Genomic DNA, 56,056 nt, shown 5'->3' on the forward strand with positions numbered 1-56,056 from the left:
GGTAAAGGTGACAAAGCGTTCATCCCCGCGCAGCTGGTCAGGGGAATAGCCCCCGGGCAGCAACAAGGCATCAAATTCACCCGGTGTGACGTCATCAATGGCCCGATCGATGGCGACCTCTGCTTCTCCCTGTTTACCCTTCACCGTCTTGCCAGCCTGCTTTTCGATGGTCACGACCTGATGCCCGGCGAGCTTAAACGCCTCGGCGGGAGAGGTAAATTCAGAATCTTCAAAGTCGTCGGTAATGAGCACGGCTATCTTTTTACTCATGTTTCCTCCGCTATCTGGATGGTCAATGAGGTAATTCCATGATGATGGTGGATACTTACCTTGTAAGGTATTAAGCCTGGAACATGAGCCCGAAAGTGCAAGGCGGAGAATTCTGTAAAGGAGAATCAATGAGTCAGGTATTATTGACCGGCGCGACCGGGTTAGTTGGCGGTCACTTACTTCGGCTGCTGCAGAATGAGCCGAGCATCAGCGCCATCGCCGCCCCGACGCGTCGCCCACTGGCGCCGGCGGAAGGGGTTTTTAATCCGCACGATCCCCAGTTGACCGATGCCCTGGCGCAGGTGGTTGACCCGGTGGATATCGTTTTCTGCTGTCTGGGAACGACGCGCCGGGAGGCCGGGAGCAAAGAGGCCTTTGTCCATGCCGACTACACGCTGGTGGTTGATACCGCACTGACCGGCAAACGGCTGGGTGCGCAACATATGCTGGTGGTTAGCGCGATGGGCGCCAACGCCCACTCACCGTTTTTCTACAATCGGGTGAAGGGGGAAATGGAGGCGGCGCTGATCGAGCAGGGTTGGCCGCGGCTGACCATTGCCCGGCCGTCGATGCTCTCAGGCGAGCGGGAAAAAAAGCGGGCCAATGAGACCTTCCTCGAACCGCTGTTCCGACTCTTACCGGGGAACTGGAAATCCATTGCGGCCCGCGACGTGGCGATTGCCCTGCTGGCGGAGGCGCTGTCGCCTACTCACGAAGGGGTGCAAATTCTCTCATCGTCCGAGCTGCGGGAGCGTGCCGCGCGGCAGGCGGAATAGCGGTTTGCAAACGCAGGCTTCCGGCGTAGTATTCACGGCTTCAATTCATATCCACATTTCTTGCTGGGGAATGCTATGGCTGGTCAGTCTTCATCTCAGGCGGCGTCACCATTTCAATGGTGGAAGCCCGCGCTTTTCTTTCTCGTCGTGATTGTCGGCCTGTGGTTCGTCAAATGGCAGCCATACTACGGGAAAGCCTTCACCGCTGCGGAAACCCACAGTATCGGTAAATCCATTCTCGCCCAGGCCGACGCTAACCCGCTGAAGGCGGCGTGGGACTACGCGGTGGTTTACTTCCTTGCCGTCTGGAAAGCCGCGGTGCTCGGCGTGCTGCTCGGGTCGCTGATCCAGGTGCTGATCCCGCGCGACTGGCTGCTGCGCACCCTGGGACAATCGCGTTTTCAGGGGACGCTGCTGGGGACGATTTTCTCGCTGCCAGGTATGATGTGCACCTGCTGCGCCGCGCCGGTCGCGGCCGGGATGCGCAAACAGCAGGTGTCGATGGGCGGGGCGCTGGCGTTCTGGATGGGCAACCCGCTGCTCAACCCGGCGACGTTGGTGTTTATGGGCTTCGTGCTGGGCTGGCAGTTTGCGTTGGTTCGCCTGGTGGCGGGCCTGGCGACGGTGTTGATTGTCGCGACGCTGGTGCAGAAATGGGTAAAAGAGGCGGCGACGCAGCCTGCCGTGGTGCCTGAAGCGCAAGCGAAAGCGGCCCAGGGCGGCTTCTTTAGCCGCTGGCTGCGGGCGCTGTGGACGTTGTTCTGGAACACCATCCCGGTTTATATCCTCGCGGTACTGGTGCTGGGGGCGGCGCGCGTCTGGCTGTTCCCGCACGCCGATGGCGTGGTGGATAATACCTTGTTCTGGGTCATCGCGATGGCGATTGCCGGCTGTCTGTTTGTGATCCCTACCGCGGCGGAAATTCCGATTGTCCAGACGATGATGCTGGCGGGGATGGGCGTTGCGCCGGCGCTGGCGCTGCTGATTACGTTGCCGGCAGTGAGCGTGCCATCGTTGATTATGCTGCGCAAAGCCTTTCCGGCCAAAGCGCTGTGGCTGACTGGCGGGTTGGTGGCGCTGTGCGGGGCGATTGTCGGTGCGCTGGCGCTGGTGTAGTTTGCCGTAAACGTACGGATAGCCTGATGGGGTGTCGGGCGGCGGCTACGCCTTACCCGGCACACAACGGACAGGGGGCGGTAGCCCGGCTAAGCGTAGCGCCAGCCGGGAAATTGCAGCTTTATTTAATATAGGTAAAGGCGGTGGTCACTCGGGACACGCCGCTCACCCGGCTGGCGATATCCGCCGCCGCGCGGCCTTCACGGTCGGTCACCAGTCCCATCAGGAAGACTTCGCTGTTTTCCGTGGTCACCTTCACGTTCGAGGATTTGACCTGATCGGTGCTCAGCAGCTGCGAACGCACCTTGGTGGTAATCCAGGTATCAGAAGAGGCGGTGCCTAAACCAATCGGCTGGCCCTGGCGCACTTCGTTAAACACTTCCGTGGTTCCTTCCACGCCCATGGCGATTTGCTTGGCGCGGGCAGAGAGATCTGGCGTCGGCGACTGACCGGTCAGCAGGACTTTGCCCTGATAAGCGGTAACGTTGATGCGGGCCTGTTTCTTAATCTGTTCATCTTTCGACAAGGCGCTATTGACGCGCAGTTCCAGGGTGCTGTCATCGACCTGGGTTCCCACCGTACGCGGGTCCGTTGCGGCTTTAGTGCCGACTGCTGCCGTTCCGACTACCGCGGCGGCAACGCAGCCCTGCAGCAGTAGTGCTGAAAGCAGGATGGCGAGGGGCGAGAGAGCCTTCATGTGTTCTCCTTAATCGTCCTGGTGTGGAAAAAGAGTGTTATCTATCAAATCGCACAGACAGTTGACGGTCAGCATATGCATCTCCTGGATTCGCGCGCTGCGGTGTGAGGGGATGCGGATTTCGACATCCTGCTGACCTAACAGGCCCGCCAGCTCACCGCCGTCATAGCCGGTTAACGCGACGATGGTCATGTCGCGGGTCACGGCGGCTTCCACCGCCTTGACGATGTCCCGACTGTTACCGCGCGTGGAGATTGCCAGCAGCACATCGCCAGCGTGTCCCAGGGCGCGCACCTGCTTGGCGTAAATCTCGTCATGCAGGCGATCGTTAGCGATGGCAGTTAAGACCACATTATCGGTGTTTAGTGCAATGGCGGGTAAACCAGGGCGTTCCGTTTCAAAACGATTAATCATGCTGGCAGCAAAATGCTGTGCGTTGGCGGCGGAAGTGCCATTACCACAACAGAGGATTTTGTTGCCGTTGAGCAGGGACTGCACGAGCGTCATCGCCGCCCGGGAGATGGCGTCCGGGAGTGCTTCTGCTGCGGCAATTTGGGTTTGAATGCTTTCGGTAAAGCAGGCTTTGATTCTGTCGAGCACGGGATCCCTTACTTCTGGTATTACGCTATTCGCCAAAGGCGTTTTTTAGCCATTGGATGTCGTTTCCGGTGAAGGCTACCACATCGAAACGGCAATCCACAGTCTCAAAGCTCCCATTCTGTCGGCAGAGCCACAAACGGGCGGCTTTAAGCAGGCGTTGCTGTTTTTGCGGGGTGACGCTGGCCGCCGCGTCACCGTACAGAGCGCTGCGGCGGTAGCGTACCTCGACAAAGACGGTGACGGCGCCGTCGCGCATAATGAGGTCAATTTCGCCGCCACGCTCGCGAGCATTGGCGGCAATAAAACGCAGGCCCTGGCTTTCCAGCCAGCGGCGAGCACGGTTTTCCCATGCATCGCCGGTCTGTTTGCTTAGCTGGCCGGGACGATTTGTCCCTGCTGGTATTTGAGCCATGACAGTTTCCTGGTAATCACGCAGTCCTGAGTCGCCGTCAGATCGCCGGTATTCCCGTTCAGCTCGAAGCCCGGCGTCTGGCGCATTTGCGTGAAGTGGTTTGCCAGCGACCAGGCGTCAGCGCCCATCGCATACAGACGCGCCAGCGAGTAGTCATTGCGCACCGCAGACAGCGCCTGCTGCATCAACGCCGGGTTGCTGCCAGCCAGCATCGGGATTTCGCTATACTGCAGGCCTTCCATCTCCAGACGGAAATCCGGACCTGCGGTGCCCTGTGCGCTGCGCGAGCTGGCGTACAGGGTGACATTGCTCTGGCTGCCGTTGCGCATCGCGATCATCGGTTTGATATAGCCAATCTGTTCCGGGGTGGCGAGGATATAGGCCGCGTCGATGCTGCCGCCGCTGCTAACCGGCATTTCATCCGCCGTGCCGAGGACGCTGTTCTGCGCTGATGGCAGGGTGGAGACCGGGGTGCCGCTCAGCGCAATGCCCCCTCCGCCGTTAACGCCGGCGCGCAGCTCCGCCGTGGAGCCAAAACGCTGCTGCAGGACGCTGGCGCCGCCCAGCTTCAGCCACTCGTCGGCAAACGCGTTGACCACACGATCGCCCAGCGCGCCGCGCGGAACCAGCAACAACGGCGTCTGTTTGCCCTGTTGATGGATGTGTCGGGCGGCGTCACGCGCTTCGTCTTCCGGTGACAGCGCGAAATAGCAGATATTAGCGCGGCCTTCGACCTTCTCCGGCTGGTTGAGCGCCAGCACGTTGAGCGGCGTATTGCTCTTGAGAACATCTTCGACATTCTCTTTTAGCAGCGGCCCGACGACGAGGGTGGCACCGTCCTGCTGAGCCTGGGCAAGGAGCTGGCCGATCGGCTGGCTGGTGGTATCGTAAATTTTCAGTTCCGCAGAGGGATTGGCGGCGGTGGCGACCACTGGCTGCGGCTGTGCGGCCGGGGCGGTGACCGGCTGGGTGACCGGGGACGCGGTGGTCTGCGGCGTGGTGGTCGCTTCCGGCGCCTGAGCCGCCGGCTCCGCCGCTGGCGTTGCCTGAGTTTGCGCCGGGGCCTGCACCGGTTCGGCGCGACTTCCGGCAGCCGTCAGATCGCTAATTTCCGCCTGCGACGGGCTTACCACGTCATCGTTACCGGACGTGTTCGCCGCCTGAGCGACCTGAGCGGGAACCGCGCTGCCCGTCACCGACGGCGCGCCGTTTTTGGCGGCTTCGAAGCCCTGCTGGATGGTGCGGCCGAAGATCGAGGCCTGGCCGTTCAGCGGCAGGAAAAGCGCAATCTTGTTGATGGAGGCGGGCTTATAGTTTTGCATGTTCACCAGCGCCGTTGGCAGCATTTTGGCGCCAGGGTTTTGCGGGTAGCGCGTCTGCCAGTCTTTGACGCCGGCTTTCAGCAGCGTGGGATCGTTGCGGTTGTCAAACCACATCCGCTGCAGATCCAGCCAGCCCTGGAGGGTGTTTTCATCGGCATTGATCACCAGCGCATTGGCCTGATCCTGGGTCATCGCGGTCAGCGCTTGCCAGGTCGCGTCAATATTTTGCTGGCGCTGTTTGGCATCGCTCAGCAGCGGCTGCTGGGCGATTAAGGCGCGCAGCAGAGTCACCGAGGGTTTGCCCTGGCTGGCATCGATTTGCGCCTGCCAGTAGCGCGCCTGCTGAGGCTGCTCCAGGCTTGCCGGGTCAAGCTTAGCCAGCAGAGTACGGGCACCCTGATAGTCGTTTTGCGCCAGCTTCACTTCTATCGCCAGCAGTGACTGTTCACGGGCCTGGGTGCTGTCCAGGTTTGACGGCAGCTGGTTAAACAGGTCGATGGCCTGCTGCTGCTTTCCTTCCTGCAGCAGTGCACGAATGGCGAGTAATTGCCAGTTGGTCTTGCTATCATTCGTGCTTTGCTGCATCTGCTGCAAGTAGAAACTGGAGTTGGCCTGCGACGTACCCTGCATAAACGCCGTGCTTTGATCCTGCGTGTGGGTGCCGCAGCCAGCAAAAAGAAGAGTCGCCAGCAATACGGGCAGACAGCGCGCGGGCTTAGAACGAAGAAATGTTGACGGTACCATAAGTGTCCAGTGATATTTTTTTGGCTCAATGCTCAATATTAAATCGGCAATACGGACGAGACAATGAAACAACACGAATCAGCGGATAATTCTCAGGGGCAGCTCTATATTGTGCCCACTCCGATAGGAAATCTGTCTGATATCACGCAGCGCGCACTGGAAGTGTTGCAAGCCGTTGATTTAATTGCTGCGGAGGATACCCGCCACACCGGTTTGCTGCTGCAACATTTTGCAATTAACGCCCGTTTATTTGCGCTTCACGACCATAACGAGCAGCAAAAGGCGGAAACACTTCTCGCTAAACTGAAAGAAGGGCAAAACATCGCGCTGGTCTCCGATGCGGGCACGCCGCTGATTAACGACCCAGGCTATCATCTGGTGCGTACCTGCCGCGAAGCCAATATCCGCGTCGTGCCGCTGCCGGGTCCTTGTGCGGCTATCGCCGCCCTGAGCGCCGCTGGCCTGCCTTCCGACCGTTTCTGTTATGAAGGCTTCCTGCCGGCGAAATCGAAAGGCCGTCGCGATACCCTTAAAGCGCTGGAAGAAGAGCCGCGCACCCTTATCTTCTATGAGTCGACCCACCGGCTGGTGGAGAGTCTGGAAGATATCTGCGCGGTACTGGGAGAATCTCGCTATGTGGTGCTGGCCCGCGAGCTGACCAAAACCTGGGAATCGATCCACGGCGCGCCGATTGGCGAGCTGGTGGCGTGGGTCAAGGAAGACGAAAACCGTCGCAAAGGCGAGATGGTGCTGATCGTCGAAGGTTTTAAGGCGCAGGAAGAGGCGCTGCCGGCAGCCGCGCTGCGGACTCTGGCGCTGCTGCAGGCGGAACTGCCGCTGAAGAAAGCCGCCGCGCTGGCCGCGGAAATCCACGGCGTGAAGAAAAATGCGTTGTATAAGTATGCCCTGGAGCAGCAGGGGGAGTGATCCTGTAGACCCAATTGAAGTCTGGCAAGCAGCCCTTCAGATAGTGAAGAGCTGCTTGAGCGTCCTCCTACATGTCGGAAGAAATGTCGGAAGAAATGTCGGAAGAAAAGTGCAGCCCGCCTTCCTTGCCGCACAGCACCCCTAACCAACCAGCCCGGATAAATCCGGGCTTAAAGTGGTTAAACCCTTACGCTCTCGATCAGGTCACCGGCGCCGGGTTAAACACCGCCAGCTGGTTATGCAGACCCCATTGATCGGAGAAGGTTTTCTTGCGTCCGCTGGCGACGTCGAGAATGAATTCGAACAGCTTCAGCCCCACCTCCTCAATCGTCTCTTCGCCGGTGGCGATGGTGCCCGCGTTAATGTCCATTAAGTCATACCAGCGGTTAGCCAGCTCGGTGCGAGTCGCCATTTTTATCACCGGTACCGCCATTAGTCCGTAAGGCGTGCCGCGGCCGGTGGTGAACACCTGCACCGTGATGCCAGAGGCCACCTGCTGGGTGCCGCAGACAAAATCGCTGGCGGGGGTGGCGGCGTAAATCAGGCCACGTTTGGTCGGGCGCTGCCCGGGGGAAAGCACCTCAACGATGGCGCTTTTTCCTGATTTGGCAATCGACCCCAGCGCTTTTTCCACCACGTTGGCCAGGCCGCCTTTCTTGTTACCGGGTGAGGGGTTGGCGCTGCGGTCGGTTTTGCCCATATCGAGATAGTTATCGTACCAAGCCATCTCTTCCAGCAGGCGTTTACCCACCTCTTCGTTGATCGCCCGCGGCGTCAGCAGATGGATAGCGTCGCGGACTTCGGTCACCTCTGAGAACATCACCGTCGCGCCGCAGCGCACCAGCAGATCGGAAGCGTAACCCACCGCCGGGTTGGCGGTCACGCCGGAGAAAGCGTCGCTGCCGCCGCACTGCATACCCACCACCAGTTCAGAAGCCGGGCAGGTTTCCCGCTGACGCTGGTTGAGTTTCGCCAGATGGCGCTCGGCGACCTGCAGAATGTCATCGACCATCGATTTAAAGCCCACGTGCTTTTCATCCTGCAGGCTGACGATACTGGCGCTGTCCACCGGGATGCTTTTGACATCTTCCGTCCCCTGCAGCAGCCGCTCGGGCTGCAGCTTTTCACAGCCAAGGCCAATGACCATCACTTCGCCGCCGAAGTTCGGGTTAAGGGCGATATTGTGGATGGTGCGTATCGGCACCACCGCCGCTGGCGCATTAATCGCTACGCCGCAGCCATAGAGGTGATTCAGACCCACCACGCCGTCGACGTTGGGATATTTCGGCAGCAGGTCGCGTTCAATGAGTTTCACCACGTAATCGACCACGCCCGCAACGCAGTGCACGCTGGTGGTGATACCCAGCAGATTTTTGGTGCCCACGCTGCCGTCGGCATTGCGGTAGCCTTCGAAGGTATAGCCTTCCAGCGGCGGCAGCGGGGCCGGCACTTTGGTGGCCAGCGGCAGGGTGTTCAACGGCGGGGCGGTGGGCAACGCCACTAACGACTCGTCAATCCAGCTTCCTTTGGGGATGTCGCGCATTGCCAAGCCAATGACTTCTCCGTAACGGATAATTTCACCGTGGGCTGGGATATCCACCAGGGCGACTTTATGACCCTGTGGAATGTGCTCGATGAGCGTCAGGCCGTCCGGGAAACGCGTTCCGGCGGTTAATCCCCGATCGTTGACAATAATCGCCACATTATCTGTCGGGTCAACTTTTATATAAAACGCGGTAGGCGATTGTTGTCGAATTGAAATATCAGCCATTGTCCAGTTATCTCCAAACAGGTGCTAAAAATATCATTAAATGGTAATTCTGGCGCTGTTAAGCAGAATAATGAAATAAAGCATGTCAGGTGTGTCGGCGTGAAGATGTGATCTGAATCACTCCTTGTCGCCATGGACGCGCGCGGAGGGTGGGGAATCGTAAGAAGTGTGGATTAGCGCCCATAGCTTAAGGCGATTGCCTAACTAAGGCTTTAAAAAATGTGTTTATATTGTGTTTATGCATAGTGTCTGGCGAGTGGGAGCTGACTATACTGAGTCGTGTTTTTGTGACGTCCGATATGCGCATGGTTTGCCTTTTAATCGCGGGTTAATAATTTAGCAGTCACCTAACGAATATTAAAAGATGGTTAATTTGCGATGGGCTTACATTTTCCGGACTCAAGGGCAGGAAATAAAAAAGGACACCCATTCGCTGGTTTATTCTGCGGATAATATTTGGGGTCAGGCGATACGCTTTTCCAGCCTAATGGGGCTCTCTCGCCGGGCTGGTGATATAACGAATGAATTGCAGAAGTTAGCAACGATTAACGCAAGGTAAAAATCATGGATAACGCAATTTTCCCGAACAAATTTAAGGCCGCGCTGGCGGCTCATCAGGTGCAGATTGGCTGCTGGTGCGCGCTGGCCAATCCGATCAGCACCGAGGTGTTGGGTCTGGCGGGTTTCGACTGGCTGGTACTGGACGCGGAACACGCGCCGAACGACGTCACCACGCTTATCCCACAGCTTATGGCGCTGAAAGGCAGCTCCAGCGCTCAGGTGGTGCGCGTGCCGACCAACGAGCCCATCATCATTAAGCGCATGCTGGATATCGGCTTCTATAACTTCCTGGTGCCATTTGTCGAGACAGCGGAACAGGCGGCGCAGGCGGTGGCTTCTACTCGCTACCCGCCGGAAGGGATCCGCGGAGTCTCCGTTTCCCATCGCGGCAATATGTTCGGCACCGTGCCGGACTACTTCGCCCAGTCCAATAAAAACATTTCCATTCTGGTACAGATTGAGAGCCAGACCGGGGTGGACAACGTCGAGGCGATTGCCGCGACCGAAGGTGTCGACGGCCTGTTCGTCGGCCCGAGCGACCTGGCCGCCGCGTTAGGTCATCTGGGCAATGCCGCCCATCCTGAGGTGCAGCGCGCCATCCAGCATATCTTCGCCAGCGCGAAGAAGCACGGTAAGCCAAGCGGCATTCTGGCGCCGGTAGAGGCCGATGCGCGGCGCTACCTGGAGTGGGGCGCCACTTTTGTCGCCGTCGGCAGCGATCTGGGGGTCTTCCGTTCCGCAACCCAGAAACTTGCTGATGCCTTTAAAAAATAATCACCAGGATGAAGAGAGAGAACAATATGACAATCAAAGTGGGTTTTATCGGTCTTGGCATTATGGGCAAGCCGATGAGCAAAAATTTGCTGAAGGCGGGTTACTCGCTGGTGGTGTCTGACCGTAATCCGGAAGCGATTGCCGACGTGATTGCCGCGGGCGCAGAGACCGCGGCCACGCCGAAGGCGATTGCCGAGCAGTGCGATGTGATCATCACCATGCTGCCGAACTCGCCGCATGTCAAAGAGGTGGCGCTGGGGGAAAACGGCATTATTGAAGGCGCGAAACCGGGCACCGTGGTGATCGACATGAGCTCTATTGCGCCGCTGGCCAGCCGGGAAATTAGCGAAGCGCTGAAGGCCAAAGGTATTGATATGCTGGACGCGCCAGTAAGCGGCGGCGAACCAAAAGCGATCGACGGCACCCTGTCGGTGATGGTCGGCGGCGACAAGGCGATCTTCGACAAATATTACGATCTGATGAAAGCGATGGCCGGCTCCGTGGTGCATACCGGCGACATTGGCGCGGGCAATGTGACCAAACTGGCCAATCAGGTGATCGTCGCCCTGAACATCGCTGCCATGTCCGAAGCGCTGACCCTGGCCACCAAAGCCGGCGTCAATCCGGATCTGGTTTATCAGGCGATCCGCGGCGGTCTGGCGGGGAGTACCGTGCTGGATGCCAAAGCGCCGATGGTGATGGATCGTAACTTCAAGCCGGGCTTCCGGATCGATCTGCATATTAAAGATCTGGCCAATGCGCTGGATACCTCCCATGGCGTGGGCGCTCAACTGCCGCTGACAGCGGCGGTAATGGAGATGATGCAGGCGCTGCGTGCGGACGGTCTGGGCACCGCTGACCATAGCGCGCTGGCATGCTACTACGAAAAGCTGGCGAAAGTGGAAGTGACTCGCTAACAAGAAGAGCCCCTGCGCGGCCTGGTGGTTATGCCTGGTGCAACAGTGCCAGACTGCTACGGGGGGGCTAGCATGGACGCGGTATTGATGCCGTTTCCGCGTGTTAACCTCAGTTGTGACGCAGGAAGCGGCGTTTCGCGCGCGTTGGACAATATTTATCATGCATCGCGCAATATCGCCGCCACCCTGCTGGTCGGGATGACGACAGAGGGATGACAACGGGCGGTAAACCCACTATACTGCGCGCCGAAGCTGACCAGACAGTCGCCGCTTCGTCGTCGTCCTCCTTCGGGGGGAGACGGGCGGAGGGGAGGAAAGTCCGGGCTCCATAGGGCAAGGTGCCAGGTAACGCCTGGGGGGTGTCACAGCCCACGACCAGTGCAACAGAGAGCAAACCGCCGATGGCCCGCGCAAGCGGGATCAGGTAAGGGTGAAAGGGTGCGGTAAGAGCGCACCGCGCGGCTGGTAACAGTCCGTGGCAGGGTAAACTCCACCCGGAGCAAGGCCAAATAGGGGTTCATAAGGTACGGCCCGTACTGAACCCGGGTAGGCTGCTTGAGCCAGTGAGCGATTGCTGGCCTAGATGAATGACTGTCCACGACAGAACCCGGCTTATCGGTCAGTTTCACTCCTTAGAAAACCCCGCTTCGGCGGGGTTTTTGCTATCTGAATACCGGACGCAGGATGAATGACTGTCCACGACGCTATACCAAAAGCACGCGGCTTACCGGTCAGTTTCACCTCTTTATGTCAAAACCCCGCTTCGGCGGGGTTTTTGCTATCTGAATACCGGACGCAGGATGAATGACTGTCCACGACGCTATACCAAAAACACGCGGCTTATCGGTCAGTTTCACCTCTCTATACCAAAACCCCGCTCCGGCGGGGTTTTTGCTATCTGAATCCGTGACGTGAATGAATGACTGTCCACGACGCTATACCAAAAACCCGCGGCTTACCGGTCAGCTAGCGTTATTTAACCACCTTAGGATTCTGTAGCGTCGGTATCCTGGAATCTTGCACCTGATGAACCTGGCCGATAATCGTGGCGATGCTGCCGTTGCTTAAAGACTCGACGTCTGCGCTGTTATGCGATCCAAAATTAAAGGTCAGACGTTTATCCGTTTTATTCTGCTCATCGCGCATGGTCACGATAAAATAGTAGCTGCCGGCGATGCCGCTCATTCTGCGAATGTCGACAATCACGCCGCGCACCTTAACCCATTTACCCAGATAATCGCTGCTGGCCTTCGCCGGATTGAGAGTAAACGGCTGCAGAAACTGCGCGACGGAATACGTTTGCATCGAAGCGACGGCGTCATCTCCCGGCTGAAATAATTTATCGCCTGCGGAATAAAAGGCTTTAGAGGCCAGGCCGCAGCCGCTTAACAACAATATGAAAAATACCAACGGTAATACACGAAAGCGTAATAACATACCTATCTCCTTATTTATTTTTTTAATGATATCCCTGATTCACTGGATAACGTGATGTGCGCTGATTAAATTAAAGAAAAAGTCACCACTGTCAACTATTTGATCTGCTTCTTTAATTGAAGGTAATGAGTTAATGTTGTTGTATGGATTGTACGAATTAACATAGTGACCTCATTCATGTAATCAATGCGTTTGGTGTTTTTATTCTTATCATGGATGTAAATAATCTTTAGGTATTATTTTTTACATTTATTCACTCCCGGCTGTAAAATAATAAACCGCTATTTCTGGCAATTTCACATCAGGATAAGACAATGAAATTAATAACCCGTATTGCGTTCGCCACCCTTCTGACCAGCGGTTTCTCTCTGACGGCACAGGCCGCGGACGTGCAGGCGGCGCCAGCGCCAGCGCAGGATCCTATTGTCCAGCACTTAAAACTCACCAGCGATCAGGTGGCGAAAATTAAAAGCCTGCATCAGCAGCTGGAAAATAATATGCAGCAGATTTCACAGCAAGACATTAAAGATGGCGCGCTGATTAACGTGATTGATTCCGGTAAATGGAATGAGAAAGCGGTGAAGGATCAGCTGGCGGCTTTCAGTAAAATCGATCAACAGGTACGTTATTATCGCGTGAAGTACTATTTTGATGTGAATCAGGTACTGACACCCGAGCAGCGTACCCAGGTGAAAAAAGATCTTGCCGACGCGCTGAGTGAATAATGCCATCGGCCCCTTTCGGGGCCGATATAAGTGGGAAGTCATCAAGGATAGCCGAATAATCCATACTGCAGGTTCAGGCGAGACTTTCTTCATCCCGCAGGCGAATCTCCGCCTCGGCAACAATGGCTTCCAGTTCGCTAAGCATCTCATCATAACCAAAGCTGACGACGCCGACGGTTTCCGGCGGCGTCGGGGCTAGCGGCGTCGGAGACGCCTTTTTTCTGTTTTTCTTCTTACTCACTGACAGACTCCATCACTTCCGTTGTTACACCGGTAAATCTATCAGCAAAGCGCGCAGCGGCGTATCGGCGACGAGGGTAATGTTAGCTTCGTCACGAATAAATGCCCCATCACCACAGGTGAGAGCCTGTTTTGATTGTTCCTGCGCGACGGCATGGACCGTGCCGTGGATCGACTGCAGGTAGGCGCGTGGCCCATGCAATTGCACGTTGATCTGCTCACCTTTTTCCAGCGCGATATGATAGACCCAGGCTTGCTGGCGAAGCTGGAGGCTATTATTCCCCCCATCCGGTGAGGCCAGCAGCTGTAGCGGCGCGTTGGCGACCTCGATTTTCTGCTGCAACGGGTTTTCCCGCTGCGGGCAGGCATCAAGCCACAGCTGCATCCGCGTTAACGACTGCTCTTTGCTCAGATTATGCTCGCTATAGCTCACGCCAGGCTGGGTGGCGATCAGCAGTGCTTCACCGGCTTTGGCCTGCACGTGGTTGCCGTCGCTGTCGCGATACTCCGCTTCGCCTTCCAGAATCAGGTTCAGGATATCGACTTTTGGGTACGTTCTGGCCTGGAAGGAAGCGCCTGGCGCCAGCACTTCCTGATTGAGAACGCGTAAGGACGCGAAGCCCAGTAATTTCGGGTCGAAGTAGTGGCCAAAGGAGAAGGTGTAGCGGGCCTGCAGCCAGCCGAAGTCTGCTTGTCCGCATTGTTTGGCTGTTCGGGTAGTAATCATGTTCTTGACCTCTCTTTACACTAAATCAATGGTAAAGGTATGGACGCTGTATTGTTAGCCAGATATTCTGCCCGGTATGTTCAAATTTCCTGAATGAGAAAGCGATGGCCAAAGAGAGAGCATTAACGCTGGAAGCGTTACGCGTGATGGATGCGATCGACCGTCGCGGGAGCTTCGCTGCCGCGGCTGATGAGCTGGGACGCGTGCCTTCCGCCCTGAGCTACACCATGCAAAAACTGGAGGAGGAGCTGGACGTGGTGCTGTTTGACCGCTCAGGTCATCGCACAAAGTTCACCAATGTCGGACGGATGCTGCTGGAGCGCGGGCGCGTGCTGCTCGAGGCGGCGGACAAGCTCACCACCGACGCCGAAGCCCTGTCACGCGGTTGGGAAACTCACCTGACGATCGTCACTGAAGCGCTGGTGCCCACGCCGGATCTGTTTCCGCTGATTGAGAAACTGGCGACCAAGTCCAACACCCAGCTGTCGATTATCACTGAGGTGCTGGCCGGTGCCTGGGAGCGGCTGGAGCAGGGGCGGGCGGATATCGTTGTCGCGCCGGATATGCATTTTCGTTCCTCCTCGGAGATTAACTCGCGCAAACTCTATTCGGTGCTCAGCGTGTACGTCGCGGCGCCGGACCACCCGATCCACCAGGAGCCTGAACCGCTCTCTGAGGTAACCCGCGTGAAATACCGTGGCGTCGCGGTGGCGGATACCGCGCGCGAGCGGCCCGTTCTCACCGTTCAGCTGCTGGATAAACAGCCGCGCTTAACGGTGAGCACCATTGAAGATAAGCGCCAGGCGCTGCTGGCCGGGTTAGGCGTGGCGACCATGCCCTATCCGCTGGTGGAGAAGGATATTGCCGAAGGACGCTTGCGGGTGGTCAGTCCGGAATATACCAATGAAATTGACATTATCATGGCCTGGCGACGGGACAGCATGGGCGAAGCGAAGTCCTGGTGCCTGCGCGAGATCCCTAAGCTTTTTGCCGGCAGATAGTCGAGAACGCTCCTCCCGCTAGCGGGAGGAGCAGGAAGATTTAGTATGAAAAGGGTTTTGGATCGGGCCCGAATCGGTTGTTGCCTTCCGTTCCGCGCTGGCAGTTAAAGATCAGAATCACCAGCCAGCCGATGACCGGGATCAACAGCAGCAGCAGCCACCATGCCGAGCGGTCGGTGTCGTGCAGACGCCGAAACTGCACCGCCCACCACGGTAAAAAGACCAGTATGCCATAGATGGTCGTCAGAATGCCTTCGCCGCCCGCCCGCTGCCAGCCCAGCATTTTATCGATGATGCTCAATACGCCGGTCAGGATGAGGTTGACCAGAATAAACATCCAGTACTCTTTGCGCCGCGCACGGCCGCCAAATCCTATATAGTTTTTTAATACCTTGAGATACCAGTCCATTTCTACGCCTCAATTAACCGTCAATCACTTGTTTTTTAAGCGATCGCAATAAGAATAGACGTGAATGAATGGTGGGTAAATATCTGTTTTCTGAATTATTGGGCGCCATCACTGGCGCCCGACGGATCAACGGAAGCGCTGGTCGCGACCGTGCGGTTCGCTGAGATCCTGCTGCGGCCCAATGGAGATGATGCCGGTAGGGTTAATGGTTTTATGGCTGCGGTAATAGTGGTGACGAATATGCGGAAGACTCACCGTCTCCGCGATACCCGGCATCTGGTAGATGTCGCGCAGAAAACCGTAGAGATTGAGATAATCGCTGATGCGTCGTTTGTCGCATTTAAAATGGGTCACATACACCGGGTCGAAGCGTACCAGCGTCGTCCACAGGCGAATATCCGCTTCCGTCAGCTGATTGCCCGTCAGGTAACGATGCTGACCGAGGATCTGCTCCAGCCGCTCCAGTGAGGTAAACACCGCATCCACCGCTTCGTCGTAAGCCTGCTGACTGGTGGCAAAGCCGGCTTTATACACGCCGTTATTGACGTTGTCGTAGATCCAGCCGTTCAGCTCATCAATTTGTTCCCGCAGCGCCGGCGGGTAGTAATCCCCGGCTCTGGCGCCCAGGCCATCGAAGGCGGTATTAAACATACGGATGATTTCTGCCGACTCATTGCTGACGATGGTCTGCTGTTTTTTATCCCAGAGTACCGGGACGGTGACGCGGCCGGTGTAGTGCGGGTCGGCGTGCAGATACAGCTGATAGAGAAAATCGTGCTGATAAAGGGTGTCACCGGTGGCTTCCGGGAAGCTGTCGTCAAAGGTCCAGCCGTTTTCCAGCATCAGCGGATGGACCACGGAGACAGGAAGAAAGGGCTCCAGTCCTTTCAGCTTACGCATAATTAACGTGCGATGCGCCCACGGGCAGGCGAGAGAGACGTACAGATGATAGCGATCTTTTTCCGCCGCAAATCCCCCTTCGCCACTCGGGCCGGCCGCGCCATCGGCGGTGAGCCAGTTACGGAAGGCGGAAACGGAACGCTTAAAACGCCCACCGGTGGATTTTGTGTCATACCAGGTATCCTGCCAGACGCCGTCGACTAATTGTCCCATCTTTGTTCCTCCTTCTGACTTCAGATAGCAAAAGCGAGGAGTGGTCTCCTCGCTTTTTTCATTCAGTATAGTGCGCTTACCATTTCTTATTCAGTACACGGTCGATGCTGAATGCGCCCGGTCCGGTAATGGCCAGCAGCAGGTAACCGCCAGCGATGGTCAGGTTTTTCATGAACATCAGGGAGTTCACGCCTTCCGCAAAGTTGCTGTGGAACAGGAACGCGGTCAACAGGGTAAAACCTGCGGTGAACAGCGCGGTGGTCCGGGTCAGGAAACCGAACAGAATCGCCAGTCCGCCGCCGAATTCAAGGAGGATGGTCAGCGGCAGCAGCGCACCCGGTACGCCCATGGCTTCCATATACTGCTGGGTTCCCGCATAACCGGTGATTTTGCCCCATCCTGCAGTGATAAACAGAATCGGCATCAGAATGCGCGCTACCAGTACACCAACATCTTCTAATTTTTTCATTTCTTACTCCAGAAAACCCAAAGGGCGGCGGTTTTGTTTTTTAGCGCAATCCCGCGTAGTTACACGGTGTTGCTGTCGATGGAGAGGATAGTAGCGAGGCGGAGAGGGAATTGTTAGCAAGGAAAACTGTAGATCTAGTTCAAAGTTTCTGAGTAATCGGCAAGAGGGGGGCGAAAGATTCCTGAACGCGATAGATCACTACCGCTCCTGGTATAGGCCTGGCCAGGCGGGTAAGAGGACTGGCTGACCGCGGATGGCGGCCAGGAGGCAAGCTGTTACGAACGGCGTTGCGTATCGGGCGGGGAAGTGGCAGAGCGGGGCGCCGGGAAAAGCGCCCGCGCTCCGGGCGGCTAGCGGACTGTCGACTGGCGCAGGATCCCGCGGACCAGCCGCCAGGTACTCCATAAACCCAGTCCGCGTTTGGTCCAGCGCATTAAAAAATGCGGGTGCCGTACGGACCACACGGCCATCAGACCGCTGCCTACCATCAGCCACGAACGTAAACTGAGCAGCGTATGCCAGCCTCGGTCTAAGGGCGCAGTCGCATCCAGCCAGTGGCGGCGACAGGCGCTCAGCTCCAGCCGTTGCTGCTGGATCTGGCGCAGCAGTTGCGCCTTTTGCCGTTCACGCTCCTGTCGGCCATTCATGGTTTATCTTCCTCCAGAAGGGCACGGTCGTTCTCCAGCTCTCTTCGCGTGAGGCGCAGCAGCGTGGAGCGTCGCGCCTTACGTAAGGTAAGGATTCCGACAATCGCGGCGGCGAGTAGCAGCACGACGGTGGTGGCGATCATGACGTGCAGGCGGTACTGAGCGTCAACGGCCCAGATAACCAGCACCAGCAGACTCATGAGGCCAAACGCGGCAAACAGCAGCGTCAGTCCGGTCATGATCAGCAACTGGAAGAGGTTGGCTTTCTCCTCCTCCAGCTCCACGACGACCAGGCGCAGCCGTGTTTCCACCATTTCGACCAGCAGCGTAACGATACGCTGGCCAATGGAGAAGACGCGCTGACCCGGCCCCTGCGTGTGTTGTGTATTCGCCATAATCAGCGACGCGACAGCAGGACACCCAGCACCAGCCCGACGGCGGCGCCAATCCCGACCCCAGTCCACGGATTTTCGCGAACATAATCATCCGCTCGCGCGGCGGTCTCACGAGTTTGACGCAAAATCGCTTCGCTGGTCTCACCCAGGCGGGCGCGGCTCTCTTTCAGCGCGCTCTCCGCTTTACTGCGCAGTTTACCCATCTCTTCTTTCGACTTGTCCGCCGAGGAATTCAGTACTTCCTCCAGGGTGTCCGCCAGCGTTTTCAGTTCTGCACGAAGGTCGTCAGTCACATTCTCTTTAGCCATGTCGTTCTCCTGTAGCGTGGTCCGTATTGCGAAAGTTAATGGTGATTAGTAATCCCGAGACTCCAGCGTTTTCAACTCCTGTTGCGCTTCATTGAGTTTATGCTGGCGTTTGTTGATTTTGTCCGCATCGCCTTTCTTCCGGGCTTCCTGCAGATCGCGCTGACGTTCAGCGATCTCTTCCCGCTGTTTGGCAATTTTTTGCTGATGATCGGCTTTGAGTTTACTGTCGCTGCAGTTCTCCCGTACCTGACGTAGCGCGGTATTTAGCCCATCAATGCGACTTTGATTGTGATGCTTTTCGGCATAGCTGATCTCTCGTTGAATATCCTGCTCTTTTTCCTGGCAGGGAGAGGCGGCTATGGCGCTGGCGCTAAGTGAAGACAGGGCCAGAAGCAGAGCGATGCGGTGTTTCATGGATAGTACCTTCCATTGTCTTAGGGTATACCCGGAGGATAAACCCGTTCCCGTTGGTAAACGTGAATGCGTTGATTCACGCAGGTTTAAGCATAGTAACAAATGCGGGAAACCACCAGACTGCGTTGAAAACGCAGTCTGACGGCCGTTTACCCGAGCCGATGCGGCGCGTCGCGCAGGCGGGATAACCAGGCGGTGGGCGAGTTATCGTCCTCCAGCAAGGCGATAATATAACCATGTGGCAGAGCGCGACCGAGAACCTCTTTCGCCGCCGCGCCCTGGGCGGTGGAATCAAACTTAATCAGCAGGCCATCCTTTTGCGGCGTAATGCTCTTGAAGCGGATACCGTTAGCGTCGAGGTGATGCCAGACGGAGAAACCATCCGGCATACTGACGCCCTGGCCAACCGGACGGATCGCCAGCGTGGCCTCCTGCTGCTGCACCGCCAGCCAGAGCCAGAACAGCGCGCAGAGCAAAAGAGAGCCACCCAGCAGCCAGCTGAGCTGGCGCAGGGAAGGGCGTTTTATGACCATCATCAGCCCCGGCTTCTGTATTTTTTCTTCCACAGCACCACCAGCGAGCCGATCAGTCCGAAGACCAACAGCGCAACCGGCAGGAGCATCAGGCAGGACATCAGCTGATCTTCATACTTAAGGAATACCGGGGTTTTGCCCAGCAGATAGCCCAGCGAGGTCAGGATGAGCACCCACAGCAGGCCGCTCATCCAGTTAAAGAACTGAAAGCGGGCGTTATTGAGACCGGAAAGCCCGGCGATGGTCGGCAGCAGCGTGCGCACGAAGGCGATGAAGCGGCCGATCAGCAGCGCGGAGAGGCCATGCTTATGAAACAGGTGATGCGCGCGCTGATGATAGTGAGAGGGCAGATGCGACAGCCAGTTTTGCACGATCCGTGTGTTGCCTAGCCAGCGCCCCTGGATATAGCTCAGCCAGCAGCCGAGGCTGGCGGCGGCGGTGAGCAGCAGCAACGTTTCCGGAAAGCCCATCGCCCCTTTGGCGATCAGCACGCCCACGAGCACAAGCAGGCTGTCCCCCGGCAAAAACGCGGCAGGCAGTAACCCGTTCTCAAGGAACAAAATCATAAACAAGACAAAATACAGCATGCCAATCATGGAGGGATTCGCGAGCGTTTCGTAATCCTGAGCCCACAAGGCATTCAATAACTGGGTTAATAGTTCCATTCACGATTCCTGGTACATCGGTTAACGGCACGTCTGAGCGCGTGGCATGTAGGGCGACAAGATTTTTATGAGATTATGGTCGCTGCTTCGGCGCTCTGAACGCTTCCCTGTATAAAACTGAAGTAAGTCAATACCTACTCCCAGAACGGCAAAATGCATCTAATTGTAACAAATCGCCTGACTTTCCGTCAGAGAAATTGCAAGGTGTTGCTCGTTGATTTTGCTGATTGCGGCGATGTGAGGCGAGAGGATTTACACAGGCTGACACTATATATGTTTTGCTTACCTCAGCCTGCCTGGGGAACAGGCGCGCAGGGGCCGCGCGCCGGGGGGATAAAGGCTTATTTCGCGCCGTTGGCCGCCGTATCGAGATGAACCACCGGGTTTTCGGCAAATAAGTAGCGATCGGCATTAAATTCAAAGTCGTCGCTGGTTTCGTTAAACAGCATTTGCTTGGTATTTTCCAGATGCTGCCACATCGCCAGTTTGGCGGCGTTCGGATCTTTTCGCAGCAGAGCCTTCAGGATCTGATCGTGGTCGTCGCACCAGTTATCGACGGTGCGCAGGTCAATATGCTCATGCAGCTTTTTCCAGTACGGGTTATGCACGCGCTGGGTCCACATTTTTTCCACGATCGCCGCCAGGGCGCTATTCTGCGTGGCCAGCGCCACCTGGACGTGAAACTGCAGATCCCACTCGGAGTCGCGGAAACACTTCTCGTTGCGCGCTTTCTCCTGAATCTCCATCAGCTTCATGATGTCCTGCTTGGTCACCTGAGTGGCCGCGAATTCGGCGATATTGCTTTCAATAAGCTGCCGCGCCTGCAGCAGCTCAAAGGGGCCATAGTTGGCGAACTCAAGGCTTTCATCGGCCACTTGCTGGTATTTCGGATGGTTAGAGATGACGTGAATGCCCGACCCTTTGCGGACTTCGACATACCCTTCCACTTCCAGCATGATAATGGCTTCACGAACCACGGTGCGGCTAACGTTTTTTTCATCGGCGATAAAGCGCTCGGCGGGCAGCTTATCCCCTACAAGGTAGACACCTTGTTCGATGCGCGTCTTCAGCTCAGCGGCAAGCTGCTGATAAAGACGGCGTGGTTCAATGATTTCCATATTCGCTCCCGCAAGATGGCGACAATATTCGATTTGTTATACCACTTTTACGCGATTTCCACCACTGGCAGGGATGAAAAAGCCGCCTGAGAAGGCGGCTTGGCAGGCGATCACCTCATCATCAGCGTCTCTAACTCTGGGTGGCCGGTTTGCGGCTGCTAAGCGGCGGCGTGTCATCGTCAGCCGGTTTGTTTTTCAGCACCGTCCAGATGACCAGCGCGCCCAGCAGGTCAAAGACCGCCAGTACGGCAAACAGCGGGCTGAAGCCGATGGTGTCTGCCAGCGCGCCGACGACCAGGGCGAACATGGTGCTCGCCAGCCAGGCGGCCATCCCGGTCAGACCGTTGGCGGTAGCGACTTCGTTACGGCCAAAGACGTCGGAAGAGAGGGTAATCAACGCCCCGGACAGCGCCTGGTGAGCGAACCCGCCGATGCACAGCAGGGCAATCGCCACGTACGGGCTGGTGAACAGGCCGATCATCCCCGGGCCAATCATCAGCAGGGCGCCCATGGTGACCACCATTTTACGCGACACGATCAGATTGACGCCGAACCAGCGCTGGAACAGCGGCGGCAGGTATCCACCGACGATGCAGCCGAGGTCGGCGAACAGCATCGGCATCCAGGCGAACATGGCGATCTCTTTCAGGTTAAAGCCGTAAACCTTAAACATGAACAGCGGGATCCAGGCGTTAAAGGTACCCCAGGCCGGCTCGGCGAGAAAACGCGGCAGGGCGATACCCCAGAACTGACGGTTGCGCAGGATCTGCCACGGCGACATTTTCTTCGCGTTATTGGTCTGGTGTTGAGACTCCTGGCCGCCAATGATGTAGTCGCGTTCTTCGTCAGATAATTTCTTCTGATCGCGCGGGTGTTTGTAGAAGATCAGCCAGGCGATGGCCCAGGCGAAGCTCAGCACCCCGGAGATAATGAACGCCATCTGCCAGCTGTGCATGACAATCGCCCACACCACCAGCGGCGGCGCGATCATGGCGCCGATAGAGGAACCCACGTTGAAGTAGCCCACCGCGATAGAGCGCTCTTTCGCCGGGAACCATTCGGAGCTGGCTTTCAGCCCGGCGGGGATCATCGCTGCTTCCGCCGCGCCCACCGCGCCGCGGGCCAGCGCCAGGCCACCCCAGCTGCCGGCGAGGGCGGTCGAGCCACAGAATATCGCCCAGGCGATAGCGAAGAAGGCATAGCCGACTTTAGTCCCCAGAATATCAAGGACATAGCCTGCGACAGGCTGCATGACGGTATAGGCAGCGGAATAGGCTGCAATGATATAGGAGTACTGTTGGGTCGAAATGTGTAACTCTTCCATCAGCGTCGGCGCGGCCGCCGCCACGGTGTTACGGGTCAGGTAGCCCAGCACGGTGCCCAGCGTCACCAGTGCGATCATGTACCAACGTAACCCTTTAATTTTACGCATGTAAACCTCATCGTCTGTAATTTCTCCGCACCAGGTGCGGCCTCTCCTGACGGCGATACGCGGTCGGGAAAGCGAAACGGAGGGTTCAGGAGGGCGGTCCCCTCTGGCCCGAACCTTACCATCAGTTGTTATGTAAAAAGTCGGTATCCATTCCGTATAAGCCGATGCCATCAACACCGGTAAAGCATTCCGTCGGTTTATATGTTGCGACGGCAGAAAGATAACTTGTCATACAACTTTAAAAGTTGAGTGCTGTCACAAAAGTGGGAAAGTTAGTGTGGTCTTTATGACTGGCGAGGAAAGCCAGATACGGCGCGCCCTGGCGAGACGTTTGCCGTGGACAGGCGGTTTTTTTTATCAGCGTTTATTGATCTAACTCACGAAAAACAGTTCGGTCTGTGGAAATTGGTGTGATAACTTTGTCAGCATTGTAGTCAATCATCTGAAAGGCTCCTGTTCCGGAGCGAAGAGGACATACGAATGACACCGTTTATGACCGAAGATTTTCTACTCGATAGCGAATTTGCCCGCCGCCTGTACCACGATTACGCGAAAGATCAGCCTATTTTCGACTACCATTGCCACCTTCCGCCGCAGCAGGTTGCCGAAAATTATCGTTTCAAAAATCTGTATGACATCTGGCTGAAAGGCGATCACTACAAATGGCGCGCGATGCGCACTAACGGCGTGCCGGAGCGTCTGTGTACCGGGGATGCCTCCGATCGCGAGAAATTTGACGCCTGGGCAGCCACCGTGCCTCACACAATTGGCAACCCGTTATACCACTGGACCCATTTAGAGCTGCGTCGCCCATTTGGTATTACAGGTAAGCTGCTGTCACCTTCCACCGCCGATGAGATCTGGGAACAGTGCAATGCGTTACTGGCGCAGGACGCCTTCTCTGCCCGCGGGATCATGAAGCAAATGAACGTGAAGATGGTCGGCACCACCGACGATCCGATTGATTCCCTGGAACACCATGCGGTTGTCGCCAAAGACACTTCATTTGATATCAAGGTGTTGCCGAGCTGGCGCCCGGATAAAGCGTTCAACATCGAGCAGGCGACCTTCAATGACTATATGGCTAAGCTGGGTGAAGTGTCCGACACCGATATTCGCCGTTTTGCGGACCTGCAAAGCGCGCTGACCAAACGTCTGGACCATTTTGCCGCTCACGGTTGCAAAGTCTCCGACCACGCCCTGGACGTAGTGCTGTTTGCGGAAGCGACCGACGCCGAGCTGGACGCCATTCTGGCGCGTCGCCTGGCTGGTGAAACCCTTAGCGAACGCGAAGTGGCGCAGTTCAAAACCGCGGTGCTGGTGTTCCTCGGCGCAGAGTATGCTCGTCGCGGCTGGGTGCAGCAGTACCACATCGGCGCGCTGCGCAATAACAACCTGCGTCAGTTCAAATTGTTAGGCCCGGACGTGGGCTTCGACTCGATCAACGATCGCCCGATGGCTGAAGAGCTGTCTAAGCTGCTGAGCAAGCAGAACGAAGAGAACCTGCTGCCGAAAACCATTCTCTACTGCCTGAACCCACGCGATAACGAAGTGCTGGGCACCATGATCGGTAACTTCCAGGGCGAAGGGATGCCGGGCAAGATGCAGTTCGGCTCCGGCTGGTGGTTCAACGATCAGAAAGACGGCATGGAGCGGCAGATGACCCAGCTGGCGCAGCTCGGCCTGCTGAGCCGCTTTGTCGGGATGCTGACCGACAGCCGCAGCTTCCTCTCCTACACGCGCCACGAATACTTCCGCCGCATTCTGTGCCAGATGATCGGCCGTTGGGTGACCGCCGGCGAAGCGCCTGCGGATATCGCGCTGCTGGGCGAGATGGTGAAAAACATTTGCTTTAACAATGCGCGTGACTATTTCGCCATTGAACTGAACTAAGACCAGAGGTCGGTTGATATGCAATACATCAAAATCCATTCGCAGGATAACGTCGCGGTCGCGCTGGCGGATATGACGGCCGGTAGCGTGGTGACGATCGACAATGACCCGGTCACCCTCGGTCAGGATATCGTTCGCGGACACAAGTTTGCACTGCGCGCTATCGCGAAAGGGGAAAACGTCGTTAAGTATGGGCTGCCGATTGGCCATGCGCTGGCGGATATCGCGCCGGGCGAGCATGTCCATGCGCACAATACGCGCACCAATCTCAGCGACCTTGACGCGTATCGCTATCAACCGGAGCAGGTTGCCCAACCGCCGCAGCCAGCGGATCGCGAAGTGCAGATTTATCGTCGCGCCAATGGCGACGTCGGCGTGCGCAATGAGCTGTGGATCCTACCGACCGTCGGCTGCGTCAACGCCATGGCCCGCCAGATGCAGAACCGTTTTCTGAAAGAGGCAAACGGCGCGGAGGACATCGATGGGGTGCATCTCTTCAGCCATACCTATGGCTGCTCGCAGCTCGGGGACGATCACCTCAATACCCGCACCATGCTGCAGAATATGGTTCGCCATCCGAACGCCGGGGCGGTGCTGGTGGTGGGCCTTGGCTGTGAAAACAACCAGGTGGAGGCCTTTCGCGAAACGCTGGGCGAGTATGATCCGCAGCGCGTGCACTTTATGGTTTGTCAGCATCAGGACGATGAAGTGGAGGCGGGAGTGGCGCATCTCCACCAGCTGTATGACGTGATGCGTCAGGATAAACGTCAGCCGGGTAAGCTGAGCGAGCTGAAGTTTGGCCTCGAGTGCGGCGGGTCTGACGGCCTGTCCGGCATTACCGCCAACCCGATGCTGGGGCGCTTCTCAGACTACGTGATCGCCAACGGCGGCACCACCGTGCTGACCGAAGTGCCGGAGATGTTCGGCGCTGAACAGCTGCTGATGAGCCACTGCCGCGACGAAGCGACCTTCGACAAGCTGGTGACTATGGTCAATGACTTTAAGCAGTACTTTATCGCGCACGACCAGCCTATTTACGAAAACCCCTCGCCGGGCAACAAGGCCGGGGGGATCACCACCCTCGAGGATAAGTCGCTGGGCTGTACCCAGAAAGCGGGCTCCAGCCAGGTCGTGGATGTCCTGCGCTACGGCGAACGTCTGAAGGTTCATGGTCTGAACTTGCTGAGCGCGCCAGGCAATGATGCCGTCGCCACCAGCGCGCTGGCCGGCGCCGGCTGCCATATGGTGCTGTTCAGCACCGGCCGCGGCACGCCGTACGGCGGCTTTGTGCCGACGGTGAAGATCGCCACCAACAGCGAGCTGGCGGCAAAGAAAAAGCACTGGATCGACTTCGATGCCGGACAGCTGATCCACGGCAAAGCGATGCCACAGCTGCTGGAGGAGTTCGTGGATACCATTGTGGCTTTCGCCAACGGCAAACCGACCTGTAATGAGCAGAATGACTTCCGCGAGCTGGCCATCTTTAAAAGCGGTGTTACCCTGTAAAGGCGCATTCATATTGGCGCCCGGGCGGCGTTGATCGCGCATTGGCCTGATAGCGCAGCGTCATCGGGTAAGCAGCAGCGGCGTTTCAGCCTGTGAAGCGCCGTTTGTTTTTTCTCTCAGGGAGCTTTCATGACCGCGTATTGGCTGGCTCAGGGCGTCGGCGTTATCGCCTTTCTTATCGGCATTACCACCTTTATCAACCGCGACGAACGTCGCTTCAGGCTTCAGCTGGCGGTCTATAGCGCCGTTATCGGCGTCCATTTTTTCCTGATGGGCGCCGCGCCTGCCGGGATGAGCGCCGGGCTTAATGCGCTCCGCACGGTCATTTCCCTGCGCACCCGCAGCCTGTGGGTGATGACAGTCTTTATCCTGCTGACGTTGATCCTCGGCCTTGGCAAGCTGCAGCATGCTATGGAGCTGCTGCCGATTATTGGCACTGTCGCCAGCACCTGGGCGCTGTTTCGCTGTAAAGGGCTGACCGTCCGCTGCGTGATGTGGTGCTCCACCGCCTGCTGGGTGACGCATAACCTGTGGCTGGGTTCGATTGGCGGGACGCTGATTGAAGGCAGCTTCCTGATCGTCAACGGCCTGAATATCATTCGCTTCCGCCGGATGCAAAAGCGGGGTATCGATCCGTTCAGGGTTGAAAACGCGGTGCAGGAAGAGAGCCCCTCCGCGCGGTAGCGGAGGGGAAAGGCATTAACTGCGCAGGGCGTTTTTCGCCAGCTGGTCGTCTTCCGCCATGCAGGCGGCGGCGGTAAACAGGGCGTCGGTGGAGGAGTTCAGCGCGGTTTCGCAGGAATCCTGCAGCACGCCGATGATAAAGCCGACGGCAACCACCTGCATCGCCACATCGTTCGGAATACCAAACATATTACAGGCCAGCGGGATCAGCAGCAGCGAACCGCCCGCCACGCCGGAGGCGCCGCAGGCGCACAGCGAAGCGACCACGCTCAGCAACAGCGCCGTCGGCAGATCCACCGGAATGTTCAGCGTATGGACCGCCGCCAGCGTCAGCACGGTAATCGTGATTGCCGCGCCCGCCATATTGATGGTCGCCCCCAGCGGAATGGAGACCGAATAGGTATCGCGATCCAGGTTCAGCTTCTCGCATAGCGCCATATTCACCGGAATATTGGCGGCGGAGCTGCGGGTGAAAAACGCGTAGACGCCGCTTTCGCGCAGGCAAGTCAGCACCAGCGGATAGGGGTTACGGCGAATCTTCCAGAACACCAGCAGCGGGTTAATCACCAGCGCCACCAGCAGCATACAGCCCACCAGTACCAGCAGCAGCCGGGCGTAGCCCCACAGCGTTTCAAAACCGGTGGTCGCCAGGGTGGAAGAGACCAGGCCGAAGATCCCCAGCGGCGCAAAGCGGATCACCACTTTAACGATAAAGGTCACCGCGTGGGAGATATCGTTGATCAGGTTTTTCGTGGTGTCGTTACCATGGCGCAGGGCGAAGCCAAGCCCCACCGCCCACACCAGAATACCGATATAGTTGGCGTTCAGCAGGGCGTCGACCGGGTTGGACACCATGCTCATCAGCAGACTACGCAGCACCTCAACAATCCCCGACGGCGGCGTGATGCTGTCGGCGGCGGTGGTTAAGTGCAGAGTCGACGGAAAGAGAAAACTGAACAACACCGCAGTCAGCGCCGCGCTAAAGGTGCCCAGCAGATAGAGAAACAGAATAGGGCGAATACTGGTTTTTTGTCCGTGCTGATGGTTGGCGATCGAGGCCATGACGAGCATCAATACCAGCACCGGCGCTACCGCCTTTAACGCGCCGACGAACAGGGTCCCCAGCAGGCCGACGGCGATAGCCGCTGGCTTAGAGACCAGCGCCAGCAGCACGCCAAGCACCAGGCCGATTAAAATTTGTTTCACCAGGCTGCCTTGCGCCAGGCGGGAGAGCCACCCTGATGGGGGAGTGCGTGTTGTCATAATTCATTCCTTCCAGTGATGTAGCAAGCCATCCCAGCCACGTATTATTTGTTACGTTTATGTCAGGATGTAAATAGATGTTTGCATAGCCGAGTATACGGAAAGAAAGCCTGGCGGGAAGCGTAAAATACTGTGATTTTAATCTGGATCTTATTTTTTAACCACGCAGTAACATAATTGTGACATGAGCAGGCATTCTCGTTATGAGAAGGTCTGCTATAGCCGATTACCGCGCCGCCAGCGGGAGCCGACGGCGCGCCAGGCAGGTTATTCAGGCAGTTTGCGCTGCTTGTCGTGCTGCTTGTTGACCCAGGCGTTAATCAACAGCGTGACGGTCAGGATGCCGCCCACGACCCCCAGCGAGATGGCGACCGGAATATGGTAGAAGTCGACGATCAGCATCTTCACGCCAATAAACACCAGGATCACCGACAGGCCATATTTGAGCATCGAGAAGCGCTCAGCGACCCCCGCCAGCAGGAAGTACATGGCGCGCAGGCCGAGAATGGCAAACAGGTTCGAGGTCAGCACGATAAACGGGTCGGTGGTGACCGCGAAGATCGCCGGGATACTGTCGACGGCGAATATCACATCGCTCAGCTCGACCAGAATCAACACCAGCAGCAGCGGCGTGGCGAACAGCACCCCGTTTTTACGGGTGAAGAAGCGCTCGCTCTCGATTTTATCGGTCATTCGCAGATGGCTGCGGATCCAGCGCACCAGCGGTTTGTCGCCGATGCCGGAATCATCCTCTTTCGCCAGCGCCATCTTCACGCCGGTAAACAGCAGGAAGGCGCCGAAGACGTACAACAGCCAGTCGAACTGGGAGATAAGCCAGCTGCCGGCGAAGATCATAATGGTGCGCAGAACAATCGCCCCGAGGACGCCATACACCAGCACCCGGCGCTGCAGAGCAGGCGGCACGGCGAAGTAGCTGAACAGCATCAGCCAGACGAAGACGTTATCGACCGCCAGCGCTTTTTCAATCAGATAACCGGTGAGGAAGGCCAGGGCCTGCGGATCGGCGACGGCGCGGCCCTGGGTTTGCACCAGATACCACCAGAACGCGGCGTTGAACAACAGAGAAAGTGTGACCCAGAGGATAGACCAGCCAGCGGCCTGCTTCATGGTCATGCTATGCGAACCGCGTCGTCCCTGAAGCAGCAGGTCGATCGCCAACATGATCGCGACGACGACAGCGAATCCACCCCATAGCAACGGCGTGCCGACAGTATTCATTTGATATTCCTTACATAAAAACAAAAACGGCTGACGTCGGAAGACGGCAGCCGCTGCGCTTTTATGCATAGACCTCGCCTTCCGGCAAGGTCTCACTTACAACAACCAAAGTTCATCGCGATGGGCTTTGGTGATTGCCCGGCGACCGGATGCGGTATTACACGCATCGTAATGACGATCGGCCGGCAAGGAAGTTACTCCCCTTTGCTCGTAACAAAATATGTCACGAGGCGGTTTTCGTCAATGGCGGCCAGACGGGCCTTTACACTCTTTTACGCCAGCGGCTGCGTATCGGCCGGGAAGATCACCCCGGTCTGGCGACGAATTTCGCTCGACAGTTTCGCCGTGATACGGCTCACAGCCAGGCCCGGATGGTCGACATCCTCTGTTTCCACCAGCCGCGCGAAGGTCTCCGCCTCATACAGCATAGTATTGATATGCTGCGGCTGCGTCAGGTCCTGGGCTTTGCCGCCGCGCGGCACAAACGCCAGCTTCTGGCACTCGGAGATTTTTTCGATCACCAGTACCCCTTCTTCCCCCTGAATTTCGCTGGGGATCGCCGAGTCGCTCACCTTGGAGTGATGCAGCGTCACGTCGAAGTCGTCATAGCTCAGCACCACGGTGCCCTGGGCGTCCACGCCGCTGTCCAGCAGGCAGGCGGTGGCATGAACGGCCCGCGGTTCGCCCCACAGCGCCACAGCGGACGCCAGGCAATAGAAGCCGATATCCATAATCGAACCGTTGGAGAACGCCGGATTAAAGGTGTTGGGGTTTTCGCCGTCGAGGTAGCGCTGGTAGCGCGAAGAGTACTGGCAGTAGTTAATGAAGGCTTTACGCAGTTTACCCACTTTGCCGAGGGTTTCCTTCAGCAGCAGAAAGTTGGGCAGGCTGGCGGTTTTGAAGGCTTCAAACAGCACCACGTGGTTGGCTTTCGCCACCGCGATGGCCGCCTCGACCTCCTGTAGATTCGACGCCAGCGGTTTTTCGCAAATGACGTGCTTCTTGTGGCTCAGGAACAGCCGCGTCTGCGGGAAGTGCAGGGAGTTCGGGCTGGCGATATACACCGCATCAATGGCGTCGCTTTGCGCCAGCGCCTCCAGCGAGGTAAACAGATGCTCGACCGGATAGTCATTGGCGAAGGCTTGCGCCTGTTCGAGGCTGCGGGAGTAGATGGCGGTAAGTTTATATTTGCCGGTTTCATGGGCGGCATCGACAAACTGCTTAGTGATCCAGTTTGTGCCAACAACTGCGAAACGTATCATAAACGGTGACGAACTCCATTAAAGGGAACCTGTCGCCACTCTATCATGCCCCCATGACAAAACCAGTGCGTGACTACGCAGAACGCTTCAACGAAAGGTGCGTCAGCCACAGGCGGGTGTCGAACTCCAGCTGGTGGTATTGCGGCTCCATATGGCAGCACAGCTGATAGAAAGCCTTGTTGTGATCCTTCTCTTTCAGATGCGCCAGCTCATGAACCACGATCATGCGCAGAAAGGCCTCCGGCGCGTCGCGAAATACCGTCGCCACGCGGATTTCCGCTTTGGCTTTCAGCTTGCCGCCCTGAACGCGGGAAATGGCGGTATGCAGGCCGAGCGCATTGTTCAGCACGTGGATCTTACTGTCATACATCACTTTGTTGATCGGCGCCGCGCCGCGCAGAAAGCGGTTTTTCAAGTCCTGGGTGTACTGATAAAGCGCTTTATCGCTGTTAACGTCGTGCCCTTGCGGATAGCGCTTTTGCAGCACCTCGCCGAGGCGGTCTTGCTCGATTAACGTGGTCACCTGCGCCAGCAGCGATTCAGGATAGCCCTGTAAATAAATGAGTTTTGTCATCGTCTTATCATTACGTCTGTCAGGAGGGCAGTTCAGCCACGGTCATGGTAAAGACCAGCGGCGCAGTACCCTCATTGCGGTAACCGTGCTCTATTTCGGTGCGGGCCACCGCGGATTCTCCGATCGCCACCGTGCGGCAGGTCTCGCCAAGCGTCAGCGTCAGCGCGCCGGCTTCCACGTGCAGCAGCTCGAAGGTCGTCGCCGGGTGGCCGGGCGAGGTAAAGGCTTCGCCGGGCTGCATCTCCCAGCGCCACAGCTCAATCATTTTCGGCCCGGCGGTGCCGGCGAGAAGCCTGGCGCTGCCTCCCAGCGGGCCTTGCCAGAGGGTGGGGATCTGCTCGGCGGGAATAATATGCAACGCGGGTTCGCTTGCCACATTGACAATATCCGCCACCGAAACGCCCAGCGCGGCGGCGAGTTTGCAGAGGATCGCAATGCTGGGGTTGGCGGCCTCTTTTTCCATCTCGACCAGCATACCTTTGCTGATGCTGGCTCGGCGCGATAGCTCGTCCAGCGACATTTTTTTCGCTTTACGGTAGGCCTTCAGCCGCGTGGCGACGGCGCGACTTACCTGGTCGACATCAGATCCTGAATCGGTCGTTATATTGACTTTTACGTTCATTGGTCACTATGATGAAACAAATTGGTCATTACAGGATTATCGAATGCGTAGCGTAACGCCGTCAATCGAATCTGCGGTCAGCCGCCTGGCGCCGGGCTTTCGGGCATTAAGTATTGTGGTGGAGAGTGCGCCGGTGGCCAACCCCGCCATCGCGGAGCAGGCGCTGGCCGAGGCCTGCCAGGCGGTGCAGCAGGATGATGTGCCCTGGGCGCAAGCGCACCTGGCGGCATGGGATGAAGCCTTCAGCGCCTTCGGCGCGAAGGCGAAACGTACCCCCTGTTCGGCGCAGGCGCTGCGCAAGCGGGTGCTGAAAGAGGGGAGCCTGCCGGCCATCGATCCGGTAGTGGATATCTACAACGCGATCAGCATTCGCTATGCCGTCCCGGTCGGTGGGGAAAATCTGGCCGCCTACCGTGGCGAACCGCGGCTGGCCATTGCCCGCGGCGATGAGCCATTCGATACGCTAAAATCGGCGGAGCCGGTGGTGGAATATCCGGAGCCGGGCGAAGTCATCTGGCGGGATGATATAGGCGTAACCTGCCGACGCTGGAACTGGCGACAGGGCGTACGTACCCGGCTGGACAGCGGCGCGCAGACGATGTGGTTTATTCTCGAAAGCCTGCCGGCGATGCCGTTGTCGGCCCTGCAAGAGGCGGGAGAGCGGCTGGTAGGCTATCTGCAGCAGCTGATGCCCGGTGCCCGCGCGTCGATAACGCTGCTGCAAGCCGATGGCGAGGGCGATCTACGCTGAGCGGCGATGATCAGCGATCTCTCTTCAACTGGACAGGATTTGCGTATAAACTCGCGGGTTTTACTATTCCGGAGGCGGAGAGGCGATGAGCCAGGCAGAGTTAAACGGTGAGTTATTCACATTAGAGCGGTTCCCACCTAACGCTGAAGAAGAAGCGCTTCAGGCGTGGGAAGCGGCGGATGAATATCTGCTGCAACAGGTGAATGACGTCGACGGCCTGACGCTCATCTTCAACGACGGCTTCGGCGCGCTCGCCTGCGCGCTGGCGGAGCGCAACCCCGTCAGCATCAACGATTCCTTTATTTCCGAGCTGGCGGCCCGCCACAACCTGCGGATGAACGGCATTGATGAAGAGAGCGTGCGCTTTCAGGATAGCCTGAGCCCGCTGCCGGCCGCGCCGGCGCTGGTGCTGATTAAGGTGCCAAAGCAGCTGGCGCTGCTGGAACAGCAGCTGCGCGCCCTGCGCCAAGTGGTGACGCCGGAAACCCGTATTATCGCCGCGGCGAAAGCCCGCGATGTCCATAACTCGACGCTGGCGCTGTTTGAAAAAATTCTCGGTACCACCACCACCTCGCTGGCATGGAAAAAAGCGCGTCTGATCCACTGCGTTTTCACCGCCCCTGAGCTGGCCGATGCGCCGCAAACCTACAGCTGGAAGCTGGACGGCACGCCGTGGACCATCCACAACCATGCCAACGTCTTTGCCCGCAGCGGTCTGGATATCGGCGCGCGCTTCTTCCTGCAGCATTTACCGTCTAATTTAGAAGGCGAGATCGCCGATCTCGGCTGCGGCAACGGGGTGATTGGCCTGCAGGCGCTGGCGCAGAACCCGAACGCGCGGGTCATGTTCACCGATGAGTCGCACATGGCGGTGGCTTCCAGCCGGTTGAACGTCGAGCACAACCTGCCGGACGATATCGACCGCTGTGAATTTATGGTCAACAACTCGCTCTCCGGCATTGAGCCGGACCGCTTTACGGCGATCCTGTGCAATCCGCCGTTCCATCAGCAGCACGCCATTACCGACCATATTGCCTGGCAGATGTTTAACGACGCCCGCCGCAGCCTGAAATACGGCGGCGAGCTGTACGTCGTCGGCAACCGCCACCTCGATTACTTCCGTAAGCTGAAGCGCGCGTTTGGTAATTGCACGACGATTGCGACGAACAATAAGTTCGTCATTTTGAAAGCGACCAAGGTGCGTAAGCAGCGCTGATGCTTGTCGCAGTTTACCCGGCTTGCGGCTGTCGCCTTAGCCGGGCTACCGGCTGACGCCTTCGCCGGGCTAGCGTGCGGGATTATCGTGGTAGCCCGGGGAAGGCGCATCGCGCCGCCCCCGGGACACGGCTAAATCGTCAGCGCCAGCTTCGTGCCCTGGGCAATCGCCCGGCGCGCATCCAGCTCCGCCGCCACGTCGCAGCCGCCGATCAAATGCACCGTTTTCCCTGCCGCGCGCAGCGGTTCCGCCAGCTCGCGGCGCGGCTCCTGACCGGCGCAGACAATCACATGATCCACCGCCAGCAGCTGGCGTTCGCCGCCGATAGTCATATGTAACCCCTCATCATCGATCTTCTCATAGCTGACCGCCGGGATCATTTTCACGCCGCGCGCCAGCAGCGTCGCGCGATGGATCCAGCCGGTGGTTTTGCCGAGCCCTTCGCCCGGTTTGCTCGCTTTGCGCTGCAGCATCACAATCTGTCGCGGGCTTTGACTCAGCTGCGGGCCTTCAGGACGCAGCCCTCCCGCCGTTTGCAGGCTGGTATCGATACCCCATTCGCGACAGAACTCGCCGATATCCTGGCTGGTGGCCACGCCCGACTGGCTTAGGTACATCGCGGTGTCGAAGCCGATGCCGCCGCAGCCGATGATCGCCACCTTCGCGCCAACCGGCGCTTTGTCGCGCAAGACATCCAGGTAGCTGAGCACCTTGGGATGATCGATCCCGGCGATCGCCGGCAGGCGCGGGGCGATACCGGTGGCGAGGATCGTCTCATCGAAAGCCAGCAGATCGTCTGCCGTAACGCGGGTGTTCAGGCGCAGATCGACGCCGTTAAGATCGAGCATGGTGCGGTAGTAACGCAGCGTCTCGTGGAACTCCTCTTTGCCAGGGATCTGTTTGGCGATATTAAACTGGCCGCCGATCTCCAGCAGCGCATCGAACAACGTGACCTGATGGCCACGGGCGGCGGCGTTAACGGCAAAGGCCAGACCGGCCGGCCCGGCGCCGACCACCGCCAGCCGTTTAGGCGCGTTGGCAGGCAGGACCGGCATCAGGGTTTCATGACAGGCGCGCGGGTTGACCAGACAGGAGGTGACTTTGCCGACGAAGATCCGATCGAGACACGCCTGGTTGCAGCCGATGCAGGTGTTGATCTGATCGGCACGATCGTTCTGCGCTTTTGACATAAATTCGGCGTCGGCGAGGAACGGGCGGGCCATCGATACCATATCGGCATCGCCGCGGGCGAGAATATCCTCCGCGACCTGCGGATCGTTGATGCGGTTGGTGGTGATCAGCGGGATCGACACCGCGCCTTTCAGCTTGCGGGTGACCCAGCTAAAGGCGCCGCGCGGTACCGGCGTGGCGATGGTTGGAATGCGCGCTTCGTGCCAGCCGATCCCGGTGTTGATGATGGTCGCTCCCGCCGCTTCAATCGCTTTGGCCAGTTCAGTGACTTCCGCCAGCGTGCTGCCGTCGTTGACCAGATCGAGCATCGATAGGCGGTAGATGATAATGAAATCGTGACCGGCGCGCTGGCGCACGGCCTTGACCACTTCAACGGCGAATCGCATACGGCGCGCGTAATCGCCGCCCCATTGATCGCTGCGCTGGTTAGTGCGCGCGGCGAGGAATTCGTTAATCAGATAGCCCTCAGAGCCCATCACCTCGACGCCGTCATAGCCCGCTTCCCGCGCCAGCTGGGCGCAGTGGGCAAAATCATCGATCAGCGTGAGGATCTCGTCGTGGCTCAGCTCATGAGGGGTGAACCGGTTTATCGGCGCCTGCAGAGGCGAAGGGGCGACCAGCGCGGGCTGGTAGCTGTAGCGCCCGGTGTGCAGGATCTGCAGGGCGATTTTACCGCCTTCCTGATGTACCGCGTCGGTGATCTGGCGATGATGCGCCAGATGGCTGGCATCGTTGAGCACCGCGCCGCCGGCCATGGTCACCCCGGACGGGGCGGGAGCGATGCCGCCGGTGACGATCAGCGCCACGCCGTGACGCGCGCGCTCGGCGTAAAAGGCCGCTAACCGCTGCGCGCCGTCGGGCAGTTCTTCCAGACCGGTATGCATGGAGCCCATCAACACGCGGTTTTTAAGGGTGGTGAAGCCCAGCTCAAGCGGGGCGAAAAGCGACGGATAGCGGCTCATAATGGCTTCCAATGTAAAATTATTGTTATGTGGTCGGATGAGTTACTAATTTAGCCGTCGTGGAGAAAAAGGGAAAAGGGGAGTGCGGTGATTGTGATGGGATTCAAAGAACGGCGAAGCGTTGCCCCTCACCCCGGCCCTCTCCCAAAGGGAGAAGGAGAAAGGCGGACCAGCACTGGTATTCAGGTCAGCGCCAGACGGTTCCTTCTCCCGCCGGGAGAGGGTTAGGGTGAGGGCGAAGATGGGCACCGATATCCAGGCCAGCGCCGGACGGTTCCCTCTCCCGCCGGGAGAGGGTTAGGGTGAGGGCGAAGACAGGCACCGATATTCAGGCCAGCGCCGGACGGTTCCCTCTCCCACCGGGTTAGGGTGAGGGGGAAGACGCAACGCGCTGGCGGCGTTCCAGACCCGGCGCCTGCCACATCGATGTTGTCAGCCCGCTATCGACAAGACCAAGCTGATCGGCATACACCGACTGCCATTTACTCATCATCTCCTGATAAAGCTCGCGATGTTGCGGATTAGGGCTGAATTCGCGGTGCCAGCTCACTAACTTTTCTCCAGCGCTGGCCATATCGCCGTACAGCCCGGCGCCAGCGCCGGCGGCAATGGCGCAGCCGAGGGCAGTGGCTTCGCGGACCACCGGTACCCGCACCGGCAGGCCGGTGACGTCGCTGAGGATCTGGCTCCACAGCGCGCCTTTAGAGCCGCCGCCGGCAAACACCAGGCTGTCGAAAGTCACCCCGGAAAACTGCGAAATCTGCGCCAGGTTGCAGGCGGAGACAATCGCCGCGTTCTCCTCCAGGGCCCGGAACAGGGTGGCTTTATTGCACTTCTCCGGATCGATGGAGAGGTTAATAAACGATGGCGCAGCGTGGTACCACTGCTTAAAGTGCATGGCGTCGGAAAAAATAGGCATCACGCCGTGGGAACCGGCGGGTACGCGGCTGGCCATCTCCTCCAGCAGCGAATAGGCATCGACGCCGAGACGCTCGGCAATCAGCTTTTCTTCAGCGCAGAAGGCGTCGCGGAACCAGCGCATGGTCAGTCCGGTAAAGAAACTGATCGATTCCGCCTGCGCCATGCCGGGGATCACGTGAGGATTGACGCGGATATTCATCTGCGGGTCGGTGCGCACCTGCGGCAGATTGACTACCTGCTGCCAGAAAGTGCCGCCGAGTACCGCGCTTTGCCCGGCGCGTACCACCCCGAGCCCGAGGCAGCCGAGCTGCACGTCGCCGCCGCCCATCACCACCGGCGTCCCGGCGCGCAGGCCGCTCTGCTGGGCTGCCGCTTCGGTGACGGCGCCCAGCAGCGTGCCGGTCTCTTTCACCGGCGAGAGCATATCGGCGCGCAGCCCGGCCATATCCAGCAGCGCCGGACGCCAGTCGCGGCTGAACAGATCGAGCATGCCGGTGGTGCCTGCGTTTGACGGGTCGACCGCCAGCTCGCCGGAAAGCTTCGCCGCCAGCCAGTCGCTGATCATGGTGATAGTCGCCGCCTTGCGGTAGATATCGGGACGATGGTGCGCCAGCCACAGCAGGCGTGGCATGGCGCTGAGCGCCAGCGTTTGCCCGGAGACCTCGTACACCTCGGATTCAAAACGATAGTCGTGGATCTCCTTAAGCTCCGCCACTTCGCGGCTGGCGCGGGCATCAACGTTGGCGCAGGCCCAGATGGCCTCGCCGTTGCGGTCATAGAGGACGATCCCTTCGCGCATCGAACAGCAGGCGACGGACTGAATATCGGCGGCAGAGAGCCGGGCGGCGTCGAGCGCCTGGCGAATGCACTGGCAGGCCAGCTGCCAGTTGGTGGTAAGGTCGAACTCCATCGAGCCGGGGACGTTATCGACGCTCAGGTGTTTCCATTCGGCCTGGCCCACCGCCAGCTGGCGGCCATTAAGATCGAAAATGACCGCCCGTATGCTGCCGGTCCCGGCATCTAACGCTAACAGGTAACTCATGACATGCGCCTCACTGTTGTCGCGCGGCGCCGGGCCGTCAGGAGGCCAGTGCGAGCACCGCGCGTGCTGTTGTCTCTTCCGTTACCAGGCCATTAATGCGCTTGCCAATCAGAGCGGCATGAATCGCCTGCGCTTTTTGTTCTCCCCCGGCGACGCCGACGATGGTCGGCAGCTGCGCCAGCTCATCAAGGGTCACGCCGAGCAGTTCCCGATGGATCTCCAGTCCTTCTACCGGCCGGCCGTCGGCCTGCAGGAAATAACCTAAAATGTCGCCGACCGCCCCTTTGCGGGCGTACATCAGCTGTTCGCCCTCGCTGATATAGCCGGAGCGGAGAATGGTCGCGTCGCGCCGCTGATCGATAGCGCCAATGCCAACCACCGCCGCGTCCGCCGCCGTCGCCGCCAGCATCACATCGCGCACGCTGGATTCGCGGCGCAGGATCTCAGCGACCTCCGCCGACGAGACCCGCAGCGGCGCCGGAATAATACTGACGCTGCAGGCGGCATCCAGTTGGCCGATGCCGGTCATATAGGGGCCGACGCCGCCGGAGAGAGTGACCAGTCGCACCTGCTGTGAGCCGATAAAGCCGCTGAGATGCTGCAGGCAGCTCATGGTGGCTTCGCCGAAGCCGACCGCCAGCAGCTGTCCCGGTTGCAGAATGCCCATCAGCGACTGCGCGGCACCGATCCCCAGCCGGGTATTCATCGGCGGGGTGTTGAGCGCCGGCAGCACACGGGCAATCTTGAGGCCAAAGCGCTGCTGGAGTTCACTTTCCAGCGCCAGACAGCCCTCATAGCGCGAGTTGATCTGCACGCGAATCACCCCGGACTGGCGGCCTTTCTCCAGCAGGCGGGAAATCTTCAGCCGCGGCAGCCCCAAACGCTCGCCGATGTCGTTTTGCGTCAGGCCGTCGTGGTAGTAACACCACGCCACCCGCGCCACCAGCTCTTCCTCGGCTAACGCCAGCCCGGCGTAGCGATGGTCTTCCGTAATGCGTTTTTCGCTCATAAATTGAACTCTTATAAAAATTTAGATCATATGTTCGCTATTGCGCGGCCGGAAAGTGTGAGCCGACTGGCAAAACGGATCTTTCATCTCTGGCCGCTTTTTTCCGGACGATCTAAAGCGCCAAACTGTGATCTTCGCACGGTTGTAAATATAGTTCACCGTCTACGCTTTTGAACATTATTAAATTTAAAAATCATTTGTTCAAACGAGGCGCGACGATGAAGCCACTGCTTGAAGCTCGCCAGATCCGCAAACAGTTCTCCGGCGTTGCCGTGCTGAAGGGCATCGACTTTACGCTATGCGCGGGCCAGGTGCATGCGCTGATGGGGGGCAACGGCGCGGGTAAATCGACGCTGATGAAGATCATCGCCGGCGTCGAAACCCCGGATAGCGGTGAACTGACGATCGGCGAACGCGCGTTTGCGCGCCTTAACCCGGCGTTGGCCCACCAGCTGGGCATCTATCTGGTGCCGCAGGAGCCAATGCTGTTTCCCAACCTCAGCGTGCGCGAGAACATTCTCTTTCGTCTGCCGAAGCGGGCGGATACCACCGCGCGGCTGCAGGAAAAACTGCAGCAGCTGAACTGCCAGATCAACCTCGATGCCAGCGCCAGCACGTTGGAAGTGGCCGATCAACAGATGGTCGAGATCCTGCGCGGCCTGATGCGCGAGGCGCGGATCCTGATCCTGGATGAACCCACCGCCTCTTTAACGCCGGGTGAAACCGAGAGACTGTTTAGCCAGATCCGCGCGTTACAGGCGCTGGACGTTGGGATCGTCTTTATCTCGCACAAACTGCCGGAAATCCGCCAGCTGGCCAGCCATGTGTCGGTGATGCGCGACGGGGCAGTGGTGCTCAGTGGCGAAACGGCGGGCTACGGCGACCAACAGCTTATCAGCGCCATGACGCCGGCCAGCCGCGACCATGCGCTGAGCGACACGCAAAAGCTGTGGCTGGCGCTACCGGGCAACCGCCGTACCCAGGCGCAGGATTTTCCCGTGCTGCGGGTGGAGGATCTCACTGGCGAAGGTTTTATCGATCTCAGTCTGGAGATCCGCGCCGGGGAGATCGTCGGCCTTGCCGGGCTGGTGGGATCCGGGCGCACCGAATTTGCCGAAACCTTATACGGCCTGCGTCCGCCGCGCGCCGGGAGGATCTGGCTGGAGAACCGCGAGATTAGTCAGGAGAGCACCCGCGCCAGGTTGGCCAGCGGGCTGGTCTATCTGCCGGAAGACCGCCAGGTCTCCGGGCTGTTTCTCGATGCGCCGGTGCGCTGGAACACGGTGATGTTCAATCAGCCGTCGTGGTGGCAGCAGGGGAAACGGGAGGCGGCGGTGGTCGAGCGCTATCACCGGGCGCTGGGGATCAAGCTGGCCGATGGCGACCAGCCGGTACGCACTCTCTCCGGCGGCAACCAGCAGAAGGTGCTGCTGGCGCGCTGTCTGGAAGCTAATCCGTTGCTGCTGATTGTCGATGAGCCGACGCGCGGCGTGGATGTCTCCGCCCGCGCCGATATCTATCAGCTGCTGAAAAGCGTCGCCGCGCAAAATGTGGCGGTGCTGATGATCTCTTCCGATGTGGAGGAGTTCGTCGGTCTGGCCGACCGGGTGCTGGTGATGCATCAGGGCCGCCACAGCGGCGAGCTGGCGCGGCAGGCGGTGACCGTCGATCGCATGATGACCCTGGCCTTCGGAGGGCAGGCATGAAAACGTTATTCAAGAATCGCGAACTGAGCGCCTTTTTTGCCATCGTGGCGCTGTTTGCCGTGCTGGTGGCGCTCAATCCGGCCTATTTCAGCCTACAGACGCTGGCGATGATTTTCGCCAGCTCGCAGATCCTCTGCCTGCTGGCATTGGGCGCGACGCTGGTGATGCTGACCCGCAATATTGACGTGTCGGTAGGTTCGACCGTTGGGCTGTGCGCCATCGCCGTCGGCGTGGCGCTGAACAACGGTTACGGGCTGGCGACGGCGATCGCCTTCGCGCTGGCGATTGGCGCGCTGGCCGGGGCTTTTAACGGCCTGCTGGTGGTGGGGCTGCGCATTCCGGCGATCGTCGCGACGCTCGGCACGCTGGGGTTGTATCGCGGGGTGATGCTGCTGTGGACCGGAGGGAAATGGATCGAAGGCTTGCCCGACAGCCTGAAATCGCTTTCGGAGCCCGCGTTTATCGGCGTGTCGCCGCTGGGCTGGCTGGTGCTGGCGCTGCTGCTGGTGGGCGGCTGGCTGCTGTCGCGCACCGCCTTTGGTCGTGATTTTTACGCCGTTGGCGATAACCTCGCCGCTGCCCGCCAGCTGGGCGTGGCGGTCAATCGCACACGGATGCTGGCTTTTACCCTCAACGGTATGCTGGCGGCCTGCGCCGGGATCGTCTTCGCCGCGCAGATTGGCTTTGTGCCCAATCAGACCGGCAGCGGCCTGGAGATGAAAGCCATCGCCGCCTGCGTGCTGGGCGGAATATCGCTGCTCGGCGGCACCGGTACGCTGCTCGGCGCGTTTCTCGGCGCCTTTTTCCTCACCCAAATCGACACCGTGCTGGTGCTGTTCCGCCTTCCTGCCTGGTGGAATGACTTTATCGCCGGCCTGGTGCTGCTCGGGGTGCTGGTGCTTGATGGACGCCTGCGCCAGGCGCTGGCCCGCCATCAGCGGGCGCTGAAGTACAGTCGTTTCCAGCCCGGCAACAAAGGGGGCAAACAGGTTGCCCGCTTTCCCGAACGCAAAAGCAAAGAGGTGGCTTAAATGAAGCTGAAGCTTAACTGGGAAAGCGCGCTGCTGGCGTTATTAGTCGTGGAAATCCTGCTGTTCGGCGCGCTGAATCCGCGCATGCTGGATCTCAATATGCTGCTCTTTAGCACCAGCGACTTTATCTGCATCGGCATCGTCGCGCTGCCGCTGACGCTGGTGATTATCAGCGGCGGGATCGATATTTCGCTGGGCTCGACCATCGGACTGTGCGCCATCGCCCTCGGGGTGATGACCCAGGCGGGCTGGCCGCTGTGGCTGGCGGTGTCGCTGACGTTGCTGCTGGGGCTGCTGTGCGGGCTAATCAACGCCGCGCTGATCCACTACACCGGCATCAGCCCGCTGGTGATCACCCTCGGGACGCTGTATCTGTACGGCGGCGGCGCGCTGCTGCTTTCCGGCATGGCCGGCGCCACCGGTTATGAGGGGATCGGCGGCTTTCCCGACAGCTTCACCGCCTTCGCCAATTTAACCCTGGGCGGGCTGCCGCTGCCGCTGGTGCTGTTCGCGGGTATCACCTTTCTCTTCTGGCTGCTGGCCCATCGCGGGCGCTTTGGCCGCCACCTCTTTTTACTCGGGCAAAACCCGCGCGCCGCGCGCTATGCGGCGCTGTCGGTGAACGGCATCCCGTATGTGCTGTATGGCCTGGTCGGTATTGCCTCGGCGGTCGCGGCGCTGGTGATGGTCTCCTATTTCGGCTCGGCGCGTTCGGATTTAGGCCGTGACCTGCTGATGCCGGCGCTGACCGCGGCGGTGCTCGGTGGGGCCAATATTTACGGCGGCTCGGGATCGATACTGGGTACCGCGCTGGCGGCATTGCTGGTGGGGTATCTGCAACAGGGTTTACAGATGGTCGGCATCCCCAACCAGGTGTCGAGCGCGCTGTCAGGGGCGCTGTTGGTTGTGGTGGTGATGGGGCGTTCGCTGAGCCTGCACCGTGAATGGGTGCGCGCGACCTGGCGGCGTCTTTTCTCGCGTAAAACAATCGGAGCACAACAATGAAAACAAAACGTATCCTGCAGGTCAGCGCGCTGGCGCTGGCGATGAGCGTGGCAACCGCGCAAGCGGCGGACCGCATCGCCTTTATTCCTAAGCTGGTCGGCGTCGGCTTCTTTACCAGCGGCGGCAACGGCGCGAAAGAGGCGGGAAAAGCGCTGGGCGTGGATGTCACCTATGACGGCCCAACCGAGCCCAGCGTCTCCGGCCAGGTGCAGCTTATCAACAACTTCGTCAACCAGGGCTACAACGCGATTATCGTCTCAGCCGTCTCACCGGACGGCCTGTGTCCGGCGCTGAAGCGGGCGATGCAGCGCGGGGTGAAAGTCCTGACCTGGGATTCCGATACCAAGCCGGAGTGCCGCAGCATCTATATCAATCAGGGCACGCCGCAGCAGCTCGGCGGCCTGCTGGTGGAGATGGCGCAAAAGCAGGTGACGAAGCCCGCTGCCAAAGTGGCGTTTTTCTACTCCAGCCCGACGGTGACCGACCAGAACCAGTGGGTGAAGGAAGCCAAAGCCAAAATCGAAAAAGAACATCCGCAGTGGCAAATCGTCACCACCCAGTTTGGCTATAACGATGCCACCAAATCGCTGCAAACTGCCGAGGGGATCTTAAAAGCGTATCCGGATCTCGACGCCATTATCGCGCCGGATGCCAATGCCCTGCCGGCGGCGGCGCAGGCGGCGGAGAACCTCAAGCGTCAGGGCGTGGCGATCGTCGGCTTTAGTACCCCCAATGTGATGCGCCCCTACGTGGAGCGCGGCACGGTGAAAGCCTTTGGCCTGTGGGATGTGGTTCAGCAGGGCAAAATTGCGGTTAACGTCGCCGATCGATTACTGAAAAAGGGCGATCTTAACGTCGGGGATAGCGTTGAGGTGAAAGATATCGGCTCGCTGAAGGTCGAACCGAACAGCGTGCAGGGCTACCAGTATGAGGCGAAGGGCAACGGTATCGTGTTGCTGCCGGAGCGCGTGGTGTTCAGCAAAGAGAACATCAATAACTACGACTTCTGACGGAGGATGAGATGGCTGATTTAGATGATATCAAAGAGGGCAAGGACTTCGGCCTCGACCGCCCGCAGCAGAACACGCTGTACACCCTGAAAGGCTGCGGCTCGCTGGACTGGGGCATGCAGTCGCGGCTGGCGCGCATTTTTAATCCGCACAGCAACCGCACGGTCATGCTGGCCTTCGACCACGGTTACTTCCAGGGGCCAACCACCGGGCTGGAGCGTATCGACCTGTCGATTGCGCCGCTGTTCGAGGAGACCGACGTGCTGATGTGTACCCGCGGCGTATTGCGCAGTCAGGTACCGGCGGCGACCAATAAACCGGTGGTGCTGCGCGCCTCCGGCGGTAACTCGATTTTGAGTGAACTCTCCAACGAATGCGTGGCGGTGGCGATGGAGGACGCCCTGCGTCTCAACGTTTGCGCGGTGGCGGCGCAGGTCTATATCGGCAGCGAATACGAACATCAGTCGATCAATAACATCATCAAACTGGTGGACGCCGGCAACCGCTACGGTATGCCGGTACTGGCGGTCACTGGCGTCGGCAAAGAGATGGCCCGCGACGCCCGCTACTTCTCGCTGGCCAGCCGGATTGCCGCCGAAATGGGGGCGCAGTTTGTGAAGACTTATTTTGTTGAGGACGGTTTTGAGAAAGTGACCGCCAGCTGCCCGGTACCGATCGTCATCGCCGGGGGCAAAAAGCTGCCGGAGCATGAGGCGCTGGAGATGTGCTGGCGGGCGATCGACCAGGGGGCGTCCGGGGTGGATATGGGACGCAATATCTTCCAGTCCAGCGCCCCACGGGCGATGCTGAAGGCGGTGAAAAAGGTGGTGCATGAGAATCTGAACGCGCGCGAAGCGTACCAGTTCTGGCAGGAAGAGAAACAGGGAGAGCGGAAATGAACGTGACGCTGGTGGAGATCAATATCAAACCGGAGCGGGTCGACGAGTTTCTCGAGGTATTTCGCGCCAACCACGAAGGCGCGCTGCGGGAGCCGGGCAACCTGCGCTTTGATGTCCTGCAGGATCCGGAAGTGAAGACCCGCTTTTTTATCTACGAAGCCTATAAAGACGATGAGGCGGTGCTGGCGCACAAGAAAACCCCGCACTATTTAGCCTGCGTCGAAAAGCTGGAGGAGATGATGTCGCAGCCGCGGCAGAAGCGCAGCTTTATCGGCCTGCTGCCGCAGGTGTGAGACGAGCCCTCACCCCGACCCTCTCCCGAGGGGAGAGGGAGAAAAGCGGCTTCGAACGGTTCCCTCTCCCTGTGGGAGAGGGGTAGGGTGAGGGGAAAACGCTACGGCTTACGGAAAAACTCGTTATACAACATATATAAATGCGCCGCGCTCCACGAGAAGTTGGGCGCCCCCTGCTGGGCGCCGGTCAGCGGATTGTAGTTCTCCTGAATCGGGCCATCGGCGGTTAAGCCTTTGGCGTGCTGGAAGAAGGCGTCCGCCAGCTTCAGCGCCTCATCGCGATGACCGTAGCGCTCCATTCCCTTCAGGCCGAACCAGAACTGATCCACCCACACCCGTCCACGCCAGTAAATATCGGCGCCAAAGGCCGGGTTGGTCAGTGCGGCGGTGCCCAGCGGCACAAAGGTGTTGAACTCTTTCGGGTCGAGCATCACCGAAATCACATCGTCAGCATGTTGCTGCGTCGCCGCGCCGTTAAACAGCGGCGACCAGCCTTCCGGCCCTTTGCCGCGCTCGACGATCGGTTTACCGGCGCAGCCGTTGGCTAGCGGTTGTTCCTCGATACGAATGTCGTAATAGAAGCGGGTCTGCGGGTCAAACATGCAGGTATTGATATAATCCGCCAGCTTCGCCGCCAGCGCCTGATAGCGCTTTGCCTCTTCCGCTTTGCCAAGAACGGTCGCCATCTGCGCCAGATAGTGGTTATCGCTGTACATATAGCTGGCCTGATCGACCGACTCCTGAAGCAGCGAATACCCCAGCAGGTTGCCGTCGCGGTCGCGGTTTTCGGCGAATTTGACCGTCCAGTCGCTGCGTTTGCCGCCGTTGGCGACATATTTATCCAGCTGTTCTTTATCGATAAAACCAAATACCGCCGCATCGTCTCGCCCGGATTCCCACGATGCCGCTACCTGCGCCGGGATTTCGAGGCTGTCGTAATCGCCTTTGGCCGTCACCTGCTCGTAGGCGCTGAGGCCGGAAAGCGTCTGCTCGGTTTGCCCTTTTTTCACCGTGAACAGCATGGCGCCGTCGGCGGTGTTGTGCGCCTTATCGCGGGTCGCGCCATATTCCGGCACGCCGTTACCGTTATGGTCGCGATTGCGCAGCCACCAGTCGTGATAGGCCACCAGCTTCGGATACATCTCTTCCAGCCACGCTTTATCTTTGGTGACGTTATACACCTCCATCACCGACCAGGCCGCGAGGCTTGGCTTAGTGTTGCGTTCGTTCCAGTTGCCGCCGTCGCCGCCGCGCTCGGGGCTCAGGTTCCAGGCAATCAGATCGGGCACAAATCCGGCATCCTGCGGACGCACCTTATCATTGGCTTTAATCTGCCAGGAGAAGACGGCGCGGATATTCTCTTTGGCGATATCCGGGTTGAAGTGGGCCATGGCGTAGGCTTGCTTCCAGGTATCCCACGGCCAGGTCTGGTTGCCGGAGAACCAGCGGCCGGTCACGGATGGGGTGACGGTGTGGTAATGCACCGCGCCGCCCGGCGCGCGCCAGTTGCCGTTGAGCGTCTCAATGGCTTTCACCGCTACGCGAGTCTGTTCGGCGGTGGCGTCCGGATTAATGAGCCCTTTTTGCAGATAGCCGTCCCAGCGCTGTTCGGAGGCGGCGAGATAATACGCCGGGCGCGCCAGAATATCGCGGATTTGCGCTTTTTCCTGGCGCGCTTGCTCCGCGGTAAGTAGGTGCGAATAGGTAGTGTACAGGATGGTGGAGCCGCGGATCTCCGCGCTGCTGGTAAAGCGATGACCGTCGATACGGGTCTCGGTTACCAGCGAACGATGGATCTGATACTGCGATTCACCGGAAGTCATCAGGTCAGAGGCGGCGCGAACTTTGCCAAAGCTGACCGTCAGGCCGTCGGGCGTGGCGCTCAGGCGGCGCTGATAGCCCGGGAAAGCTTCATCAATGGTTTTGACCGATAGCGCTTTCCCCTCTTTGGCGGCCAGTTTTTCCAGCAGTTCGCCATCCCACACCAGCTTCAGCGGAGTGTTGCTGGTGATTTTGGTCTCCAGCAGTGAAGTGTGGGCGCTGGCGAAGCGCAACGTCATCTCCACCTTCACGCCGGGCGCGGTCAGCGTTTGCTTCAGCGCGCCGGGCAGGCTCCAGGCCTGCAGGGTGAAATCGACCTTTTTGCCGTTCTGATACACCGTCAGGCGATCGAAGTTGGTGGCCATAAAGTTGATGTACTCTTCGGTCAGCAGCGCCGGGCCGGGGAAGCCGCCCATGGTCGCCGGGCCGTCGGGCAGCAGGTGGCCGTGCCACGCCCCGAGGTCGAAGAAGGGGTTGAAGCGCTGGTGGTCATCGGCGTCGAAATCCTGCATATACTGCGGCGCGCCGCTGCGGTCGATGACGTTTTTAAACGCCTGCGCGGTGACGGCGTGGGCGGAAAAACTCAGCATCAGCGCGCAGGCCAGCGGCGTCAGCGTAGTGGTGAGGTTCATGGTATCTCGGCTCCTTGTTACCAGTAGAAGTATTGCATCAGGAAAATTTTGTCGCTCGGGTCGCCGCTGGCGTTGCTGGTATAGAAACGGCTGTCGGCGGCGGTGGCGAAACGCCCGCCGCCGTATTCGTACCAGATGCCAAATTGCATAAACGCGGTGGTTTCATCAGCGGCGTGGTCCGGGCGGTGTTTGGCGTAGCTGTATGCGGTGGAGAAGTAGAGTCCGCTTAATGCTTCATACATGGCGCTGGCCATAAAGCCGGTTTCGCTGCCGGGAACATCCAGCCCTTTGGCGCGGCCGGTATGGTGCCAGGCGCGGAAGGCCAGATTGGGCGACAGAACGCCGGTCAGGAATAGCTGTCCGGTGCCGTCGGTCACTTCAAGGCCGTTCATCCAGGTGACATCTTTGACGATGTCGTACTGAACGTAGCCGTTGACCATTGCCGGGTAGGTGTACTTATCGTCATAGCGATCATATTTGCCGAAGTGCAGCCAGGCCTTGCTTTCATCGTGATGACCGGCCGGCGTGGCGGTGACGCTATAGCGGAAATCGCCGCTGCGGTTTTGTACTTTCAGCGCGTACATGATGTCGCGGGTATTGGGGATCACATAACCCAGATCGGGGGTAAAGTCGCCCCACCACTGCAGGTCGTCCAGCGACGAATCCTGGCGCAGGCTGAGCATGATCTCGGTGTTGTTATCGGTTTTATAGCCGCCATAGAGGCGGTTAAGGCCGCCTTCCACGCCACCCCAGCTGTGGCCGGGCGTCCAGGCATTGCCCTGGCTATCGGCCTGTACCGTCCAGGCTTCGCCGTAAATCAGCCCGAACCAGTGGCCGTTTTTGACCTCCAGCCCGCCCTCGATATAGGTGCCATCGCTGTATCTATGTTTGTCCTCGCCTTCTAAATCCATGTATCCGCCAACCCCCAACTCGCCGTAAAAGCGATAGGAGGTGGTGGTTAATTCCGGCGTTTTGGTATCGTCGTGCTCGGCCGGATGGACGGTCTCAGCGGCCGCCGCAGGGGCGCAAAAAGCCAGGGCAACGAGTGCCCCGTATAAGTAAGAGTTAGTTTTCATTTTTTTAAGGTATTTAAGAGGTATGGGAAGCCGGAGCCGCTTCTATTTGTTGTTGTTCCTGGGTTAATCCTTTGACGTATCTGCTGTATTTCCACCACGCGAAGCCAAGGAAAATCACGATCCCGCCAACGTTGTAGAAAATAATGGTCAGGATGTTGCCGCCGGTTGGGAAGGTTGAGGCGACGAAACCGATGGCGAAAATCACAATTAGCATGGATACCACCACGATGCCGGTGGTACGCGAGCCCATGCGGAAATCGCGCGGCAGATGGTCGAGCTTGCGGCGCAGGTTGAGGTAGGCCAGCATGATGAACAGCGGCGGCAGCATGGAAGCGGCGGCGGTCATGTTGATGATGGTGTTCATCAGATCCTGCACGGTGTTGGATCCCAGCGTCGGGATGATCATCAGTGGAATAACGATCAGATACTGGATCCAGGCCGCGCGCGCCGGGACACCGTTCTCATTGAGCTCGACGGTTTTTTTACCAAAGATGCCGGAGGGAATTTCCGAGAAGAAAATTTTAACCGGAGTGGCGGTCCACATCAGTAGCGAGCCAAACATCGCGGTAAACGAAACGAGGCCGACGAAGCGGTTCATCAGCATTTCCGGCAGGCCAAAGTAAGCCGCCAGGCCGTGGAACACCTGCACCGATCCGCCGGTAAACTTCAGCTCTTTGCTGCTGACGAAGACGTTGATCAGCACGGAGGAGATCGAGTACAGCACGCCGATGAAGATCCCGGCGAGGATGATCACTTTAACGAAGGATTTCGAGCCGCCTTTCACATCGTTGACGTACACCGCCACCGATTCCGCGCCGCCCGCCGCCATAAAGATCCACGTGGTAATACCGAGGAACGCCCAGTTGAAGTTAGGGATCATCGCTTCGACGGTGATCGGATCCGCTGGCTGCACGCCGCCCACCAGTGCGGAACCGGCCAGCAGAATATAAGAGAGCGTCAGCAGCAGCATCAGCGATGAGGTGACGGAGGTGATAGGCCCCAGCATTTTCGCGCCGTTGGTGGAGATCCAGGTGGAGAAAGCGAACAGCGCCATGCTCAACACAGTAGTGGCGAACGGCGTCAGAATGTATTCGTAGCCGAGGAAGGCGTAAGAGGCATAGGCGATCACGCGCGGCAGCAGCGAGGTGAAGAAAAACAGGTTTACGAACCAGTAGGTATAGGCGGTGATAAACGCCCAACGGCCGCCGAGCGAACTCTTCACCCAGGCGTAAACCCCGGCCTCGGAGTTTTTATTCAGCGACACGAACTCGGCGATAATCAGGCAAAACGGAATGAAGTAGAACAGGGTAGCGAGGAAGAACATCGGCGCCGACGCCAGCCCCAGTTCGATATTGTTGTTGATGACGTTATTGAAACTGTAAACGGCGGCAAAGGTCAGTGATAACAGGCCGAACTTGCCGATGGTATTACGTTTAGTATCAGACATAACACATCTCCACACATTGTCCTTCAGAGGGTCGCTGAAGGGGGTTGTGTTGTTTGTAGGGTAGAGGTAGTTAAGAATTAATGTTGATTTTAGTAAAAGTTTTAGTAAATAGAAGTAAAGAAACCGAATAGCTTTAACTCGATCACGAAAAAGGTTGAGTAATACGTAATCAGGCGAGGGATAAAAAAATCCCGCCAGCCGATGAGGGGCTGACGGGACGACAGGAACGTTATTTACCGGCGGCGGCAGCGTTAACCGGCGCCGCGGCGCGCAGACGTTGCTGCTTTTTTTCAAAGCGGGTGATCCACCACCACGCCAGGCCGGAGAAGACCGCGGTCATAAAGACGTTGATAAAGAAAGCGTTAACCAGATCGACGCCTGGCGGGAAGGCCGAAGCAGTCATGCTAACCACGAAAATCACTATCAGCATCGATACCACGCTCATGCCCACTTTCCTCGAGCCCATACGGAAGTCGCGCGGCGTGTCATCGTGTTTCCAGCGGAAGACGAAGTAGGCGGCCATGATGAACAGCGGCGGCAGCATGGCGGTACCGGCGGTGAGATTAATGGCGGTGTTCATCATCTGCTGCACGCTGGCGGAGCCGAAGCCGTTAACTATCAGCATCAGGAAGACGAACAGGAACTGCCACCAGGCGGCGCGTACCGGCACGCCGTGAGCGTTCAACTCGGTGGTTTTCTGGCCGTAGATACCTTTCGGGATTTCCGAGAAGTGGATTTTGACCGGTGCGGCGGTCCACATCATCATGCTGCCGAAGATGGCGATAAACAGAATGATGCCGACGAAGCGGCCCATCAGCGCTTCAGAAATGTGGAAGTAGGCGCCGAGACCGGTAAAGATTTCCACCATTCCGCCGGCGTAGGTCAGGTTCTCTCGGGCGACAAAGACGTTAACCAGCAGCGAACCTAAGGCATACATACCGCCAATCAGCACCCCGGCGGTGATGATGACTTTAATAAAGGATTTCTGCCCGCCCTTGGTGTCGTTGAGGTAGGCGGCAACGGTTTCCGCGCCGCCCGCGGCCTGGAAAATCCAGCACATAATACCGAGCGTCGCCCAGTTGATGGTCGGTTCCATCGCCGCCAGGGTAATCGGCTGCGCCGGGACGTGACCGGAACCCAGCGCGGTCAGCGCGCCGACGACGTAAATCGCGAACAAAGCGAACACGCCGTAGGCCACGCATTCGGAAATTTTACCCAGCCAGGTCGCCCCTTTGGTGGATATATGGGTAGCCATGGCGAACAGCACGATGGAGATAAGCGAGGTCACCATCGGCGAGAAGGGGATCGCGTAACCGGTGATCGCGTATGAGGCGTAGGCCACCACGTTCGGCAACAGCGAGAGGAAAAAGAACAGGTTCACAAACCAGTAGAGGAAGGAACCAAGATAGGCGGCGCGTGTGCCCAGCGGCTGCTTCAGCCACGCGTACATCCCGGATTCGGAGTGTTTATTGGCCGAGACGAATTCGGCGATGATAAACACGAACGGGATAAAGTAAACGATAGTGGCGAATAAGAAGATAGGCGCGGAACTGAGCCCTAACTCAATGTTGTTATTGACGATATTTCGCACGTTAAAGACGGCGGTAAAGGCCATCGATAACAGCGCGAACTTGCCGATTTTGGCACGTACAGATTCGGACATACGTCCTCCAATCATTCATCTACCCGCCGCAGCGGGCTGGAACCGAAAGGCCAACGGGCGTACCCGTTGACCTCCCTTGTCGCTTAACGCGGGTTTACTTATTGAGGAAGTAGCCGTCTTCAACCGTGACTCGCAGCACCACTTTTTTTACCGGCGCATCGCAGATAAAGCGGTAGGCTTCGTCGATATCGCAAATCACCATCTGCCCTTCGTGAACCTTCATCGTTTCACCGATCCCTTTCAGGTATTCGCGATCGGTTTCGTCGCGGTAGCAGGCGACAGTTTGCAGATTTTCTTTGGCGGCAAACTCGATTTTCTGCTGCCCCTGCAGGTAATAGTGCACCTCAAAGTAGCGGCGGTTGCCGACAAAGAGCGCGTCGGTCGTACTATCGGTTTCCACTCGATAGGAGAGCGAATCGCCAATGGAATGCGCCACGCCCGGGCGGATGTTGTCGATGTTATTGATGGCTTCCACGCAGCGCTGCCATTTGCGGCCGCTATGATAAACTTGCTTAAACTGTTCTAAATTATCGAGAATTCTCATTGTTCAGCCTCGCTGTGTGCAACGGGGGAAAAGAAACCGGCGCCGAAGCTATGGTTCGCCAGTACCTGCGAGGTGCCGCATCCGCCCTCCAGCGGCAGCAGCGTAAAGCCATAGTTGAAGGTGTTGAGCCAGACGCGCCAGCTATCCAGCACTTCGCTGCCCCAGGAGTTGGAGCCGAGGCCGAGCAGTTGCGCATCGATATTCAGAGTGATGTCATCGCTGCGCTGTAGTTCGTTGCAGTGCTGGGCGGCGTGCAGGTTTTCTGCCGTATAATGCCAGGCGCTGATGTTGAGCGGATTGCGCGGTACGACCAGCAGACCGCTGCCGTGGCGGTCGCTGAACGATGCCCAGCGCACGTGCTGACGGTTGCCGTTGTTCTGCGGGAACGGATAATTGACAAACATATCGTCGACGGTGGTATGCCAGATATCAATGATGTTGCTTTGCTGGCTGTCGGCGTAGTTCTCGCCCGGTCCGCGGCCATAGTAGTTCACCTGGTCGAACTCACCGTTAATGCCCAGCATAAAGCCGATGCACGGGACGATGTGCGGATAGTCGCCGTAGCGCTCGCCGGCCAGCTCAACGTTGATGTGGCCCTGTGGGGTAATCTGCCAGCGATAGGTACAACGCATACCGAAGTCGAACACCGGCGGCGCAATTACGCTGCGGGTGGTGATCACCACCGTTTCGCCCTCTATTTCGGCGCTGAATTCGCGCAGATGTTCCTGCATTATCTGCAGGTGGGCCGGCTGCCACAGTCCTTCGTATTCCTGTTTATGGTTATCAATCATGGGCTTGAAGAAATTGATCTTCGGCTCGCGGGTTACCTGGTCGACGCCGTTGACCTGCCATTCGCTCAGTTTGCCGCTGACCTTACTGAACACCACGCGGAAGTTATGGCCGCAGATGGTGTAGCTGAGGCGTTCATCGACAATCTGCAGCGGCGTGGCGCTGGCGTTTAACAGCGGGGTTCGCGCGGCGGTTCGCGCTTTAAGCGGGAACTGATAGACGGCGATATCGTGATTGGCTTCGCTATACGGGGTACGCGAATCTTTGGTCACCATGATGTTGACGAAAGCTTCACGCTCGTCGAGCTGCGGGAGGGCGATTTGCAGGTCGCGGCCGCTATTCGGCGCCAGGTCTTTCACTTTCAGCAGCTGACTGGAGAGCGTTTCGCCTTCGGCGCGCACTTCAACGCGCAGGGTGTAGTCATCGAGAGTGGAGAACCACAGTTTGTTTTCCACTCGCAGTTCGCCGCGGCAGATATCCCGCGCCTGTACTTTCACTGGGGCGATGACCTGTTTGTATTCGCGCAGGCCCGGCCCCGGCGTCTGGTCGGAGAAAATCAGACCATCGAGGCAGAAGTTGTAGTTGTTCGGGTAGTCGCCATAATCGCCGCCGAATTTGTACCACACCGCGCCGTTTTCGTCGGTGGCCTGAATACCGTGATCGCACCATTCCCACACGTAGTGGCCCTGGATGCAGTCGTGCTGGTAGAAGACGTTCTGGTATTCGGTTAATCCGCCGGGACCGTTGCCCATCGCATGGGCGTACTCACAGATAATGCGTGGTTTTTCATGCGGATGTTCGCCAAATTCGTTCATCAGCGGCACGCGGGTGTACATGGTGGAGATGATATCCACCACCTCGGCGTCGCGATCCTCTTCGTAGTGCACCAGCCGGGTATCATCCAGCGCTTTAGTGGCGTGGTACATGGCGCGGATGTTGCAGCCATAACCGGATTCGTTACCCAGCGACCAGATGACGATCGACGGATGGTTTTTCTGCGCGTGGACGTGGCGCACGATGCGCTCAACGTAGATGTGTTCCCAGGCCGGGTCGTCAGTGATGGCGCTGAGGTTGCCGACGTTGGCGAAACCGTGGGACTCCACGTCGGTTTCCGCCATCACGAACAGTCCGTAGATATCGCACATTTCATAGAAACGCGGGTCGTTCGGGTAGTGGGCGGTGCGAACCGAGTTGATGTTGTGCTGTTTCATCAGCAGCAGATCTTTTTCCACGCGATCCATGCCGACCGCGCGGCCTTTCAGATGATCGTTATCGTGGCGGTTTACGCCGTGCAGCATCACGTAGCGGTTATTGATATAGAACAGGCCGTCACGCACTTTGATATCGCGGAAACCGACGCGCTGCGGGATGATTTCCAGCACCTCGCCGGCGGCGTTCTTTAACGTCAGCACCAGATGATAGAGATACGGGCATTCCGCCGACCACTGCTGCGGCGCGCTCACATCAATCGTGAAGCCGGTGTTCAGCTGCTGACTGACCTGCAGTTGACCGACGTTGCCCGAATAAAGCGCCTTTTCGCCGTCGAACAGGGTATATTCCAGCGTCGCCGCCGCCGTCTGCGGAGCCAGGTTTTCCAGCGTCAGCTGGCAGGAGAGGGTCGCGTCGATGTAGTCATCGTTAAAATCGGTGCGCACGGTGAAATCCTGCACGTGCAGCGGATTTTTCCCCACCAGATAGACGTCGCGGAAAATGCCCGCCGACCACCACATGTCCTGATCTTCAATATAGGTGGAGTCCGCCCACTGCATCACGCGCACGCACAGCAGGTTGTCGCCGGTTTTCACCGCCGCGCTAATATCGAACTCGGCGGTCAGGCGGCTGCCTTTGCTAAAGCCGATGTACTGGCCGTTAACGTAGACTTCGAAATAGGTTTCGACGCCATCGAATTTGATGATGGTTTGTTTGCCCTGCCAGCCGTCGCCGAGGGTGAACAGGCGCTGGTAGGCGCCGGTCGGGTTATCGGTCGGAACATACGGTACGTCGATGGGGAAGGGGAAACCTTCGTCGGTGTACTGCAGCTGACCGTGGCCCTCCATCTGCCACATACCCGGTACGGTAATCGGCCCCCACTCGTTCTGAAAGCACGAGGTAAAGCTCTCCGGTACCAGCAGCGGGTTGGTGAAAAAGCGGAAGTTCCACTGCCCGCTGAGGGACAGGAAGCGGCTGCTGGTTTCGCGGGCGAAGGTCCGCGCCTGGGCCAGTGAGTCGTAAGAGAAGAAATACGCCCGCGGCGGCAGCCTGTTTTCATGAGTGAGTTGAAGGTTTTCCCAGCGATTCATATCGCCTCCCTGAACGGCTTAATAAGATAAACCTCATTTTAGTAAAACTTTTACTAAATAAAATCGTCAGGGATGATTTACTTTAACTTGATCACAAAATGAGCCGCTTTATGCCGGGTGGCGGTTTCGCCTTACCCGGCCTACAGAGTGGCGTTCCGGCCAGGACCGGTAGCCCGGCTAAGCGTAGCGCCGCCGGGATGTGGTTGGATTAACGGGTGGTTCCGCGCAGCTTCAACACGCTGGGAACAAAAACGTTAAGCGGCAGGGCGCGGCCATCGCGGGCCTTCTCGATCAGCAGGTTCACCCCCTGGCTGCCCATCATTTCGGAGTGGATCCGCACCGTCGACAGCGGCGGGAAGGTAAAGCGCGCGGTGGGGATATCGTTGACGCTAATTAGCGAAATATCTTCCGGGATCGCCAGCCCGCGTTCGTGAATGGCGCGCAGCACGCCGATGGCGATGGAGTCCGAGGCGACAAACAGCGCCCGCGGAAACTCCGCTTGCGCCAGCATCTGCTTCGCCAGCTCATAACCGGACGAGCTGGAAAAACCGCCGCGCCAGATATCATCGGCTGAAACCACGCCCTTCAACTGGCCGTACTCCACAAACGCCACTTCACGAATATCGGCCTTGCCGGGCTGGTCCTGGCCGCCGATAAATCCAATACGCGACGCGCCTTGCTGGATAAAGAAGTCGACCACCTCTTTAGCGATACGTACCAGGTCGATATCCACCGCATCGTACGGGCTACCGGCTTCGTGGAAATCAATAAAGCAAATATTGTCGGTCAGCGCGCTGGCGGTCTCGCGCAGCTCGCGCGTCGGCTGGCCAATAATCAATACGCCGGTGACCTTTTTCAGCTCGGGCAGGGTGTTATTGAGATAGCAGTTGGTGAGCTCGATGGCGAGCTTTTCGCATTGGGTTTCAATACCGTGGCGAATGGCGAGATAGTAAGGGTCGTTAATTTCCAGCTCTTGCTGGTAGCTATACAGCGCCAGGATATGATGATGGCCGACGGGTAGGACCTGCGTTTTACGCGCGCTGCTGCTTTTATACTCCAGCTTCTCCGCAATCTCCAGAATACGATGCTTGGTCTCTTCTTTTACATTCAGGGTGGGATCGTCGTTTAACACCCGGGAAACCGTCGCCAGCGAAACACCCGCTTCGGTCGCAATGTCTTTTAGCG

At 58.4% G+C, this 56,056-nt stretch carries 53 protein-coding genes, 1 other RNA gene and 1 pseudogene (2 of these 55 running past the window's edge); 20 read left to right on the top strand and 35 right to left on the bottom strand.

Annotation, left to right across the window (positions count from 1 at the left end; translation table 11 throughout):
- On the bottom strand, positions 1-270 hold the 5' portion of the coding sequence (locus ACLH1I_RS16795; protein WP_004206160.1) for a type 1 glutamine amidotransferase domain-containing protein. Its footprint begins 267 nt before the window's first position; only the first 270 of its 537 coding nucleotides appear in the window; the start codon lies at positions 268-270; its stop codon lies beyond the left edge, outside the window.
- Positions 271-398: 128 nt separating this feature from the next.
- Here ACLH1I_RS16795 and ACLH1I_RS16800 point away from each other — a divergent pair, with 128 nt between their 5' ends.
- Together ACLH1I_RS16800 and ACLH1I_RS16805 are read left to right on the top strand one after the other, a co-directional pair.
- Entirely contained in the window at positions 399-1,046 is a 648-nt protein-coding gene (locus ACLH1I_RS16800) for an NAD(P)H-binding protein (protein ID WP_004206158.1), read from the top strand.
- Between the two features lie 75 nt (positions 1,047-1,121).
- Positions 1,122-2,162, top strand: a complete 1,041-nt coding sequence (locus ACLH1I_RS16805) for a permease (protein WP_004206156.1) — start codon at positions 1,122-1,124, stop codon at positions 2,160-2,162.
- Between the two features lie 121 nt (positions 2,163-2,283).
- Here the strand turns inward: ACLH1I_RS16805 and dolP are convergent, their stop codons facing one another.
- Genes dolP through ACLH1I_RS16825 form a run of 4 tightly spaced genes read right to left on the bottom strand, consistent with a single transcriptional unit; the run spans position 2,284 to position 5,937 of the window.
- Positions 2,284-2,859 (bottom strand): division/outer membrane stress-associated lipid-binding lipoprotein, encoded by a 576-nt coding sequence (dolP, locus tag ACLH1I_RS16810; RefSeq protein ID WP_002918214.1) that lies wholly within the window; start codon positions 2,857-2,859, stop codon positions 2,284-2,286.
- Positions 2,860-2,868: 9 nt separating this feature from the next.
- Entirely contained in the window at positions 2,869-3,459 is a 591-nt protein-coding gene (gene diaA / locus ACLH1I_RS16815; RefSeq protein WP_002918211.1) for a DnaA initiator-associating protein DiaA, read from the bottom strand.
- Positions 3,460-3,484: 25 nt separating this feature from the next.
- Entirely contained in the window at positions 3,485-3,871 is a 387-nt protein-coding gene (locus ACLH1I_RS16820; protein WP_004206155.1) for a YraN family protein, read from the bottom strand.
- Complete coding sequence (locus ACLH1I_RS16825) at positions 3,829-5,937, bottom strand: penicillin-binding protein activator (RefSeq protein ID WP_151628905.1); 2,109 nt, start codon at positions 5,935-5,937, stop codon at positions 3,829-3,831. Before ACLH1I_RS16825 ends, ACLH1I_RS16820 begins: the two co-directional genes overlap by 43 nt.
- Before the next feature lie 63 nt (positions 5,938-6,000).
- On the opposite strand from ACLH1I_RS16825, the gene rsmI reads away from it, so the two are divergent.
- Positions 6,001-6,864: a 16S rRNA (cytidine(1402)-2'-O)-methyltransferase gene (rsmI, locus tag ACLH1I_RS16830; protein ID WP_004144878.1), complete on the top strand. Its 864-nt coding sequence runs from the start codon at positions 6,001-6,003 to the stop codon at positions 6,862-6,864.
- Between the two features lie 199 nt (positions 6,865-7,063).
- On the opposite strand, the gene garD is transcribed toward rsmI, so the two are convergent.
- The gene (garD, locus tag ACLH1I_RS16835; RefSeq protein ID WP_004206139.1) at positions 7,064-8,635 is read right to left on the bottom strand and encodes a galactarate dehydratase; all 1,572 of its coding nucleotides are present in this window, start codon (positions 8,633-8,635) and stop codon (positions 7,064-7,066) included.
- Between the two features lie 564 nt (positions 8,636-9,199).
- On the opposite strand from garD, the gene garL reads away from it, so the two are divergent.
- The 4 genes and pseudogenes from garL (at position 9,200) to rnpB (ending at position 11,518) form a co-directional block, all read left to right on the top strand.
- Positions 9,200-9,970, top strand: a complete 771-nt coding sequence (gene garL, locus ACLH1I_RS16840; protein ID WP_004206138.1) for a 2-dehydro-3-deoxyglucarate aldolase — start codon at positions 9,200-9,202, stop codon at positions 9,968-9,970.
- A 26-nt stretch (positions 9,971-9,996) separates the two neighbouring features.
- A complete protein-coding gene (gene garR, locus ACLH1I_RS16845; protein ID WP_004206137.1) occupies positions 9,997-10,887 on the top strand; it encodes a 2-hydroxy-3-oxopropionate reductase in 891 nt (296 codons plus the stop codon).
- A 71-nt stretch (positions 10,888-10,958) separates the two neighbouring features.
- Positions 10,959-11,103: pseudogene (locus ACLH1I_RS16850) on the top strand (glycerate 2-kinase); the annotation flags it as partial.
- Between the two features lie 32 nt (positions 11,104-11,135).
- Positions 11,136-11,518, top strand: an RNA gene (gene rnpB / locus ACLH1I_RS16855) — RNase P RNA component class A.
- A 341-nt stretch (positions 11,519-11,859) separates the two neighbouring features.
- On the opposite strand, the gene ACLH1I_RS16860 is transcribed toward rnpB, so the two are convergent.
- Positions 11,860-12,324: an OB-fold putative lipoprotein gene (locus tag ACLH1I_RS16860; RefSeq protein ID WP_049093399.1), complete on the bottom strand. Its 465-nt coding sequence runs from the start codon at positions 12,322-12,324 to the stop codon at positions 11,860-11,862.
- A gap of 314 nt (positions 12,325-12,638) precedes the next feature.
- On the opposite strand from ACLH1I_RS16860, the gene ACLH1I_RS16865 reads away from it, so the two are divergent.
- Entirely contained in the window at positions 12,639-13,049 is a 411-nt protein-coding gene (locus ACLH1I_RS16865; protein WP_049093398.1) for a Spy/CpxP family protein refolding chaperone, read from the top strand.
- 73 nt (positions 13,050-13,122) lie between these two features.
- Here the strand turns inward: ACLH1I_RS16865 and ACLH1I_RS16870 are convergent, their stop codons facing one another.
- Complete coding sequence (locus ACLH1I_RS16870; protein ID WP_004206134.1) at positions 13,123-13,290, bottom strand: hypothetical protein; 168 nt, start codon at positions 13,288-13,290, stop codon at positions 13,123-13,125.
- A 24-nt stretch (positions 13,291-13,314) separates the two neighbouring features.
- The gene (locus ACLH1I_RS16875; protein WP_064183238.1) at positions 13,315-14,016 is read right to left on the bottom strand and encodes a pirin family protein; all 702 of its coding nucleotides are present in this window, start codon (positions 14,014-14,016) and stop codon (positions 13,315-13,317) included.
- Between the two features lie 104 nt (positions 14,017-14,120).
- Between ACLH1I_RS16875 and ACLH1I_RS16880 the strand changes: the two genes are divergently transcribed.
- Positions 14,121-15,017 carry a LysR family transcriptional regulator gene (locus ACLH1I_RS16880; RefSeq protein WP_004144865.1) on the top strand — a complete coding sequence of 299 codons (897 nt, stop codon included), beginning with the start codon at positions 14,121-14,123 and terminating at the stop codon, positions 15,015-15,017.
- A gap of 40 nt (positions 15,018-15,057) precedes the next feature.
- On the opposite strand, the gene ACLH1I_RS16885 is transcribed toward ACLH1I_RS16880, so the two are convergent.
- From ACLH1I_RS16885 to ACLH1I_RS16935, 11 genes are all read right to left on the bottom strand, one after another.
- Positions 15,058-15,426, bottom strand: coding sequence for a DUF805 domain-containing protein (locus tag ACLH1I_RS16885; protein ID WP_017900662.1), 369 nt, complete (start codon positions 15,424-15,426; stop codon positions 15,058-15,060).
- Between the two features lie 126 nt (positions 15,427-15,552).
- Positions 15,553-16,539 carry a glutathione S-transferase family protein gene (locus tag ACLH1I_RS16890; protein ID WP_004206129.1) on the bottom strand — a complete coding sequence of 329 codons (987 nt, stop codon included), beginning with the start codon at positions 16,537-16,539 and terminating at the stop codon, positions 15,553-15,555.
- 76 nt (positions 16,540-16,615) lie between these two features.
- A complete protein-coding gene (locus ACLH1I_RS16895) occupies positions 16,616-17,008 on the bottom strand; it encodes a DoxX family protein (RefSeq protein WP_002917920.1) in 393 nt (130 codons plus the stop codon).
- A gap of 350 nt (positions 17,009-17,358) precedes the next feature.
- Positions 17,359-17,655 carry a YqjK-like family protein gene (locus tag ACLH1I_RS16900; protein WP_017900664.1) on the bottom strand — a complete coding sequence of 99 codons (297 nt, stop codon included), beginning with the start codon at positions 17,653-17,655 and terminating at the stop codon, positions 17,359-17,361.
- A complete protein-coding gene (locus tag ACLH1I_RS16905) occupies positions 17,652-18,050 on the bottom strand; it encodes a phage holin family protein (RefSeq protein WP_023291093.1) in 399 nt (132 codons plus the stop codon). The genes ACLH1I_RS16900 and ACLH1I_RS16905 overlap by 4 nt, the downstream gene beginning before the upstream one ends.
- Before the next feature lie 2 nt (positions 18,051-18,052).
- Complete coding sequence (locus ACLH1I_RS16910) at positions 18,053-18,358, bottom strand: YqjD family protein (RefSeq protein WP_002917916.1); 306 nt, start codon at positions 18,356-18,358, stop codon at positions 18,053-18,055.
- A gap of 45 nt (positions 18,359-18,403) precedes the next feature.
- Complete coding sequence (locus tag ACLH1I_RS16915) at positions 18,404-18,772, bottom strand: DUF1090 domain-containing protein (protein WP_004206124.1); 369 nt, start codon at positions 18,770-18,772, stop codon at positions 18,404-18,406.
- Positions 18,773-18,921: 149 nt separating this feature from the next.
- Positions 18,922-19,299, bottom strand: coding sequence for an EnvZ/OmpR regulon moderator MzrA (gene mzrA, locus ACLH1I_RS16920; RefSeq protein ID WP_072096611.1), 378 nt, complete (start codon positions 19,297-19,299; stop codon positions 18,922-18,924).
- Between the two features lie 8 nt (positions 19,300-19,307).
- A complete protein-coding gene (gene yqjA / locus ACLH1I_RS16925) occupies positions 19,308-19,970 on the bottom strand; it encodes a DedA family general envelope maintenance protein YqjA (protein ID WP_004206121.1) in 663 nt (220 codons plus the stop codon).
- A gap of 341 nt (positions 19,971-20,311) precedes the next feature.
- The gene (exuR, locus tag ACLH1I_RS16930) at positions 20,312-21,088 is read right to left on the bottom strand and encodes a transcriptional regulator ExuR (RefSeq protein WP_004206120.1); all 777 of its coding nucleotides are present in this window, start codon (positions 21,086-21,088) and stop codon (positions 20,312-20,314) included.
- Between the two features lie 130 nt (positions 21,089-21,218).
- Positions 21,219-22,520: an MFS transporter gene (locus ACLH1I_RS16935; RefSeq protein WP_004206119.1), complete on the bottom strand. Its 1,302-nt coding sequence runs from the start codon at positions 22,518-22,520 to the stop codon at positions 21,219-21,221.
- 480 nt (positions 22,521-23,000) lie between these two features.
- Between ACLH1I_RS16935 and uxaC the strand changes: the two genes are divergently transcribed.
- The 3 genes from uxaC to ACLH1I_RS16950 all read left to right on the top strand — a co-directional run bounded on the left by uxaC (position 23,001) and on the right by ACLH1I_RS16950 (position 26,603).
- A complete protein-coding gene (gene uxaC, locus ACLH1I_RS16940) occupies positions 23,001-24,413 on the top strand; it encodes a glucuronate isomerase (protein ID WP_004206118.1) in 1,413 nt (470 codons plus the stop codon).
- Positions 24,414-24,431: 18 nt separating this feature from the next.
- Positions 24,432-25,919: a UxaA family hydrolase gene (locus ACLH1I_RS16945; protein WP_017900666.1), complete on the top strand. Its 1,488-nt coding sequence runs from the start codon at positions 24,432-24,434 to the stop codon at positions 25,917-25,919.
- Between the two features lie 129 nt (positions 25,920-26,048).
- Positions 26,049-26,603 (top strand): YgjV family protein, encoded by a 555-nt coding sequence (locus ACLH1I_RS16950; RefSeq protein ID WP_004206116.1) that lies wholly within the window; start codon positions 26,049-26,051, stop codon positions 26,601-26,603.
- Positions 26,604-26,618: 15 nt separating this feature from the next.
- On the opposite strand, the gene sstT is transcribed toward ACLH1I_RS16950, so the two are convergent.
- The 5 genes from sstT to ACLH1I_RS16975 form a co-directional block, all read right to left on the bottom strand.
- Positions 26,619-27,866 (bottom strand): serine/threonine transporter SstT, encoded by a 1,248-nt coding sequence (gene sstT, locus ACLH1I_RS16955; RefSeq protein ID WP_411302861.1) that lies wholly within the window; start codon positions 27,864-27,866, stop codon positions 26,619-26,621.
- A gap of 267 nt (positions 27,867-28,133) precedes the next feature.
- Complete coding sequence (locus tag ACLH1I_RS16960; RefSeq protein WP_004188496.1) at positions 28,134-29,105, bottom strand: TerC family protein; 972 nt, start codon at positions 29,103-29,105, stop codon at positions 28,134-28,136.
- 272 nt (positions 29,106-29,377) lie between these two features.
- Entirely contained in the window at positions 29,378-30,367 is a 990-nt protein-coding gene (locus tag ACLH1I_RS16965; RefSeq protein WP_198079831.1) for a Gfo/Idh/MocA family protein, read from the bottom strand.
- A 73-nt stretch (positions 30,368-30,440) separates the two neighbouring features.
- The gene (locus ACLH1I_RS16970) at positions 30,441-30,941 is read right to left on the bottom strand and encodes a M48 family metallopeptidase (protein WP_023319188.1); all 501 of its coding nucleotides are present in this window, start codon (positions 30,939-30,941) and stop codon (positions 30,441-30,443) included.
- Positions 30,942-30,960: 19 nt separating this feature from the next.
- Positions 30,961-31,563: a helix-turn-helix domain-containing protein gene (locus tag ACLH1I_RS16975; RefSeq protein ID WP_117263777.1), complete on the bottom strand. Its 603-nt coding sequence runs from the start codon at positions 31,561-31,563 to the stop codon at positions 30,961-30,963.
- Between the two features lie 43 nt (positions 31,564-31,606).
- Between ACLH1I_RS16975 and ACLH1I_RS16980 the strand changes: the two genes are divergently transcribed.
- Positions 31,607-32,314 (top strand): B3/4 domain-containing protein, encoded by a 708-nt coding sequence (locus ACLH1I_RS16980; protein ID WP_049093394.1) that lies wholly within the window; start codon positions 31,607-31,609, stop codon positions 32,312-32,314.
- 85 nt (positions 32,315-32,399) lie between these two features.
- On the top strand, positions 32,400-33,530 hold the full coding sequence (rlmG, locus tag ACLH1I_RS16985) for a 23S rRNA (guanine(1835)-N(2))-methyltransferase RlmG (protein ID WP_004206108.1): 1,131 nt from the start codon (positions 32,400-32,402) through the stop codon (positions 33,528-33,530).
- A gap of 131 nt (positions 33,531-33,661) precedes the next feature.
- Here the strand turns inward: rlmG and ACLH1I_RS16990 are convergent, their stop codons facing one another.
- The 3 genes from ACLH1I_RS16990 to lsrR form a co-directional block, all read right to left on the bottom strand.
- Positions 33,662-35,683 (bottom strand): NADPH-dependent 2,4-dienoyl-CoA reductase, encoded by a 2,022-nt coding sequence (locus tag ACLH1I_RS16990; RefSeq protein WP_117263779.1) that lies wholly within the window; start codon positions 35,681-35,683, stop codon positions 33,662-33,664.
- 364 nt (positions 35,684-36,047) lie between these two features.
- Positions 36,048-37,646, bottom strand: a complete 1,599-nt coding sequence (gene lsrK / locus ACLH1I_RS16995; protein ID WP_080882060.1) for an autoinducer-2 kinase — start codon at positions 37,644-37,646, stop codon at positions 36,048-36,050.
- A gap of 37 nt (positions 37,647-37,683) precedes the next feature.
- On the bottom strand, positions 37,684-38,655 hold the full coding sequence (gene lsrR / locus ACLH1I_RS17000; protein ID WP_004206105.1) for a transcriptional regulator LsrR: 972 nt from the start codon (positions 38,653-38,655) through the stop codon (positions 37,684-37,686).
- Positions 38,656-38,873: 218 nt separating this feature from the next.
- Between lsrR and lsrA the strand changes: the two genes are divergently transcribed.
- From lsrA to lsrG, 6 genes are read left to right on the top strand one after another with little or no spacing between them, the layout of a single operon-like run.
- Positions 38,874-40,361: an autoinducer 2 ABC transporter ATP-binding protein LsrA gene (gene lsrA, locus ACLH1I_RS17005; protein ID WP_017900672.1), complete on the top strand. Its 1,488-nt coding sequence runs from the start codon at positions 38,874-38,876 to the stop codon at positions 40,359-40,361.
- The gene (gene lsrC / locus ACLH1I_RS17010; protein ID WP_154982273.1) at positions 40,358-41,392 is read left to right on the top strand and encodes an autoinducer 2 ABC transporter permease LsrC; all 1,035 of its coding nucleotides are present in this window, start codon (positions 40,358-40,360) and stop codon (positions 41,390-41,392) included. Before lsrA ends, lsrC begins: the two co-directional genes overlap by 4 nt.
- Complete coding sequence (lsrD, locus tag ACLH1I_RS17015; RefSeq protein WP_004206102.1) at positions 41,393-42,397, top strand: autoinducer 2 ABC transporter permease LsrD; 1,005 nt, start codon at positions 41,393-41,395, stop codon at positions 42,395-42,397.
- The gene (lsrB, locus tag ACLH1I_RS17020) at positions 42,394-43,407 is read left to right on the top strand and encodes an autoinducer 2 ABC transporter substrate-binding protein LsrB (RefSeq protein WP_065696790.1); all 1,014 of its coding nucleotides are present in this window, start codon (positions 42,394-42,396) and stop codon (positions 43,405-43,407) included. Before lsrD ends, lsrB begins: the two co-directional genes overlap by 4 nt.
- 11 nt (positions 43,408-43,418) lie before the next feature.
- Positions 43,419-44,306, top strand: a complete 888-nt coding sequence (lsrF, locus tag ACLH1I_RS17025; RefSeq protein ID WP_004206100.1) for a 3-hydroxy-5-phosphonooxypentane-2,4-dione thiolase — start codon at positions 43,419-43,421, stop codon at positions 44,304-44,306.
- Positions 44,303-44,599, top strand: coding sequence for a (4S)-4-hydroxy-5-phosphonooxypentane-2,3-dione isomerase (lsrG, locus tag ACLH1I_RS17030; RefSeq protein WP_004181386.1), 297 nt, complete (start codon positions 44,303-44,305; stop codon positions 44,597-44,599). The genes lsrF and lsrG overlap by 4 nt, the downstream gene beginning before the upstream one ends.
- A gap of 101 nt (positions 44,600-44,700) precedes the next feature.
- Here the strand turns inward: lsrG and ygjK are convergent, their stop codons facing one another.
- The 7 genes from ygjK to ebgR all read right to left on the bottom strand — a co-directional run.
- Positions 44,701-47,052: an alpha-glucosidase gene (gene ygjK, locus ACLH1I_RS17035; protein ID WP_264975515.1), complete on the bottom strand. Its 2,352-nt coding sequence runs from the start codon at positions 47,050-47,052 to the stop codon at positions 44,701-44,703.
- A 17-nt stretch (positions 47,053-47,069) separates the two neighbouring features.
- Positions 47,070-48,128, bottom strand: coding sequence for a protein YgjJ (gene ygjJ / locus ACLH1I_RS17040; protein ID WP_048295617.1), 1,059 nt, complete (start codon positions 48,126-48,128; stop codon positions 47,070-47,072).
- Between the two features lie 13 nt (positions 48,129-48,141).
- Entirely contained in the window at positions 48,142-49,575 is a 1,434-nt protein-coding gene (locus ACLH1I_RS17045; protein WP_017899717.1) for an amino acid permease, read from the bottom strand.
- 229 nt (positions 49,576-49,804) lie between these two features.
- Positions 49,805-51,238: an amino acid permease gene (locus tag ACLH1I_RS17050; protein WP_009485171.1), complete on the bottom strand. Its 1,434-nt coding sequence runs from the start codon at positions 51,236-51,238 to the stop codon at positions 49,805-49,807.
- A 94-nt stretch (positions 51,239-51,332) separates the two neighbouring features.
- Positions 51,333-51,782 (bottom strand): beta-galactosidase subunit beta, encoded by a 450-nt coding sequence (locus tag ACLH1I_RS17055; RefSeq protein WP_048295615.1) that lies wholly within the window; start codon positions 51,780-51,782, stop codon positions 51,333-51,335.
- Entirely contained in the window at positions 51,779-54,871 is a 3,093-nt protein-coding gene (ebgA, locus tag ACLH1I_RS17060) for a beta-galactosidase subunit alpha (RefSeq protein WP_198079827.1), read from the bottom strand. Before ebgA ends, ACLH1I_RS17055 begins: the two co-directional genes overlap by 4 nt.
- Positions 54,872-55,079: 208 nt before the next feature.
- A protein-coding gene (gene ebgR / locus ACLH1I_RS17065) for a transcriptional regulator EbgR (protein WP_009485173.1) crosses the window boundary here: on the bottom strand, positions 55,080-56,056 show its 3' portion. 7 nt of this gene lie beyond the right edge of the window; 977 of the gene's 984 nt are visible here — the last part of the coding sequence; its start codon lies beyond the right edge, outside the window; its stop codon occupies positions 55,080-55,082.

The sequence above is a fragment of the Klebsiella sp. 1SOBk10mer genome, from assembly GCF_046602535.1.
Classification (GTDB): domain Bacteria; phylum Pseudomonadota; class Gammaproteobacteria; order Enterobacterales; family Enterobacteriaceae; genus Klebsiella; species Klebsiella quasipneumoniae.

Bases quoted from the DNA above. Each gene is read 5' to 3' on its own strand.
- lsrG (WP_004181386.1), top strand. From the start codon at position 44,303: ATGAACGTGACGCTGGTGGAGATCAATATCAAACCGGAGCGGGTCGAC.
- ACLH1I_RS16800 (WP_004206158.1), top strand. From the start codon at position 399: ATGAGTCAGGTATTATTGACCGGCGCGACCGGGTTAGTTGGCGGTCAC.
- lsrD (WP_004206102.1), top strand. From the start codon at position 41,393: ATGAAGCTGAAGCTTAACTGGGAAAGCGCGCTGCTGGCGTTATTAGTC.
- ACLH1I_RS16935 (WP_004206119.1), bottom strand. From the start codon at position 22,520: ATGCGTAAAATTAAAGGGTTACGTTGGTACATGATCGCACTGGTGACG.
- ACLH1I_RS16960 (WP_004188496.1), bottom strand. From the start codon at position 29,105: ATGAATACTGTCGGCACGCCGTTGCTATGGGGTGGATTCGCTGTCGTC.
- ACLH1I_RS16975 (WP_117263777.1), bottom strand. From the start codon at position 31,563: ATGAACGTAAAAGTCAATATAACGACCGATTCAGGATCTGATGTCGAC.
- ACLH1I_RS16905 (WP_023291093.1), bottom strand. From the start codon at position 18,050: ATGGCGAATACACAACACACGCAGGGGCCGGGTCAGCGCGTCTTCTCC.
- garD (WP_004206139.1), bottom strand. From the start codon at position 8,635: ATGGCTGATATTTCAATTCGACAACAATCGCCTACCGCGTTTTATATA.
- ACLH1I_RS17050 (WP_009485171.1), bottom strand. From the start codon at position 51,238: ATGTCCGAATCTGTACGTGCCAAAATCGGCAAGTTCGCGCTGTTATCG.
- lsrC (WP_154982273.1), top strand. From the start codon at position 40,358: ATGAAAACGTTATTCAAGAATCGCGAACTGAGCGCCTTTTTTGCCATC.
- ACLH1I_RS16865 (WP_049093398.1), top strand. From the start codon at position 12,639: ATGAAATTAATAACCCGTATTGCGTTCGCCACCCTTCTGACCAGCGGT.
- exuR (WP_004206120.1), bottom strand. From the start codon at position 21,088: ATGGAAATCATTGAACCACGCCGTCTTTATCAGCAGCTTGCCGCTGAG.
- ACLH1I_RS16875 (WP_064183238.1), bottom strand. From the start codon at position 14,016: ATGATTACTACCCGAACAGCCAAACAATGCGGACAAGCAGACTTCGGC.
- ACLH1I_RS16885 (WP_017900662.1), bottom strand. From the start codon at position 15,426: ATGGACTGGTATCTCAAGGTATTAAAAAACTATATAGGATTTGGCGGC.
- ACLH1I_RS16915 (WP_004206124.1), bottom strand. From the start codon at position 18,772: ATGAAACACCGCATCGCTCTGCTTCTGGCCCTGTCTTCACTTAGCGCC.
- ACLH1I_RS16980 (WP_049093394.1), top strand. From the start codon at position 31,607: ATGCGTAGCGTAACGCCGTCAATCGAATCTGCGGTCAGCCGCCTGGCG.
- ACLH1I_RS16965 (WP_198079831.1), bottom strand. From the start codon at position 30,367: ATGATACGTTTCGCAGTTGTTGGCACAAACTGGATCACTAAGCAGTTT.
- rlmG (WP_004206108.1), top strand. From the start codon at position 32,400: ATGAGCCAGGCAGAGTTAAACGGTGAGTTATTCACATTAGAGCGGTTC.
- ACLH1I_RS16900 (WP_017900664.1), bottom strand. From the start codon at position 17,655: ATGAATGGCCGACAGGAGCGTGAACGGCAAAAGGCGCAACTGCTGCGC.
- ebgA (WP_198079827.1), bottom strand. From the start codon at position 54,871: ATGAATCGCTGGGAAAACCTTCAACTCACTCATGAAAACAGGCTGCCG.
- ACLH1I_RS17045 (WP_017899717.1), bottom strand. From the start codon at position 49,575: ATGTCTGATACTAAACGTAATACCATCGGCAAGTTCGGCCTGTTATCA.
- ACLH1I_RS16895 (WP_002917920.1), bottom strand. From the start codon at position 17,008: ATGAAAAAATTAGAAGATGTTGGTGTACTGGTAGCGCGCATTCTGATG.
- ACLH1I_RS16945 (WP_017900666.1), top strand. From the start codon at position 24,432: ATGCAATACATCAAAATCCATTCGCAGGATAACGTCGCGGTCGCGCTG.
- lsrK (WP_080882060.1), bottom strand. From the start codon at position 37,646: ATGAGTTACCTGTTAGCGTTAGATGCCGGGACCGGCAGCATACGGGCG.
- yqjA (WP_004206121.1), bottom strand. From the start codon at position 19,970: ATGGAACTATTAACCCAGTTATTGAATGCCTTGTGGGCTCAGGATTAC.
- rsmI (WP_004144878.1), top strand. From the start codon at position 6,001: ATGAAACAACACGAATCAGCGGATAATTCTCAGGGGCAGCTCTATATT.
- ACLH1I_RS17055 (WP_048295615.1), bottom strand. From the start codon at position 51,782: ATGAGAATTCTCGATAATTTAGAACAGTTTAAGCAAGTTTATCATAGC.
- ACLH1I_RS16970 (WP_023319188.1), bottom strand. From the start codon at position 30,941: ATGACAAAACTCATTTATTTACAGGGCTATCCTGAATCGCTGCTGGCG.
- ACLH1I_RS16805 (WP_004206156.1), top strand. From the start codon at position 1,122: ATGGCTGGTCAGTCTTCATCTCAGGCGGCGTCACCATTTCAATGGTGG.
- ygjK (WP_264975515.1), bottom strand. From the start codon at position 47,052: ATGAACCTCACCACTACGCTGACGCCGCTGGCCTGCGCGCTGATGCTG.
- ACLH1I_RS16890 (WP_004206129.1), bottom strand. From the start codon at position 16,539: ATGGGACAATTAGTCGACGGCGTCTGGCAGGATACCTGGTATGACACA.
- ACLH1I_RS16950 (WP_004206116.1), top strand. From the start codon at position 26,049: ATGACCGCGTATTGGCTGGCTCAGGGCGTCGGCGTTATCGCCTTTCTT.
- lsrF (WP_004206100.1), top strand. From the start codon at position 43,419: ATGGCTGATTTAGATGATATCAAAGAGGGCAAGGACTTCGGCCTCGAC.
- ACLH1I_RS16910 (WP_002917916.1), bottom strand. From the start codon at position 18,358: ATGGCTAAAGAGAATGTGACTGACGACCTTCGTGCAGAACTGAAAACG.
- uxaC (WP_004206118.1), top strand. From the start codon at position 23,001: ATGACACCGTTTATGACCGAAGATTTTCTACTCGATAGCGAATTTGCC.
- lsrR (WP_004206105.1), bottom strand. From the start codon at position 38,655: ATGAGCGAAAAACGCATTACGGAAGACCATCGCTACGCCGGGCTGGCG.
- ACLH1I_RS16880 (WP_004144865.1), top strand. From the start codon at position 14,121: ATGGCCAAAGAGAGAGCATTAACGCTGGAAGCGTTACGCGTGATGGAT.
- dolP (WP_002918214.1), bottom strand. From the start codon at position 2,859: ATGAAGGCTCTCTCGCCCCTCGCCATCCTGCTTTCAGCACTACTGCTG.
- ACLH1I_RS16860 (WP_049093399.1), bottom strand. From the start codon at position 12,324: ATGTTATTACGCTTTCGTGTATTACCGTTGGTATTTTTCATATTGTTG.
- ACLH1I_RS16825 (WP_151628905.1), bottom strand. From the start codon at position 5,937: ATGGTACCGTCAACATTTCTTCGTTCTAAGCCCGCGCGCTGTCTGCCC.
- ygjJ (WP_048295617.1), bottom strand. From the start codon at position 48,128: ATGAAAACTAACTCTTACTTATACGGGGCACTCGTTGCCCTGGCTTTT.
- garR (WP_004206137.1), top strand. From the start codon at position 9,997: ATGACAATCAAAGTGGGTTTTATCGGTCTTGGCATTATGGGCAAGCCG.
- sstT (WP_411302861.1), bottom strand. From the start codon at position 27,866: ATGACAACACGCACTCCCCCATCAGGGTGGCTCTCCCGCCTGGCGCAA.
- ACLH1I_RS16990 (WP_117263779.1), bottom strand. From the start codon at position 35,683: ATGAGCCGCTATCCGTCGCTTTTCGCCCCGCTTGAGCTGGGCTTCACC.
- lsrB (WP_065696790.1), top strand. From the start codon at position 42,394: ATGAAAACAAAACGTATCCTGCAGGTCAGCGCGCTGGCGCTGGCGATG.
- ACLH1I_RS16820 (WP_004206155.1), bottom strand. From the start codon at position 3,871: ATGGCTCAAATACCAGCAGGGACAAATCGTCCCGGCCAGCTAAGCAAA.
- lsrA (WP_017900672.1), top strand. From the start codon at position 38,874: ATGAAGCCACTGCTTGAAGCTCGCCAGATCCGCAAACAGTTCTCCGGC.
- garL (WP_004206138.1), top strand. From the start codon at position 9,200: ATGGATAACGCAATTTTCCCGAACAAATTTAAGGCCGCGCTGGCGGCT.